The following is a 56354-nucleotide window of genomic DNA, read 5'->3' as shown; positions in this document are numbered from 1 at the left end:
AAACTTGGCAGCCGATTTTGGGGGTGATTTTAGGCCGACTGGAGCAGTGTGTTGAGTTGTGGCGACTTTATTCTGCCGTGGATGATCAAAAGTACCCGCCTAATGCGCGTTGGTTAGTGGTCACAGGGCAGGGCATGGAGCAGGATATTGAGCTGGGTGGTTCGCCAATCTTGGCGGCGCACACCTTGCGTCAGCAGCTTTGGGATAAGTGTTTTGGCGCCGTTGTGACCTCGGCTACACTGACAGCGCTGAATCAATTTCATCGCTTCAATATGCGTTCTGGGGTGCCTCAAGAAAGCGAATACCTGCGCGTATTGAGCCCTTTTGACTTTCAAAAGCATGGTTTGTTGGTGATTCCAGACATGGAAAACGAACCGAATCGTGTGGAACAGCACACCAAAGAAATTGTCCAGTATCTTGATAAGCAAGTGGATAAGGAAAAAGGCAGTTTGGTATTGTTTTCTTCGCGTCGTCAAATGGAAGAAGTTGCGCAGTCTTTGGCACCAGGTTTGCAAGAAGTGCTGCTGATGCAAGGAGAGCAATCGAAACGGGTGATTTTAGATTCCCATCGTGCGCGCATTGATGCTGGTAAAGGTAGCCTGCTGTTTGGTTTGGCCAGTTTTGCGGAGGGGGTGGATTTACCAGGGAATTATTTGACCTGTGTTTACATCGCCAAGATTCCTTTTGCAGTACCGGATGACCCCGTTGAGGCGACGCTTGCCGAGTGGATTCAAAAACGTGGTGGTAACCCCTTTATGGAAATCACCATTCCGGATGCGTCATTGCGATTGGTGCAGGCGACAGGGCGCTTATTGCGCAGTGAGACCGACTCCGGTGAAATTCATATTTTAGACAAACGATTACGAACAAAACGCTATGGACAGCAGCTAATAAATAGTCTGCCACCTTATCGACAACAATAACTTACGAAAAGCAAGGGGTGATAAAGGCCTGTCATTTAGGTACACTCCACGCAAAGATACATAAACGTAAAATACATAAGAAGCATATAGATTCCAATATGGAAAACCAAAAGACAGAAACTACATCAGAGCAAAAACCAAAAGCCAAACGCCCACGTCGTTCTAATAAGCGTTTTAAGACAGGAAATCCTGCTGCCGCAGAGAAATCAGTAAACGAAACATCTGATTCACCGGCTGTTGAGGCGCCACCGCGTAGTGGTAGTAAAGCCTGGTCTATTGATGACTTCAAGGTCCCTGAAGTTGAAGGTAAAACACGTTTTCATGATTTAAATTTACCTGATCGTGTTTTGAAGTCGATTGAAGAAATGGGCTTTGAATATTGCAGTGAAATACAGGCTGAAACCTTGCCAATGACCTTGCAAGGTTATGATTTGATTGGTCAGGCGCAAACAGGAACCGGTAAAACAGCGGCCTTTTTGATTGCCATGATCAGTGACTTTTTGGATTACCCACTGGTTGAAAAGCGAGCCAATAACTTGGCCCGTGGCTTGATCATAGCGCCAACACGAGAGCTTGCTCTACAGATCGCTGAAGAAGCGGTTAAATTGACTGACAACAGTCATTTGAACGTCGTTGCCTTGGTTGGTGGCATGAGTTATGAAAAGCAGAAGCGCCAGTTGGAAACTGAAAATGTTGATATCTTGGTGGCAACACCAGGTCGATTGTTGGACTTTGCTCGTCATAAGAAAGTGTTGCTGAGCCATGTTGAGTGTTTGGTTTTAGACGAAGCGGACCGCATGTTATCCATGGGCTTTATTCCCGATGTGAAAAGCATCATTCGTATGACGCCGCATAAAGAAAAGCGTCAAACTATGCTGTTTAGTGCGACTTTCCCGAAAGACATTCAAGCCTTGGCGACACAGTGGACCTACTTTCCAAAAGAAGTGTCTGTGGTACCTAAAGAAGCGACCAATCAGAATATTGATCAGGTTATTTATACGGTTGAAGCCGATCAAAAATGGCCGGTGCTTAAGCAACTAATTGAAGGAAACGGCAATCAAAGAACCATTATCTTTGCTAATCGCCGTGATGAAACACGCGACCTTTATGAGAAGCTGAGAAAAGCGAACATTAACTGCGCTATCTTGTCTGGCGAAGTGGCTCAAGATAAACGAGTGAAGACCTTGAAAGGCTTTAAAGATGGCACTATTCAAGTATTAGTAGCAACCGATGTTGCTGGGCGTGGTATCCACGTTGATAATATTGAATTGGTGGTTAACTATGCCTTGCCGGAAGACCCAGAAGATTATGTGCACCGTATAGGTCGTACTGGTCGTGGCGGTGAAATGGGCAAATCGGTGAGTTTTGCCAGTGAAGACGATGCGTTTCTTATTCCAGAAATCGAAAAGGTCGTTGGCGAAAGTATTCGTTGTGAATACATGGTTAATACCTCGCTATAACATACACCACCTAAGTGAGTGCCTATGAAATTAGAACATCACTTTGCCGGATTAGGAGAGGCGTTTTACGCAAAAACGTCGATCCAGCCACTTCTCAAGCAGCGTTTGGTTGAATTTAACCAAGCGCTCGCTCATTCTTTGTCTATTGATATCAAGTCCCCTCAAACGAAGCGTATTTTGCATGGTGAAGAGCCATTGGAAAACGCGTTAAGTATGGTTTATGCCGGTCATCAATTTGGTGGTTTCTCCCCACAATTGGGTGACGGTCGTGGTGTTTTATTGGGTGAAGTTCTTGATGATCAAGGTGTACTGCGTGATCTGCATATGAAAGGCGCTGGCCCCACGCCTTTTTCGCGTCGTGGTGATGGGCGAGCGGTTTTGCGCTCGTGCATAAGAGAATACCTTGCCAGCGAGTTTATGCACGCCATGGGGATTCCTACGTCACGCGCTTTGGCGCTTTATACCAGTGCTCAAGCAGTGTATCGAGAGCAGCCAGAACCTGGTGCTATGTTATTGCGTACCGCGCAAGGGCATATTCGTTTTGGGCACTTTGAGTACTTTTTCTATCAAGGGAAAGAGGCCGAACTTAATCAGCTGATTGATTATTGTTTGCAGCACTATTACCCAGATTGTTTGGCAACTGAGTCGCCCCTAGAGAGCATGTTGGTGGAAGTGGTTGAGCGTACCGCAAGAATGATTGCTAAGTGGCAGGCCGTTGGTTTTCAGCACGGCGTGATGAACACTGACAATTTTTCGTTTACTGGCGAAACCATTGATTATGGCCCTTATGGCTTTATGGAAGATTATCAGCCCGATTGGGTGTGTAATCATTCGGATCATGAAGGGCGTTATGCCTTCTCGCGTCAGCCGGGGATTGGTTTGTGGAACTTAAATTGCCTGATGCGATGTTTTTCAAAGCATCTTGAGCGGGATCAATTGATCGCCATTTTGCAGCATTATGAAGTGACCTTACAGGCGGAATATGAGACCTTGATGGCCGCTAAACTCGGCCTTCCTGTCGGTGAGGTTGTGACTAAACTCTTGTCCTCTTTGTTTGTTGTCTTGGCAGCGGAGAAAATGGACTACAGTCTTTTCTTCCGCTTATTGAGTCAATTACAGCCTAATGAATTTGATCTTATCCTAGATGAAGTCGTGGATAGGGAGCGCATGCGTGCTTGGTTGCTTGATTATCAGCAAGCAAGGCTGGCGTTGGATCAAACGTGGGAGCAGTGCAGTGCGCCTATGTTGCAGGTGAATCCTAAATTTGTGCTAAGGAATTATCTTGCGCATGAGGCGATTGAAGCGGCTGAGCAAGGTGACTTCTTGCCATTTCGTCGTTTACTTTCAGTGTTAAATGCGCCTTTTGATGAGCATGAATCATCAGACCAGTTGGCGCAACGCTCTCCGGAATGGGGGCGATCGTTAGAAGTGAGTTGTTCATCCTAATGACAATTAGGTGTTATTTTTTGAAGAGAAGGGATGATGAAAAAACAATCAGTTTGTGTGTTAGGTGGTGGTAGTTTTGGTACCGCGTTGGCCAATATAATGGCGAATAATGGGCATCAAGTAAGCCAATGGATGCGCAACGAACAGCAGGTTGAAGAGATTAATTTAACGGGGCTAAATAGCCGTTACCTGCCGAATGCGCCCTTGCATCAAGAATTGTTGGCCACCAGTAATTTAGAGCAAGCGATAAAGGAAAGTGACACTATTTTTGTCTCTATTCCATCTAAATCTTTTGCGCAAGTCGTGGATCGCATTGAGCCGCTACTGACAGCCGATAAAATGCTTATCAGTACCACGAAAGGCTTTAATCCAAATCATTTTGAACTTATGAGTGATATTTTGCGTCGTAACACAGTGACGCAAAAAATTGGTGTTCTCAGCGGCCCTAATTTGGCGAAAGAGATTGCTGCAGGGCAAATGACAGGTTCAGTCATAGCGAGCCATGATGAACAGGTCAGAGAGCGTGTTATCGAGCTGTTGAAGTCGCCTACTTTTCGGGTCTATGAAAATACCGATAGTACGGGCGTTGAGTTAGCAGGCGCGCTAAAAAATATTTATGCCATTGTGTGTGGTTTGGCAAAAGCCCTGCAAGTGGGTGAAAATACGATGGCGATGATTATGACGCGAAGTTTGGCGGAGATGAGTCGATTTGCGGTGCATTTTGGCGCAAATCCGATGACGTTTCTGGGGTTGGCGGGAATGGGCGATTTGATCGCAACCTGCACCTCTCCTTTGAGTCGAAATTATCGTGTGGGTTATGCGATTGGCTCAGGAAAAGACTTACAAGCGGCCATCGAGGACATTGGTGAAGTGGCTGAAGGGGTGAATACCTTGCGAATGGTGGTAGAGGAAGCAAAGAAACACGACCTTTACATGCCTTTAGCGGAAGGTTTATCGAAGCTGCTTTTTGATCAAGCAAAATTAGAAACGCTAATCGGATCTATGATGACTGGCGAACAAAAATGGGACGTCGAATTTGCGACGTACGAGGAGAATAAACATGGCTAAACCAGGTTACGCAAACCAAGGATTTTGGTTTCGATTGATTTTTATGTTGTTTTACTGGTGTGTGCTTAATGTGGCCATCACTGTTTTTGGTATTTTGGTGATTGTGGTGAGCGTGGTCAGACTGTGCTCACGTGCTGAGCCTGTGACTGTTTCTGGTTGGTTGCGCAGTGTGGGTGTGTTTGTGCGCCAAATTATTGATTTTCTTGCTTACAACGAGGAAGAAAAGCCTTTTCCATTCCAGCCTTGGCCTAAGGGTGTAAAGGATGAGCAGTAAGAAGCAGCTTTACGTTTTGCGCCATGGCAATGCCTTTGCTCATGGCTATGAACGAGATGATCTTCGTGAATTGACGCCAGAAGGCATCGAGGAAGTGAAGCAAACTGCCCGTGCTTTTAATGAGCAAGGGGAGCGTCTTGATGCGGTATTTGTGAGTCCTTATGTGCGAGCGCAACAGACGGCAAAGTATTTTTTGGCGGAACTGGATCAAACTGACGTTGAGGTGCAATCGTGCCCGCTGATTACGCCAAGTGGTAAAGAGTTGGATGTTGCTTTGTGGTTAAACGATCAAAAAGCCAAGTCTATTTTGCTCATCACGCACCAACCTTTTGCCCATCAGTTGGTTGAGCTGTTGTCTGATGAGCCCTTGCCGGCGAGTTTTGCGATGACGACAGCCGCATTGGCTGCGCTTGAGGGCGAGTTGTTTGCGACGGCGTGTTGCCAATATCGTTGGATCATTGCCCAGTAATTAGGTCGTTGTGTGATGAATGCTGTTTGGCGGTAGAAAAAGGAAGTGACTATGGGGCGTGATGTTGTTTTTAATTTGGCGCATGCCAACATTGCAGGGATTCAGTGGCTGTCGCAGAATTCCTCAGCGTTAAAAATCTTGTCTTTGCATGGTTGGCTCGACAATGCCGCCAGCTTTCGAACTCTTTCTCCTTATTTTTCAGATTTCAACTTCACGGCATTGGATTTTGCCGGGCATGGCTTATCTGATCATCGTCCGCTGGGCAGCTTTTATCATCTTTGGGATTATGTTTTAGACACGGTCAGTGTGCTGAATCTCTCTAATCAAAGTAGTTGGTTGGTGGGGCACAGTATGGGTGGGGCCGTGGCCATGATGGTGGCGGCCGTTGCGCCGGAAAAAGTTCGTGGCCTAATTATCTTGGATAATATGGGGCCGCTGACCAATCAGCCAGAAGAGCGTGTTGTGACCTTGCAAAAAGCGATTCGAAAAATGTCGAAGCATCGACAGGATCGATTTTCTCAATATCAAACAAAAGCAGACATGGTGCTGGCGCGGATGAATGGCTTTACCTCCTTGTCCCAGGAAGCGGCGTCTTTGTTGGTTGAGCGAGGTGCTGAACAGCGGGGCGGAGTCTGGTCGTGGCGGCACGATGGCAAGCTGACTTTTCCTTCCCCATATCGTATGGATGAGGCCGGTGTTGAGGCCTTTATTTCAGAGATTAAATGCCCGACGCTGGCGTTAGTGGCTGAGCAGGGTATTTATAAAGATTCTATTTCTTTGGTTGAAAAACGTGCTAGTCAATTTCCGTGGCTTACACTTAAGTGGGTGGCGGGAAATCATCATTTTCATTTAGAGCCAGAAACGGCTGCTTCGGTTGCTGATGAGATACAGACATTTATTGATCTTAATTAGCGACAACATACTAATAAAAAAAGGAAGGTATAAAATGATCAGACTTAAGCAGGTGATTGTGGCTTGTTCTGCGTTAATTGCTACTTATGCCTTTGCCGATATCTCTCATATTGAGGCCTATCGTGGCGCTCAGTTGGTGAAGAGCGATACGCAAGAGAATCAGTCAGTAGAGATTCCTCTTGGCAAAATTCAGCGTTCTGGACGAGGCTGGGAGCCGGAGTCTGTGTTACGGGTAAAGGGCTCTGTGTTTCGTTCGCTTTATAAAATAGAGCGTAATGAGCCACTAGAATCGGTGTTTGCTTACTACAAAGATGTGTTACTGGCGCACGGTCAGAAAGTGATTTTTCAGTGTGAAAGCCGCAGTTGTGGAAGCAGCAATGCGTGGGCCAATAACTTTTTTAAGAATTATTTGTTGTACGGAGCAGACGACAGTCAGCTACTGATGGTAGTGCAGGATAATCACGATGATTATCAGGTGATCTACATTAATCGTCGCGGCGCAGGCGATATTATGGTGCGTCTGGACAGTATCGCATTGCTGGCCTCGCAAGACTCTGAGTTTGAGGTGGTGGCGCAGATGGCGGTAGACGATTTTCCTCGCATTCGTCGTTTCCTTCGAGATCTGCCAGATGGCCAGCAAGTTGTTGGTTTTGTGAGTAGTCAGAAAGTCGGCTCTGTTTCTTCTATAGAGCAAGGCGATCGTTATATTAAGGCGCTCATGTCTGGGATTGGTGAACAATTAAGTGAGCAGGTGCGTTTTATTAACGTGGCGGATATGGGGCGTGATGTGTTGGGGCATCATCGTGTGTCATTTGTGTATGTTGCCCCTCAATTGGACTGACGATGAAAAAAACCGTATCCCTTGTTCTAGGTAGTGGTGCTGCCCGTGGTAATGCGCATATTGGAGTTATTCAGGCGATAGAAGATCAAGGTTACGACATCGTAAGCATCTCAGGGTGCTCGATTGGCTCTATTGTTGGTGGTGTATTTGCGGCGGGTAAAATCAATGACTATAGCGAGTGGGCGCGCTCGCTAGACAAAGTAAGTGTGTTGCGCATGCTGGATATGTCCTTTCGTCATGGGGCTTATATTAAAGGGGATCGTTTTTTTCAGGTGGTGGAAGACATCATTGGTGAGGCGCCGGCGATAGAGTCCCTTGCTATTCCTTATACCGCGGTCGCGGTGGATTTGCTTAATCAAAAAGAGTTTTGGTTTCAAAAAGGCAATTTGATTGACGCCATGCGGGCCTCTTCTGCTATTCCGTCCGTGGTGGCTCCCGTGCAATTGGACAATCGTATTTATGTTGACGGTGGTGTGCTGAACCCTCTGCCGATTATTCCAACGGTGTCGGCTGGTGCGGATTATATTATCGCGGTGGATTTAAATGGACCGGCGCAAGAGCTCACCACAGAGACACTGGTGGAAAAAAACAATGAGCCTGAGTGGTGGTCAGGCTTTAAAGGCTTTTTTGTAAAAAGCCGCACGGACGAAGAAATTGAAGCGCGAAACATCAGTAAAAATGGGCCTGAAAGTTGGGGGCGCTTGCAAACCATTAATATGATGTTTGAAACCATGCAGGAATCATTGACCCAATATAAATTGGCGGGATATCCGCCTGATTTGCTGATATCTATTCCTAAAGACTTTACCTCTTTTTATGAATTCTGGCGGGCCGATGAGCTGATTGATTTCGGCTATGAAGTGGCCATAAAAGCGTTGGAAGAGCTGGCTTCACCTAAACAAACCTACCACTCCTTTCCAAAGGGCTATTAGTGCTATTGCCTAATGACCCTTTCTAACCTTGATTGACAGCTCTCTTTGCTCTGTCAGGCGCTAGGGCGCCAATAGCGGATTAATGCCGTGCTCGCGTAGCATATTGCACAGAGCGATGAGGGGGAGTCCAATAAGGCCGTTTGGGTCGTCACCTTCCATTTTGCTGAACAGCGCAACTCCTAACCCTTCGCATTTGAAGCTGCCGGCACAATCCAGTGGTTGTTCAAGGTCCACGTAGCTTTCTATTTCAGGCTGACTGAGTTGCCTAAAGAAAACATGATACTCGCTGAGTTGGTATTGGTACTCGCCATTTGAGCTGTCGAGAATACAGAGGCCGGTTAAAAAAGTGACTTTGCGTTGACTGAAGCGAGTGAGTTGCTCGATGGCCTTGTCTCTGGTGTGAGGTTTGCCGAGCACTTCTTGGTCTAATACCGCGACTTGATCAGACGCAATGATCAGGTTGTTTTGTTCGTTTCGATCCGCTCGCACTTGTTGGGCTTTTGAAATGGAGAGTCGTTTTACTAAATCGATCGCATTTTCGTTGGCTAATGGGGTTTCGTTAATGTCGGGCGATTGACACTCAAAAGTGAGATTCAGGCGTTCAAGGAGGCTTCTACGGTAGGGGGAGGAAGAGCCCAAAATCAATTTTCTTGTCATGCTTAACTCGCTGATTAATGAGATAAAGTCGTTATTTTACGTTTTTTTCTCTTGGAAAGTGAAAAACAGTGAAAAAAAAGGCTTTGAGAGCACTTAGACTTTGACAAGAAGGGCAACTGGCCATATTATTTGCCGCCATGTTGAATGACTCATTACCTAAATATTTTGACCCTCGTAAATACGCTAACCACGAGTCAGCGATTGAAGGGTACTTGCCCCTTAACCAGCTTAAGGAGCTTTGTGCTGTCTTGGCGTCGGATGAGGGTGATGCTTTTATTCATCTAGACTTTAGAGTTGATGAGGATAGGCGCTACATTGCTACTGGCTCTCTGAAGGCGACGGTACAGGTTGTTTGTCAACGCTGTATGGAAGCTGTACCTCAGGAGTTGTCGGTCGATTTATCCTTGGCTTTCGTTTATGACGAAGACCATGCGAAAAATATACCGAGTGATTATGACCCTGTTGTCATGACCGATGGTGACGTAATCCTAGCAGATATGGTTGAGCAAGAAATTATACTTGCTTTGCCTATTGTCGCTTATCACGAAGAAAGTGGTTGCAACCCAACAGCTGTAAAGTATGCATCGTCTACCGATGACGCACCGGATGACGAAAAAAAACCGAATCCATTTAGTATATTGGCTGACTTAAAGGCCAAGTAAAAAGTTAGGAGCTCCAAGAAATGGCAGTACAAAAAAGTAAAGTGACTCGTTCACGTCGCGGCCAACGCCGTTCACACGATGCATTGACTAGCGCAACGCTTTCTGTAGAACAGACTACTGGTGAACTTCACCGTCGTCACCACGTTTCTGCAGATGGCTTTTACCGTGGTCGTCAAGTTATCACCCCTAAAGGTGAGTAACTAATTTACCCATGATCAGGGTAGCATTAGACGCGATGGGCGGGGACTTAGGTCCCCGCATTGCATTTGAAGGAGCGCTTCAAGTTCTTTCCCAGCATGATGATGTAGAGATTGTTCTTTACTATTCCCCCAGCTCAAGCTCAGATTTCGAGCTTCCTCCTCTTTGTGATCGTTTGTCTTTGGTTATTTGCCGTGATGTGATTGACGTGGATGAGGAAATCGTTCTTTCGCTTTTTCGTCGCTACGAAAGCACGCTGTATAAAGCGCTGAAAAGTTTGAGTGTTAACGCGGCGGACGTTGTTGTTACCTTGGGGAATACGGGTGCCATGGTTGCGTTGGCCAGACATATATTGGGGGTTATTCGCCCTAAATTGTATCCTGCGCTGATTCGAGAATTGCATTCAAATCCATTACGCTGCCTGGTTGATCTGGGTGCTAATGTTCATTGTCCGCCTTCTATGTTGGAGGGGTTCGCTGAATTGGGCGCGGCGTATGTGGAAGCGTTAAGCGATGAGAAGCCAAAAGTAGGCTTGCTTAATGTTGGAGTGGAAAGCTCAAAAGGCAGTTCTGTTATTCGTGAAACGGATGCACTGCTAGCGGCTAAATCATGGCCTGATTATTTGGGGTATGCAGAAGGCACTGAGCTGTTTCATGGTGAAAAAAATGTCATTGTTTGTGATGGCATGGTGGGTAATGCGGTGCTAAAAGCATCAGAGGGTTTGTTGTCTTATTTGGTTGGGCAACTGAAAGCGCAAGGTGGCGATGAGTCACTGTTCGAGACTTTTTACCAAACAAAACACCGTCATGGGGCGTGCCTTGTGGGTGTGAATGGCAATTTGGTAAAAGGTCATGGCCGATCAGATTTTCAGGCGATGGTCGGTGCGATTGAGTATGGAATTGATATTGCGCGAGTGGATTTATCTACAGTGGTTCGTGAGCGCCTAGATAACGAGGAATTTAAATGAATAATGAATTGGCTTTTGTTTTTCCAGGGCAAGGCTCTCAACAGTTAGGTATGCTAGCTGATTTGGCTGAGAAGCATGACATTATTGAGCAGACTTTTGCTGAAGCGTCTGACGTTCTTGGTTACGATTTGTGGGCGTTGGTACAAAATGACGCTGAGCAATTGGGTCAAACAGATAAAACACAGCCTGCGCTTTTGACTGCCAGTGTCGCTTTATGGCGTCTTTGGGAGCAACAAGGCGGGCAAAAGCCAGCGTATGTTGCTGGTCACAGCTTGGGTGAGTATTCTGCGTTGGTGTGTGCTGGTGTGATTGCATTTACGGATGCGGTTGAGCTGGTTAAACTGCGTGGCGAATACATGATGCAAGCGGTTCCAGCAGGTGAAGGCGCGATGGCCGCCATCATAGGTTTGGACGATGCGAAAGTGATCGCAGCTTGTGAAGCAGCGCCAGGCGTTGTCAGTGCAGTGAATTTTAACTCCCCAGGTCAAGTGGTTATTGCTGGGCATGTGGCGGCGGTTGAAGCGGCGATGAGCAATGCGAAAGAAGCGGGTGCGAAAAGAGCCTTGCCACTTCCTGTTAGCGTGCCTTCTCATTGTGAGTTGATGATACCGGCTGGCGAGAAGCTGGCGGTGAAATTGGACTCTATAGAATTTAAATCACCGACTTGTACGCTAGTGCAAAATGTGACGGCTCAAGCGGTGTCCGATGCGCAAACCATTAAAGCCAACTTGGTCTCTCAGTTGAGTGAGCCAGTGTTGTGGACTCAGTCTATTGAATTGTTGTCTGGCTTGGGCGTTACTGGGACGCTAGAATGTGGGCCTGGTAAAGTGCTAAGTGGCTTGAATAAGCGTATTGTGAAAGGATTGTCAGCGTCTTCGTTAGGAGATGTGAGTGGTTTTGAAGCGGCGTTGTCTGCTTAATTAATATTTGTATACGTTTAGGTCGAAAAATTGGAGACAATGATGAGTCTGGAAGGCAAAATAGCCCTAGTGACTGGTGCGACTCGTGGTATTGGTAAAGCGATTGCTTCTGCTCTTGTTGAGCAGGGTGCAACGGTTATTGGTACGGCAACGAGCGAATCTGGTGCGCAAAGTATCAGCGAGTATTTGGGTGAGAACGGCAAAGGATGGGTGCTGGATGTATCATCAGCAGACTCTGTCGATGCGGTAATCAAAGAAATTAATGCTGAATATGGTGCGCCAACTATTTTGGTTAACAATGCAGGCATTACTCGTGATAATCTAATGATGCGAATGAAAGAAGATGAGTGGGATCAAGTAATTAACACCAATCTTTCTTCAGTTTTTCGTGTTACAAAGGCTTGTTTACGTGGCATGACCAAGGCAAAATTCGGTCGTGTCATAAGCATCAGTTCTGTTGTGGGTTCTATGGGGAATGGTGGTCAAACAAACTATTCCGCAGCCAAAGCAGGGTTGGAAGGATTTAGTCGCTCATTGGCGGCTGAAATTGGATCTCGTGGCATCACTGTAAACTGTGTTGCTCCAGGATTCATTGAAACGGACATGACCAAGGTGCTTCCTGAAGAGCACAAAGCGAAATTGGTAGAGAAAGTACCAGCTTCACGTCTTGGTCAACCAGAAGAAATTGCGGCAGCTGTTGCATTTTTAGCGTCAAATGGCGCAGGTTACATCACTGGAGAAACATTACATGTCAATGGTGGCATGTATATGTCGTAATTTGAGTTGAATTTTATATTTAATTCAACGAAAATACGTCTCCGGTTCATGTTGAGAATCACGCCTTTTAGTTTAGGTAGTCGAACATTACAATACGCTCAAAATGAGCTATTAACGAGTAGAGTAGGAACTTCTAATGAGTAGCATTGAAGAACGCGTTAAAAAAATCGTTTGCGAACAGCTTGGTGTTAAAGAGGAAGAAGTTGTATCTTCAGCATCTTTCGTAGATGACTTGGGTGCAGATTCCCTAGACACTGTTGAGTTGGTTATGGCTCTTGAAGAGGAATTTGATACTGAAATTCCTGATGAAGAAGCTGAAAAAATCACTACAGTACAAGCAGCGAACGACTACATCAACGCTAACTTGTAATTCCTTGGTGAATTGAGTTTCCCGAAAAGCCGCTTGTATTCGTTACAGCGGCTTTTCTTATTATTAAGTCCCTGTATAGCAGGGCGGTTTTCTGGAGGAATCCTATGTCTCGTCGTCGGGTTGTAGTCACAGGAATGGGAATGGTGACACCCCTTGGCAACAATGTGAAAGATACGTGGGATAACGTATTGGAAGGCAAAAGTGGTGTTTCTGATATCACTTCGTTCGATGCCAGCCAATTTTCCACCCGTTTTGCGGCGCAGGTTGAAGGCTTTGATGCCACTCAATATATGAGTGTTAAAGAAGCTCGCAAGATGGATCTCTTCATTCAATATGGTATTGCTGCAGCAGTACAGGCATTAGAAGATGCAAATCTCAATGGGCAAACGGCCGATTTAACTCGGGTAGGTTGTGCGATTGGTTCGGGCATTGGTGGTTTGCCAATGATCGAAAAAAATCTTCACTTACTTAATGAGTCTGGTCCTAAGCGCATTTCACCTTTTTTTGTACCTGGTGCGATCATTAATATGATTTCTGGTCATGTCGCGATACGTTTTGGCTTTAAAGGGCCGAATATTTCGATCGTAACCGCTTGTACAACAGGTACGCATAATATTGGCATGGCTGGTCGCATGATTGCCTATGGTGACGCTGATGTCATGATAGCCGGCGGTGCTGAAATGGCGATCACTCCACTTGGTATTGGTGGTTTTGGCGCAGCAAGAGCCTTGTCTACGCGCAATGATGACCCTAAAACAGCCAGTCGACCATGGGACAAAGACCGTGATGGTTTTGTGATGGGAGACGGTGCGGGCATTCTAGTGCTAGAAGAATATGAGCACGCGGTAGCCCGTGGTGCGACTATTTACGCTGAGTTGGCAGGTTTTGGTATGAGTGATGATGCCCATCACATGACGGCGCCTCCGGCGACGGGTGAAGGCGCTTTGTCAGCCATGTCTGCGGCATTGAAAGATGCAAAAATTGCTCCCCAGGACATTGATTATATCAATGCTCACGGGACTTCTACGTCAGTAGGGGATTTGGCAGAGAGCCAGGCGGTTAAATCATTGATGGGAGCGGACGCGTCTGATGTGGCGATGAGTTCAACGAAATCGATGATTGGTCATTTATTAGGAGCGTCAGGGGCGGTTGAATCTATCTTCTCTGTGCTGGCTATTCGTGATCAAGTGGCGCCGCCGACGATTAATTTGGAAGAGGCTAGTGAGGGTTGTGACCTTAACTATGTACCTTCTACACCGCAGAAACGTAAAATTGATGTGGTGTTGAATAACTCTTTTGGATTTGGTGGCACCAACGGAACCTTGGTTTTTAAGAAAATGCCATAATGGTTTTAGGGCAGAGTTATCTGCCCTGATTAGGCCATTAATGTATTTGTGTTGAGTCGCCTCTCAATAGGCTGATTTGTTCCGCGATATTGTACTCTTTTTCTTGATTGTCTAACTCGTAGAGGTGTTCTTCTAGTTGTTGGTATAGTGCAATTTCTTCATCGCCTAAGAAATGTAGGCATTCACCGCCTATAAACCACAATAGCTCTCGCTTAATAAGTGGTACTAAATTAGCGTAACAGCGAATGAAGCGAGCAAGCAGCTCTTGGCCATCAAATACGTACTGAGTGTCGTTGGCCTGAATGTTTAGAACAAGTTGATCCCACTTTTCCAGAAAATCGATTTCTTCTTCCGCCAAGTCGGCCTGATCAAATGGAAAGTGTTCTGAAATGCGCTGACGTAACTCTGTGCATGCATTAAAAATATATTGATTGCGTGATTCCACAAAAAAACCTATTCAAATAAATAACGATTAAGTTGGCGATAGCCTAACGAGACTCATAATTATGACATATGCAATCGAAATAAGTGACCTAAAAAAACGCTACGATGGTGGTTTTGAGGCGCTTAAAGGTATCGATTTAAAAGTAGAAAAAGGCGACTTCTTTGCATTGCTTGGCCCAAATGGTGCCGGCAAGTCGACCACTATTGGTATTTTGTGTTCCTTGGTTAACAAAACGTCAGGTCGTGTGTCTATTTTTGGTGCAGACATTGATGATGACTTTGCCAAAGCGAAAAAATATTTAGGCGTTGTACCACAAGAATTTAATTTCAATGTCTTTGAATCGGTTTTCAATGTGGTTGTTACCCAAGCAGGCTTTTATGGCATCAGTAAAAGTGTGGCTGAACAGCGTGCTGAAAAATATCTGAAACAGCTGGGTTTATGGGACAAAAAAGACGTCCAATCTCGTATGTTGTCAGGTGGTATGAAGCGCCGTTTGATGATCGCACGCGCTTTGATTCATGAGCCTGAAGTGTTGATCCTAGATGAGCCAACCGCAGGGGTTGATATCGAATTGCGCCGCTCTATGTGGGAGTTTATTAAGGCGTTAAATGAGCAGGGCACAACGATTATTTTGACCACGCATTACTTAGAAGAAGCGGAGCAGCTTTGTCGCAACATTGCGATTATTAATAGCGGTGAAATTGTTGAAAACACCAGTGTAAAGGCTCTATTAAAAACGCTTAATCAAGAAACCTTCATCCTAGATTTGGATAAAAGTGTGGCACAAGAGTGGCGTGTTCCAGGTTACGCCATCGAGGTGGTAAACGATGCGACTACCATTGAAGTTGAGGTGATTAAAGGGCGGCCATTAAATGTGGTGTTTAAAGCGCTCGATGAAGACGGGATTAATGTGTTGAGCATGCGCAATAAATCGAACCGACTTGAAGAGCTCTTCGTCAAACTTATTAAGGGTTAAGCTGAATGAAAAATTCTGAAATATTTATCGCGTTTTATACGATACTTCGTCGTGAAATTCGCCGTTTTATGCGCATTTGGCCGCAAACCTTACTGCCGCCAGCAATTACTATGTCTTTGTATTTTGCTATCTTTGGGCACTTTATTGGTAGCCGAATTGGTGAAATGGATGGCTTCAGTTATATGCAGTACATTGTGCCAGGCTTGATCATGATGTCGGTGATAACTAACTCTTACTCTAATGTGTCCTCTTCCTTTTTCTCGGCTAAGTTTCAGCACAGTATTCAGGAACTGTTGGTGTCGCCAACCCCGAACTGGGTGATCTTGTTGGGGTATGTGCTGGGTGGTGTTGCGCGCGGTTTATTTGTTGGTCTGATCGTGACTGTGTTGTCGCTGTTTTTCACTCATTTGACCCTGCATAATGTGTTTTTGACCGTAATCGTTGTGCTGTTAACTGCAATCATGTTTTCGTTAGGCGGTTTTGTGAATGCCATCTACGCGCGCAGTTTTGATGATGTGTCTATTGTGCCGACCTTTATTTTGACACCATTAACCTATCTAGGCGGTGTCTTTTATTCTATTCATTTGTTGCCCGAGTTTTGGCAGAACTTGTCATTGCTCAACCCTGTTTTATACATGGTGAATGCGTTCCGCTTCGGGATTCTTGGTGTATCGGATATCAATGTATATTGGGCTCTGGTTATTGTTTGTGTGTTTATCGTCGTACTGTTCTCATTTGGCTTGCATTTGCTGAATAAGGGCAGAGGCATTCGTAACTGAGGAATTGAATATGGGTTTTTTACCCTTGGGTCAGCAAACAGACTATGTGTCTGAATACGATGCTGACTTGCTTTACCCTATCGCTAGGGTTGATAAATGGGCTGAAATGAATATCGAGGCGCAGCGTCTGCCTTTTTTTGGCGAAGACATTTGGAATGCGTATGAAGTGTCTTGGCTAAATTTAAAAGGGAAGCCCATTGTGGCTTTGGCGGAGTTTCGTTTGCCTTATAACTCGCCAAATATTATTGAATCCAAGTCGTTTAAACTCTATTTGAATTCATTAAATCAAATGCGTTATGAGTCATTGGCGGATGTGCAATCCTTACTAGAAAAGGATTTATCAAATGCCGCTGGAGCGCCAGTGACCGTGATGTTACGGGATGTTGACTCCATGTCTGCGCTTGTGGTTTTAACGCCGGATTATTGCATTGATGAGCTGGATGTCGAGGTGGAAGAATACCACCCTAACGCTGACTTGTTGGCCGTTGATGAATCCCTTGGCGTGGTTGAAGAAAGATTGGTTAGCCACCTGTTAAAATCAAATTGCCCAGTGACCAATCAGCCTGATTGGGGCTCTGTGTTTATTGATTATAAAGGGCCTAAAATTGATCACGAACAGCTGTTGAAATACGTTATCTCATTTCGTGAGCACACGGACTTTCATGAGCAATGTGTTGAGCGTATTTATATTGATATTATGCGCCAATGCAAACCAGAAAGTTTGATTGTCTACGCTCGTTATGTGCGTCGCGGTGGTTTGGATATTAATCCGTACCGAGCGTCTACGCCGATCGTGTTGGGCAATGATAGATTGACGCGTCAGTAGTTTTTGCCATCGTGCATTGAGTACTCTGGATGCTAACAAGCCCGTCTCATTTTGAATGAGGCGGGCTTTTTTGTTGCTGGAGAGTCAGAGGCTCAATGGTTCTTAAAAGCGTCGATTAGATAATTCACCAGCGCTTTCACTCTTAAGCTGGTGTTGCTTGATTGCGGATACAGCACTGTGACGTCGGATGAGGGAAGTTGCCAATCGGGCATGGGCTCAATAAGCTGACCTGAGGCGAGTTCCTGCTCGACATAATAGGAGGGTTGTCGGCTTAGTCCTGCACTCGCGAGTACGGCCAGCTTAGCGACATGGCCATTAGCGCATTTTAATTTGCCTTGCACCGGCAACTCGTATTTTTCTTTGCTTATCTTGTGTGTAAATGACCAGCGTTTAACAGAGCCATTGATGAGCGGCTGATCAAGTAAGGCTCTGGGGTGGGTGAGCTTGCCTATGCTGTTGAGAAAATCAGGCGTCGCCACCAAATGGTTGCTGTAATTCGTCAGTTTGCGGCCGATCAAATTCGAGTTTTCCAGTGTGCCCATGCGAATCACCAAGTCGTATTGTGCTTCGATTAAATCCACTCTGGGGCTGGAAAAGCTAAGGTCAATTTCAATGTGCGGGTTTTCTTGCATAAAGCGCAAAAGTAGAGGGGAGAGTATCTTTTCGCCAAATAACCCTCCCACGGCATTAATGCGTATGTTGCCGCTGAGGCTGGTGTTGGCATTTTGCGCAGATTGAACGGCGTGCTCAAGTTGGTCAATGCCTTGTCTTGAAAGCTGATAAAAAGTCTCTCCGGCCGGAGAGAGGGACAGCGAGCGGGTGGAGCGATAGAGTAATTGAACCCCCATGTCTTTTTCTAAGCGGCTGATGATTTGCGACACTCGTGCACGGGATAAACCGAGTTGTTCGGCGGCTTTGGAAAAGCTTTGCTCCTCGACGACGGCAAGAAACTCACGGATGCCATCTGGAAAACCTGACGTCATATTGTTAAGCCTTAATAAACAAACCGTTAATTGAATTGATAATTATAAACATTAACAAGGCTCGTATAGTAGAGGAATTCATCATAACGAGACATTGGAGTGAGTGTGAAAACAAGAGTATTGGGCAAGACAGGCTATCAAGTGTCGGAAATTGGTTTGGGGTGTTGGCAATTGGGCAATGATTTTGGCCCAGTGGAAGACGCCGAAGCGCGTGCTATTTTGAAAGCGGGATTGGACTCTGGTGTGCGTTTTTTTGACACCGCGGATGTGTATGGTTCTGGCTTGAGTGAGTCCAGAATTGGTGCTTGGTGTCGTTCGTTAGCAACGCCGCCGATTGTCGCTACTAAAGTCGGCCGCAGTGCTGAGCTTTACCCGAATGGTTACAGCAAAGCGGCGGTGAAGCAGAGTTTACAAGCCTCTGCTCAGCGTTTGGGTGTAGACACGATTGATTTGGCGCAGTTGCACTGTGTGCCGCGAGATGTTCTGTTTTCTGGTGATATGCTGGCCTGGATGGAAGATTTTAAAAAAGAGGGGATTGTCAAGCATTTCGGTGCCAGTGTAGAGCTCTTGGATGAAGCGCAGTTTTGCTGCACAAACCCTGAATTGGCCAGTCTGCAGATCTTATTTAATGTGTTCCGACAGGACGCGGTTGATGCGTTGTTTGCACAAGTTGAAGAAAATAACATTGGTGTTATCGTGCGCTTGCCTTTGGCCAGTGGTTTGTTGACGGGGAAAATGACCGTCAATGACCAATTCGATAAACAAGATCATCGTTCTTATAACCAAGACGGTGCGGCGTTTCATGTTGGCGAGACCTTCAATGGGTTGCCGTTTGCAAAAGGGGTGGCCTTGGTGGATGAGCTGAAAACTAGATTGCCTGCAGGGCACAATATTCTAGACGTGTCCTTGCGTTGGATTTTAGATCATCCTCAAGTGTCGAGTGTGATTGCTGGAGCAAGTCGTGCGTCTCAGGTGATGCGCAATGCGTCTGCATCAGATTTAGCGCCGTTAAGTGATGACGTGCATGTGCTCTTGAAAGCTTATTACTACGATGAGGTAAAAGGCTTTATTCGTGGTGGTGTTTAAGGCGAAGTCGGGGCGAAAAAAAGCATGCCAAAGGGCATGCTTTTTTAGGATCAAGCATCAGGAAAAGGCTCTGTTTTCAGCCTGGGTTCTTAAATGATCTGTGCGGTATGATCTTTGGTTTTTACTTTTTCAATAATGTTGCTGATCACGCCGTCTTCATCAATCACAAAGGTCGTTCTGACCGTGCCCATGTATTCTTTGCCCATGAATTTCTTTAATCGCCAAGTGTCATAAAGGTCGTGTACTAGGTGTTCAGGGTCTGAAATTAGGCTAAATGGCAGTTCATTTTTAGCAATAAAGTTCTGGTGGCGTTTTTCTGAGTCGGTGCTGATGCCCAAAACGACAAAGCCCTTTTCAAGTAAGGTTTCGTAGTTGTCTCTCAAATTACACGCTTGTGCGGTACAGCCAGGCGTAGAATCTTTCGGGTAAAAATACAGAATGACTTTCTTGCCACGGAACTGGCTTAAGGTGATATTTTCACCGTGTTGGTCTTTGGCTAAAAAGTCTGGCGCGCTTTGGCCTATTTTTGGTGTCATGTTTTGCTCTCCGATATGGCACTGTTTAGTCATGAAAAAAGCTTCAATATTATTAGCTTATCAAGAGATGTGGGAAAAATCCTCACGAAACAAGGCTTCCTTGTAATTTACTCGCGCTTTACAGGTCTGCAATATTGTTAAACTAGAGCCTGAACGGTACTATATGTTCGCTTATTATTTTATTGGAGGCTCGAAATGATCACAGGTAGTTTAGTCGCTCTCATTACCCCTATGACATCGAATGGAGCGGTGGACTCAAAGAAGTTAGATGATCTTATAGAGTTTCATATTGCACAAGGAACCCACGGCATTGTTGCAGTGGGTACGACAGGCGAGTCATCCACGTTAACGCCTGAAGAACACTCCAATGTCATCCGACAAGTCATTAAAACCGTTAACGGTCGAGTGCCCGTCATTGCCGGTACCGGTGCCAATGCCACCCATGAGGCCATTGATCTTACTCAGGCGGCGAAAGACGCTGGAGCGGACGCTTGTTTGTTGGTGACACCTTATTACAACAAACCCACTCAGGAAGGGCTTTACCAGCATTTTAAAGCGATCGCTGAAGCGGTAGAAATTCCTCAAATTTTGTACAACGTTCCCGGTCGAACCGCTTGCGATATGCAAAATGAAACCGTTGTGCGTCTTGCCTCTGTGAAAAACATTGTGGGTATTAAAGACGCGACCGGTAACCTAGAACGCGGCGAAGCCTTAATTAAATCACTTCCAGAGGAATTCGCGGTTTATTCTGGCGATGATCCAACCGCAGTGGCCTTGATGTTATTAGGCGCTAAAGGGAACATTTCCGTGACGGCAAACGTTGCCCCTAAAGCCGTATCGCAAGCGGCAGAGTTTGCGCTAGCAGGTGATGCGGAGTCCGCTTATGCAATGGATCAGAGTATTGCGCCACTGCATATGAATCTGTTTGTTGAGTCTAACCCTATTCCGGTTAAATGGGCGTGTGCTCAGCTTGGTCTTTGTGAAAACAGCATTCGTCTGCCGTTGACGGTGCTTTCAGAAGCGCACCACGAAGCGGTGAAACAAGCGATGGTGCAAGCAGGAATCCTTTCTCTATGAATAAAACAACGATCAAGTTAGCGGGTATAGGCGCACTGGTCTCTGTGTTATCTGGTTGTAGCACAGGCTTAAAAGACAACTCGGATGATTACCGTAATGACACGGTCAATTCGGTGGTGTTACAGGCGCCTGCGGGCTCTTTGAGCAGTCGTGATGATTTGGTCATTCCGCATGAAAATCAGATAGCAAGTGTTGAGCCGGGTTCTAAATTCACAGTACCTAGAGCCACCTTTGTCTTTTATCCAATGGCAAAAATTGATGTCATAATGAAAGCAAACCGTGTGGTACTTGATGTGCCGGCGAACCTTGTGCAATCGAAGAAAATGGTAAAAGATTTTCTTATGGCCTTGCACGGTGATGGTGAATCCATTGCCAGCGACACTGACAAGCAAATTGTCAGTGTGCCGTTTCAATTTATTAAGCAGGGATGGTGGGCTTCAATGTGGAGTCATGTATCGCGTGACTTCCCTGAGCAAATCGTCTTCTCATTCTCTTTCTCCAGTTCTGAAAAGGGCACCCTTGTTGCTGTGCAATACCGTGTAGAAGATCGCGGTGAAGCCGTCACGGATTGGTTAAGCCCGACGACCCGAAATGACATGTATGCTGACACGCTGCGGTTATGGGGTGATATGGCAAGACAGCTTAATAAACAGTCTGTTTCCCTGTCAGAGCAAGGCAGTAAAGCCCCATTCCATGTGTGGATCGACCACCGTGGCTTATTGGCGATTCACTTAAAGCCAAAAACCAATGTTCAAGATGCGTTAGTAACGCAGTTGGCAGACGCTGGCTTGACGCAAGTCGCTGGCAAAGAAAACACCTTAGCGGTGTTGCCTTTGGCGAGTGATAAAACAGATGGCTTTGCACCAAACGCCACAGAGAGTGACGCCGTATCTTGGGATAAACGCGAATATAAGTATTCGATTATTCATCAAAAAGCAGGTGATTTTTTGATGATTGACGTATCGACTTCGCCGACGCCTGAAATAACCTCGTTTCTTTTAGCACAGCGTTTTGTAAAATAAAAGATTAACCCTCACAGCAAAAAATCGGAGATTCTCCAATGGAAAAACGACAAGAGCTATATGCAGGTAAGGCAAAATCTGTATTTAAAACAGATGATCCTGACAAAATGGTTCTAGTGTTTCGTGACGACACATCGGCATTTGATGGAAAAAAAGTCGAACAGTTAGATCGCAAAGGTATGGTGAACAATAAATTCAATGCGTTCATTATGACTAAGCTTCAAGAAGCGGGTATTCCGACGCATTTTGAAAAGCTATTAAGCGATACTGAGTGTCTTGTTAAGTGCTTGGATATGATGCCGATTGAGTGCGTTGTACGTAACGTAGCCGCTGGCAGTCTTTGCCGCCGTTTAGGTGTCGAAGAAGGACTTGCTCTTAACCCGCCAACGTTCGAATTGTTCTTAAAGAACGACGCGTTAGGTGACCCTATGATCAACGAATCACATGTTGAATCATTTGGTTGGGCAAAAGCGGAAGATCTTGCGAAAGCGAAAGTGCTAACTTACAAAGTGAACGATGTGCTGAAAGCCTTGTTTGCTGAAGGTGGCATGACATTGGTTGACTACAAACTTGAGTTTGGTCTGTACAAGGGTGAAGTCGTTTTAGGCGACGAATTCTCTCCTGATGGCTGTCGTTTGTGGGACTCTGCAACCAATGAAAAACTAGACAAAGACCGTTTTCGTCAAGGTTTAGGTGGTGTTATTGAAGCGTACGAAGATGTAGGTCGTCGTATCGGTATTGATTTCGACGCTTAAGACCGGGTGACGCCATTGTCAATGAAGGGGCTGTTTTGCCCCTTCATTTTTTGCAAATAAGGGTTCACTTTTGATTAATTTTCTTCCTATCCGTATTGGTCTGCGTTACGCCAGAGCCAAACGTTCTAATCATTTTATTTCCTTCATTAGTTTCTCTTCCATTGCTGGCTTAGCCTTGGGTGTGGCTGTTTTGATTACGGTATTGTCCGTGATGAATGGCTTTGACCGTGAGTTGCAGCAACGAATTTTAGGCATGGTGCCACATGCCACCCTGTGGGGCGATCCGGTTTTAAAGGATTGGCGTAAAGACATGAAAACCATCGAAAAAATGCCCCATGTAGTGGGTGTTGCGCCGCATACGCAAGCGCAAGTGATGTTTCAGTCTGGCGCGAGCGTTCACGGGGCACTATTAAATGGCATCAATCCAGAGATGGAGAAAAAAGTCTCCATCATTAATGATCACATGGTTTCAGGTTCTCTCGATGCGTTAAATAGCACACCTTTTGGCATCGTATTAGGCTCCCAGTTAGCGAAAATGCTAGGGGTCAACATTGGGGATAAAGTCACGGCCATTTTGCCACAGGCCAGCGTGTCAATTGTCGGCGTTACGCCAGTATTAAAGCGTTTTACACTTGTGGGCGTGTTTGAAGTAGGGGCTGAGTTAGACAGCAGCCTTGCCTATATTAATGTGAAAGACGCGGCGCTATTAAAGCGCTATAAGAAAGACGATGTAGAGGCGCTACGTATCAGTTTTGACAACCTATTTGTCGCCCCCACTGAAATTTGGGATATTGCCCGCGCTATTCCAGGATTAAATAAAGTCAGTGATTGGACGCGCACCCATGGCAATCTTTTCCATGCGATCAAAATGGAAAAGACCATGATTGGTCTGTTGTTGTTGCTGATCGTGGCGGTTGCTGCGTTCAATATTGTCTCCACCTTGGTGATGGTGGTGACCGATAAACGTAATGACATTGCGATATTGAGAACCATGGGCTTAACGTCGCGACAAGTGATGGCGGTGTTTATTGTTCAAGGTATGTTCATTGGTTTATTGGGGACCTTAATTGGTTTGGCGTTGGGCATTACCTTAGCGCTAAATGTGAGCAGCATAGTGAGTTGGTTACAGCATCTGCTTAATGTGCAGTTCTTGAGTGCAGATGTTTATTTTATTAACTATTTGCCTTCTGAGCTTGAATGGTCTGATGTAAAAATGATTGTGAGCTGTGCTTTTATTATGACGGTGGCAGCGACCATCTATCCTGCATGGCGAGCGTCGAAAGTAGAACCGGCTGAGGCTTTACGTTATGAGTAAGGAAGTAGTACTAGAGTGTCAGGCACTGTCTAAGCAATATCTAGACGGCAAGCAAACGGTTGATGTGTTTCGTTCTATTGATTTTTCTCTCCATAAAGGGGAGGCCTGTGCAATTGTTGGGGCGTCTGGATCAGGCAAAACGACCTTGCTTAATTTGCTTGCCGGCTTGGATTTGGCCAGCAGCGGTGAAGTGAAGTTGGCCAATGTTTCTTGGTCGAGCATCAAGGACGCTAAGCGCGCCAAAATGCGCAATAAAGAAATGGGCTTTGTGTATCAATTCCATCATTTATTGCCCGAATTTTCGGCGCTGGAAAACGTCATGATGCCCATGTGGATTGCCGGCACCTCTAAAGCAGAGTCTAGGCGACAAGGGGAAATTCTCTTGTCTCAAGTCGGTTTGGGTGAGCGTTTGAATCACAAACCCTCTCAGCTTTCAGGGGGCGAGCGTCAGCGTGTTGCCATTGCTCGTGCATTGGCGAATAAGCCCGCTTGCGTACTTATGGATGAGCCAACGGGAAACCTAGACGAATCGACATCCCAAGACATACAGGCGCTGATTAATGAATTAAAAGTCTCCCACGATATGGCTTTTTTGATTGTGACCCACGATGAGAAAATGCTTGGCTGGATGGACTCGGCCTATCGATTATCGCAAGGTGATTTGCTGCCTATTGAACGTGCTGGCGAAGCCGAATAGTTAACGCGGTATCGTAACCAAAAAAACCACTCAACTGAGTGGTTTTTTGGTTCTGAAGAAGAGGAATTTTCTATGTTTGTATTAGATTCTTCTTTTTTTACGCTCTTTCCAGCGCTTTATGACGTGAATCCGCCATACTAATAAAATAGTGACATAGGCAAGGATGCCAAAAAATAGGCCAGACACGACTGAGCCCAAATATAGCGGGAGCCAGATGTGTTCCAGTTTTGCCCAAATCCATTCGACAGAAAGGTGAAAATCTTTGCCGTCATCGCCACCCATAATCAAGCTGCCCACTTTGTAGTTAAAGTAGAAAACAAAGGGCATGGTAAGCGGGTTAGTGATCCAAACAAGGGCAATAGAAAGTGGAATGTTGGCACGTAACGGGATGGCAAGCAGGGCAGAGACTACCATTTGAAATGGCATTGGGATAAAGGCCCAAAATAGTCCGTTTAAAAAAGCTCTAGCAACCGAGCGCCTGTTTAGGTGCCATAAATCAGCTTCATAGATTTGTTTTCCCAACAAACTTAAGGCTTTGTTTTCTTTTAGCTTTTCTGGATTTGGGATAAATTTTTTTAAGTAACGCTTCGGCATAAGCAGGTATGAGTCAGGTTAGCAATTTAAGACATGGAGGTCTTATGTTACTAAGTGTTTTAATCTTGATCGGCGCCATTTTGGTGCCAAGCGAATATCAGTGGCTGTATTCTACTCATATCATTCTGGTGTGTCTCTATTTAATCGGCACTCATCGTTTTTGGCTGTTGTTTTTGACCTTTCTTTCCCTGATTAGTTGGCAGTTAAGCGAAACAAACGATGTGCCTGCATTTTCTTTGCTTAAATCCCAAGCTTTGTTCTTTAGTCCTCAATCCAAGCGTCTGTACAGTGAAGGGGATGTTGGGTGGCAAATGGCAGGCGCTAAGTCCTTGTCTGTTAGACTAAAAGACGCTCATGGTGTGCGATATTTTTATCAAGATGTTCAGTTCGAACCTTTCTCATCGCGACCAGAGCGCGTATTGCGTGTCACGCTTAAAGAGGTTGTTGCCCCGGCAAAGAACGAAAGCTGGATGTCGAGGCGACTTTATACAGAGCGCCAACTTGCTTTGTTGGACGTGACTAGTGATGAGTCGCTTATCCCTACTGAGCATAGAGCGCCTACTCTGAGGCGAACGATCAATGAGCGTTTGCAAGGCGTCTTTGCCCATTATCCGAGTTGGCGATTTTCAAAAGCGCTGTTGCTGGGCGATAACAAAGACTGGGACGAGCGAGATAAATGGATGGTCAGGGCCTTGGGGCTTGCGCATTTGTTTGTAGTCTCTGGTTTGCATACGGGGTTTGTGTTTGTTTTTGGTCGCATATTGAGTCGAGTGTGTTGGCGTTTAGCGCCAAATCGCTGGGTGTTATCAGGCGTGAACTGCTGGTTAGTGGATGCGGTTATTATCATTCCTATTTTGATTTTTTATGCCTATCTCACTGGTTGGGGAGCGCCTGTGGTGAGGGCGGCGATCATGTTAAGTCTCTATCTGGTGTCCAAAGTGCTTTTTACTCAGCCATCGCCTTATAAAGTGGTGATGTTCGCTTTGTGGGGCATTTTGTTGTTCGATCCAAGGGCCGTGTTGCAGCCAGGGTTATGGTTGTCATTTAGTTTGGTGTCTTGCTTGATTGCTTTTAGTCAGAGTACTCAGCATTGGACACGCATTTTCCTCTTGCAGTGTATGTTGTCGACCGCTTCTATGGTGCTTATTTGGGGGTGGCAGGCGTCTGTTTCTGTTGTGTCTGTGCCGCTTAACTTGTTCATGGTGCCGTTGGCGGCTTTTCTCTGGTTTCCGTTAGGCGTGATGGCAAGTGTGGAAGGGCTATTTAATCAAACCTCGTACTTGTATGGAGTCATAGACTTTGGCTTGTTGCATATTCTTCGTGGCTTGGAGGCATTGGCGTTTCAATTGCCCATGTTGGATTTCGACACTTTTTTGAATGCTTTCTCAAAGTCGCTATTGTTGCTCTTGGTGGTATTTTGGATTTGGCAATGGCCGTTAAGGCGGGGTTGGTTGTGCTTACTGTTGATTTGGTGCGTATTGTTGATTCCAAGAGACAAGCTGTCAGGCGTTCAGTATCAGGTGGTGAATAGAGCGGGGGAACTGGCATTTGAAAAAGAGTCTGAAATTCGTTTAAGCAGTCGCTGGCATCGGGAAGATGTGGCCCAGCGATTGTTGATTTTATTTGATGAGCAAAGTCAGTGGAATTCGCTGGCGTTATTGCTTGCGGCCAATGATGAGGAGCTGGAGCCTGCTGTGTTGCTAAAGGAGAAGATTGATTGGGTTTTGTTCAAAAAGACGCCTTCTGAGGCAATGCAATCGAGATTGCGTGGCTTACAGATAGATTGGTTGTCTATTGAGCCTGGCGAAGCCTTGTTATTTCGCCGTGAGAAAGGGCTTGTCTCAGTTCGACATTTAACCTGTTCCTTTTCAATTTTTCTCTTTAAATCTGACACTTGCAGGCGTGTTGAAAAGTTAGAGTTTATGTTAAATTAACATCAAATTTTAATGGGAGTTCGCGGTGTTAACCTTTATCCAAACTGGCGGTTTTTTCATGTGGCCTCTATTGGCCTGTTCTATCCTGACAATGGCGATCATTATTGAGCGCTTTTGGGTGCTGCGAAAATCTCGGGTTGCTCCGAAAAACTTGTTATTGGATGTGATGTCACGTTTACGCGATGACAGAATGTCATTGGACTACATTCGTTCTATGCAAAATACCGCAGGCCTCTCTTCTATTTTTGCGGCCGGTTTGATGAATTCTAAATATGGCCGTAACAGCATGAAAGAAAGCATGCAGGAAGCAGCAGGTCATGTGATTCATGATCTTGAAAAATTCATGAGCAGTTTGGGCACCATTGCTGCAATTTCACCCTTACTAGGCCTGTTGGGCACAGTGGTCGGTATGATCAAGGTATTTTCTGTGTTGATGGAACAGGGGGCTGGCAACACCGCCTTGTTGGCTGGCGGTATTTCCGAGGCTTTATTGACCACCGCGGCAGGATTAGGGGTTGCGATCCCTGCGCTTGTGTTTCATCGTTATTTCAGCCGAAAAATAGATGAAGTGGTGGTGAGCATGGAGCAGCAATCCACTAAATTGGTTGATGCCCTGCACAATGATAGGGAGTCAAAAGCAGGAGTGAGTCAGTGAAGTTTCGACGTCAAAAAATCGATGACGTACAAATCAATCTTACTCCCCTGATTGATGTGGTTTTTCTGTTATTGATCTTTTTCATGGTCAGTACCACGTTCAACCACAGCTCGGAATTAACCATTGATTTGCCATCGGCGACCACTGGAGAAGCGATAACAGATCGCAGTCAAGATGTTGAAATTGTCATTACCAGTGATGGCCAATATGTGATCAATGGGCGCACCTTGGTGAATGAGAAAGTAGCGACGCTGGTCAAGGGTATTGAAGAAGTGTCACAAGGTGACAACAAGCGCCCACTAATTATTACTGCTGACGCCAAAGCCCCTTATGAAATGGTGCTCAATGTCTATGATGCTGCCGCGCAGTTAGGAATCTCCAAAATAGCCCATACGGCACAAAGAGAGCAAAGCGAGTGAATCTAGAGTCATTGTTGGCCCGATCTTGGTATGGATCTTGTCCTTGGACGAAGGTATTTACCCCATTAATGCCATTCGTCAAAAAGGTGGTGTATAAAAAACGCGCGGCCTTTCTAGCCAATCCTAGCCAATCCTATCGCGCGCCTGTCCCTGTTATTGTCGTTGGCAATATCAGTGTGGGTGGTACCGGAAAGTCACCTATGGTGGTTGCGCTGTGTGAATGGTTGCGAGACAGTGGTTTTCACCCTGGTATTGTGTCCCGCGGTCATGGGGTGACATTGACCTCACCTGTGTTGGTTGACGAGCACAGTTTGGCCTCTCAAGTAGGCGATGAGCCCGTTATGTTGGCGCGCCGTACCCAATGTCCTATTGTGGTTTATCCGAAACGAGCAGACGCGGTTAAGCATCTGCTGAACGTGGCAAAGGTGGACGTGCTTGTGTGCGATGATGGCATGCAACATTATGCGCTCAATCGTGACATAGAAATTGCAATGGTGGACGCTCAACGTGGTATCGGAAATGGGTGTTTGTTGCCCGTCGGACCGCTTCGCGAGCCGGTTGAACGCTTAGACAGTGTCGATTATATCGTCAGCATAGCCAACGAAATAACCCCCACGCTGGCGGCCTTGAATCACACCCTAGAACATGGTTCCGTGATCACAGCGACATTGTCTACTCCACAATTAATGTCACTGGACGGCGCGCGCCAATTGGCGTTTTCAGAGGCTTTTGCAGGGGACAAGCAGTGGCATGTCATGGCGGGAATCGGTAATCCCGAACGTTTCTTAAATACGTTACACGCATCAGGGTTAACAAAGCCTGAATCCGTTACTTGGTTTAGTGATCATCACGACTATCATAAAGACGATATTCCTTTGCAGGGTAACGTCATAATGACGGAAAAAGACGCGGTAAAGTGCCAAAATTTAGCCTTAACAAACCAGAATGTGTGGTATTTGCCAGTTTCCCTTACCTTACCAGAAGCACTTAAAACAACGTTAATCAACAAGTTACAACATATAAAAGATGAGAAGATGTCATGAATAAAGTTTTATTGGATATTCTAGTTTGCCCTGTTACCAAAGCGCCACTAACCCTAAGCGAAGATGGCACTGAGTTGATCAGCAAGGTGGGCGGCATGGCTTACCCTGTGCGCGATGGTATTCCGGTTCTGTTGGAAACCGAAGCACGCACCTTGAACTCAGAAGAAAGATTGGATTCAGGCTCAGTAAAGTGAAGACGATCAAGGTACTGACGGTGTGTCTGGGGAACATTTGTCGTTCCCCAGCGGCGCAAGGTATTTTGCAAGCGGCCGCAACGCAACACAAAGGTTTGGATCTGCAGGTGGATTCGGCGGGAACCGCCGCTTACCACATTGGCAAATCACCAGACCCGCGTTCTATTCGAGCTTTGTCTGATGTAGGGGTGAATATTTCAGCGCAACAGGCCAGACAAGTGAAGGTCGAAGATTTCGACTACTTTGATTGGATTGTAGCCATGGATGCGGACAATTTAGCTAACTTAAAAGCCATTCAGCCAGCAAACAGCCGCGCCAAATTGGTGATGTTTGGTGCCTACCACACCAGTGTGGCGCTCGGTGAGGTGCAAGACCCTTATTATGGTGAGTATGATGGTTTTGTGGTGATGCGAGAGCATCTGCAAAGGATTTCAGAGCGCTTTGTTGCTCATCTTATGTCGGTTGATCAGGAATCATCTTGCTTATGATGCATGTCTTAGAACACATACTCTCGGACGCGCCTTCTGTGGTGCAAAGAGACGTTTCCCTCGCTTCTTTTAATACCTTTCGCTTTGATTATCAGGCGCAGTTTTTGACGTTAGTGGATGACCTAGAGACGCTCAAACGAGTGGTTCATTGGGCGCATTCTCACCAACTGCCGATTACCGTGTTAGGCGGTGGTAGTAATTTACTTATCCGTGACCATGTTTCTGGTTTGGTGATTGTTAATCAATTGCGTGGTAAGCGTCTTGTGTCTGAGGACGCTGAGACGCTTAGGCTAAGCGTGGCCGGAGGAGAGAACTGGCATGATTTAGTGGCACATTGCGTGCAGCAAGGTTGGTCTGGTATAGAAAACCTTGCACTTATTCCGGGTACGGTTGGTGCAGCGCCGGTGCAAAATATTGGCGCTTACGGCGTCGAAGTCAAAGACGTGATTGCCCGAGTGCAAGTGTTAGAGATTGATAGCGGGCAGCTCTATTGGTTGAGGGCCGAAGAGTGTGGTTTTTCTTATCGTGACAGCCACTTCAAAGGGAAATGGAAGGGGTGTTATATCATTACCGAAACGGAGCTTTGTTTGTTTAAACAGCCTCGTTTGGTATTGAATTATGGCGGTTTAAAAAGTCAAATTCATGGTGAGGCTAATTTACTCACTGTGTTTGACGCGGTTTGTGCCGTTCGACGCAGTAAGCTGCCGGATCCTAATGAAATTGCCAATGCAGGGAGTTTTTTTAAGAACCCGGTTGTTTCGGTCGAAGAGCACGCAGTATTAAAGCAGCGTTTTCCAGATTTGGTGTCTTTTGCCTTTGCGGATGGTTATAAATTGGCGGCAGGTTGGATGATAGATCAAGCTGGCTGGAAGGGGCGTCAACACAAAGGGGTTGGGGTGTATGAGAAGCAGGCTTTAGTGCTGGTGAATCATTCTGAACAGCAAGCCGCCTCTTTGCTTGAGCTAGAGTCGCTTATCAAGGAATCTGTTTTCGAGCGTTACTGTGTGCAGTTGGAAAGAGAACCGGTTGAATTGCCTTCTGTGGTAACAGCGAAATCCCATGCGAAGGAGAGCGTTTGTTGAAAATAGGCATAATGGACTCAGGGGCGGGCGGATTAACCATCCTTAATGCTATTCGCCAAAAAATCCCTGCGCTTGATCTTATCTACCTTGCTGATGAGGCGTTTGCACCTTATGGCGAGAAGAAACCTGAAGACATTCAATCGCGAATTATCAACATTGGACAATTTTTTGAAAGCCAGCAAGTCGATGCCATTGTTGTGGCGTGCAATACAGCCACCGTTTGTGCGATTGATTGTTTGCGTGGCGCCACGCATTTGCCAGTGATAGGCGTTGAGCCTGCTGTTAAACCGGCGTTTCGCATCAGTAAAAAGCGTCATGTGGCGGTGCTTGCCACGCCGCTGACGGCCAACAGTCAACGTCTTGGTGAGTTGATTGATTTGTGGCGAGAAGACAGCAAGGTACACATAATGTCGAGCGCTTCGTTGGCGTTTGCGATTGATGCTTGGCCACAATCCAGTGCGCAAGTCGAAGAGGTTGTAAGGGCGTTGTGTGATGAGATGATTGCATCAGAGGTGGATACCTTGGTGTTGGCCTGTACTCATTATCCCTTGGTGAAAAGTTTGTTTGCAGCGGCGCTTGGTGCGCACTGTGACATTATTGAGCCGAGTGAGGGCGTTACCGCTCAGCTGATACGTCGTTTAAAGCAGGCTTATCCTGCGCAAGCTTTGTCGTGGTCGTCTCCAGAGCAAAGTGGCAGTATTGAGATTGTCAGTACCAAAGGCCTTGAAAACATGGGGCGTTTGTTGGGTTGGGTGGATGATAAGGCGGCGGTTGCTAATCAACATAGCATTGATCTTTCATTGTTTGATAAAGTGCTTGATGCATAAAGCATGATACTGGATAGGTCATCGCCTAGTATTAATCAATAAAGCAGAGCATTAAAAAAGCCCGCATTCAATTGAATGCGGGCTTTTTTGTGTGCCGAGTAAGCTATCTATTCAGTTTCAGATGTCTCAGCAGTGGCTTGTGGTGCGTTGTTTTCTTCACGTGCGATACGTGGGTCATTTTTAACGCGACCAGTAGAAGCGCTGCGGCGACGTGACGACGCGGCTTGGCGTTTTTCAGCCAGTTCTTGCTTCATTTTTTCTTGTTGAGCCAAAATAGCTTCTGGTAATTCAACAGACTCTTTTTTCTCTACAGAGGCTTTAACGGCTGGTTTACCACGACCACGGCGAGGTGCTCGAGTTGGGCGAGCCGCTGGCTTCTTAGTCGCTCCTTCAGCTTCAAGGGCGGCTTCTTCAGCGTGTTCTGCTGTGTTAGCCGCTGTTTCCTGTTGTGGTGTTTCAGCTTTTGCTTCTGCTTTTGGCGCATCCGTTACAACGGCTTCAGCGTTAGGCGTTGCTTCGGCAGCCACTGGCGTTTCTTCGATAGCCGCTGGCGCTTCTGTTAATTGCGCCTTTACCGCTACTTTAGGTTTTTCGCTTTGTGCAGGTTTCGCCGGAGCGTCTTTTACTGTTTCCACTGCTTGCTCTGCTACGTCAGAGGCTGTCTCAGCTTGTTCTGCTGGAGCTTCAGGTGCTTTTGCTTCAGCTTCAGCTGCTGTGTCAGTCTCTACCGTTTCAGGTGTCGCTGTTTCAGGAGCATTGTCTGTTGCTTCAGCGGATTTTGTTTCAACGCTTGCTTCAGCTGCAGGTTCTGCGTCAACAGTTGGGGCTGTCGCCTCTTCAGTGTCAGCTTCTACTGATGCTTCTGCTTTCTTCGGTGCGTCAATTGAGGTCTCTGCCGTTTCTGCTGTCGGAGTTTCAAGCGTTGGTGCGGCGTCGGTTGTCTCAGTTGGTGCGATTTGCGCACTTTCTGTTGTTACTTCTGCAGCAACTTTGACGGCTTTGGTCTCGTTTGCATCCGCGTTTTCTGCGTTCTCAGTGTTTGACTCTTGGTTCGCGTCTTCTGCTTTTTGAGGGCGTTGACGTGAACGGCGAGAGCGACGAGAGCGGCGTTGTTCGCGAGGCGCATCATCAGAATCTGTGCCGTCATTATTGCGAGCTTGTTCCGCGCTTAAGGTGGCGGCTTCCGCTGCGGCAGTTTCTTCTTGTTCGCGTAATTTTTCAGACGCTTGTACGTCTTCTTTCAGCTTGCCGTTACGACGACGATTGTCGTTACGATCGCGTTTGCGTTCAGTGACTTCAGGAACGACTTTTTCTTTCGCAACGGTTTTTGGTGCGCTTTCTTTTTTGTCGGCCTTATTGTCCTGAGTGTCTTGCTTGTGCTCAGGTTTATTGTTGTTGCGTGAACGATTGTTGCGGTTGTTGGTTTTTTCACCATTGGCTTCCGCTTGTTCGCGGCGAGATTGGCGAGTAGAGCGAGTGTTTTCTTTGTTGCCGTCTGCCGCAGCTGTATCGCGATCCGCATTTTGATGCTTGGTGCGCTTGTTACGGTTATTGCGGTTGCCGCCTTTGTTAGCCGGCGTGCGTTGCTCGCTGGTACTGCGCTCAGTGCGAGGAGCAGAATGGCTGCTGGTTGTGTTTTTCTTCGCTGGTGCAGGAGCGGCTTCCGCGGCTGGTGCTTCACCGAAAAGGGCTGTCAAAAAGCGTTTTAGTAAGCCTGGTTTGGCTTTCTTTGCAGTCGCTGGTGCTTTTGCTGCAGCGGGCGTTGCAACGGCGTGAGCCGGTGCTGGTGCTTTAGGTGCAATACTGGTTACCGCCGCTTGTGGGCGCGCACTCTCATTTACCTGGCGAGGCTCGTAAGGTGGTTGCTCTGGCGTCTCAACGATGGAGTAGCTGTTTTCGTTTTGAGAGACAACAGAGCTGTCATCACGAATACGTTCTACTTCAAAATGAGGCGTTTCCATGTGCGGATTTGGTACCAAAATAATATGAACGTTGTTACGTTTTTCTATTTTAGCAATGTTAGTGCGTTTCTCGTTTAGCAAGAAAGTGGCAACAGAAACAGGCAGTACTGCGCGAATTTGCGCGGTACGCTCTTTAGAGCATTCTTCTTCGATAAGGCGAAGTACAGAAAGCGCTAATGACTCAACGTCACGGATGAATCCTTGGCCGTTACAGCGAGGACAAACGATACCGCTGGTTTCGCCAAGGGAAGGGCGTAAACGCTGACGGGACATTTCCAACAAACCAAAGCGTGAAATGCGACCAATTTGCACACGTGCGCGGTCAGCTTCAAGCGCATTTTTCATGCGATTTTCCACTTCTTTTTGGTTGCGTACTGGTGTCATGTCGATGAAATCGATCACCACTAGGCCACCAATATCACGTAGGCGTAATTGGCGTGCAATTTCGTCTGCTGCTTCTACGTTCGTTTGCAGTGCCGTTTCTTCGATGTCGCCGCCTTTGGTTGCGCGAGCGGAGTTAATGTCGATAGAAACCAAGGCTTCTGTCGGGTCGATGACAATAGAACCGCCTGAAGGTAGACGAACTTCGCGCTGGAATGCGGTTTCGATCTGAGTTTCAATTTGGAAGCGATTAAACAGTGGCGTCGAGTCGGTGTACAGCTTGATGCGTGATTTGAAATGCGGCATAACCTGCATCACAAAGTTAATGGCGTCTTGGTAAGCGCCTTTTTCATCAATTAGAACTTCGCCGATGTCTTCGCGTAAGTAGTCGCGAATGGCACGAATAACAATGTTACTTTCTTGGTAAATCAAGAAAGGCGCTGGTTTTTCAGAAGCGGCTTTCGTGATGGATGTCCACAGTGTGTCTAGGTAATCCAAATCCCACTGCAGTTCTTCAGTAGAACGACCTACACCCGCAGTACGAACAATTAAGCCGCCATTTTCTGGGGTTTTAAGGCCTGACATCGCTTCTTTAAGTTGTGAACGATCGTCACCGTCGATGCGGCGAGAAATACCACCAGCACGAGGGTTGTTTGGCATCAGTACCAAGTAGCGACCGGCTAGGCTTACAAACGTGGTTAGTGCCGCACCCTTGTTGCCGCGCTCTTCTTTGTCTACTTGAACGATGACTTCCTGACCTTCGCTTAATACATCTTTAATATTAATGCGGCCGTCATGGTTGGATTTTTTGGAGAAATAGGTTTTAGAAATCTCTTTAAGAGGAAGGAAACCATGGCGTTCAGCGCCATAATCAACAAAAGCGGCTTCTAGACTCGGTTCGATACGAGTAATACGGCCTTTGTAGATGTTTGCTTTCTTCTGTTCTCTAGAACCAGATTCGATATCAAGATCGTATAGACGTTGGCCATCGACAAGGGCGACCCGCAACTCTTCTTGTTGAGTTGCATTTATTAGCATTCTAATCATTATAAGTGTGAACTCTGTTGGCTGACGCGAACAAATGTATAGGAGAAGGGGCCGATGTAGGTTCTAGCCCAGAATAGAGATAGCAATTCGTAGTGCTCAGGCAGATGGAGTACGCGATGCGTTTATAAAAATAAAACGATTTTATGCGGTCGTCGCCAAATCAATAACAAAAAGTCCTATACCGATCTCGTTTTTTGCTTTTTTTACGATACAACGCGAACGCGCGGTCGAGCAATTAATGAGATTTCCTTCTACTGACACAGAATTATCCGAATCATGCGGTTTATTATTTAAGCTTAACTGTTACAGAGGTAAGATAGAGGGCCGAAGTGTCGCTTCGGCTAAATTTGTTCAGTTCTCAGTGTCTTACCTTCGAGGCGTTCTGTTGCCTCTTACCCTCTGTGAATGTGAATATAACAGTAAAAACTAAGTGCTTCAATTATAAAGGAAACCAATCTTTGGTTATGTCGGACTCAGATCTAAATTCCGCAGAGCGGCCAGCGGTACGCTACGTGACGATTGACGAGAATAATTCTGGTCAACGGATCGATAACTTCCTTGTGACCCTGCTAAAAGGTGTGCCGAAAGGCAAGTTATATAACCTTTTGCGCAAAGGGGAAATTCGGGTAAATAAGAAGCGCACCAAACCAGATTATCGTTTGCAGCACGATGATATTGTGCGCATTGCGCCCATTGTTGTTGCGCCTGCACCAGACAAGCCGATGTTGTCAGACAAACTCAAAGACAGCATTGAATCGCGCATTGTCTATGAAGACAAAGGCCTGATTGTGGTGAACAAGCCGTCTGGGTTGGCTGTGCACGGTGGCAGTGGCTTGAGTTTTGGTCTTGTGGAAGTGATTCGCCAGATGCGCCCGCAAGAAAAATTCATTGAGCTTGTTCATCGACTTGACCGAGACACCTCTGGTTTGATCATGGTGGCAAAAAAGCGCAGTGTCTTGAAAGAGCTGCATACGGCACTTCGAGAAAAAGAAGGGGTGCAAAAAACCTATTTGGCATTGGTTTACGGAAGCTGGCCAAAGCGTAAGTTGCAAGTGAATGCGCCTTTACTGAAAAATGAACTCAAATCAGGCGAAAGAGTGGTAAAAGTTCATACGGACGGCAAAGAGAGCCTTACGCGTTTCAAATTGGCTCGTCAATTTAACGGATACAGCTTGGTTGAGTGTGAACCTGTCACTGGGCGTACTCACCAAATTCGTGTGCACGCTTTGCACGCAGGTTACCCAATTGTTGGCGATGATAAATATTCGCCGGTGGAATTGTTGAAAGAAACCAAGGCGCTTGGCTTTAAGCGCTTGTGTTTACACGCAACACGTTTGGATATTATGCTAAACGGCGAGCGTATGTTGTTTGAAGCGCCATTGGATAAAGAATGGCAGACACTGATGAATGAATCATTAGAGTCCGTGTTTCCATAACGCTGACAACAACGCGAACAGACTGAAAGGAGTGGATGTGTATCTGCTCCTTTTTTTTGCGTGGCGTTTGCTGTTCGCTGCCGGTCTGACTTATGTCAGCGCAGAGGGGCTCGGCAAGGCGTAAAATTCCTCGACGGTTCTGTCGTTTTTTACGGCAGCCTTGATAAAGGAGTATGTATGAAGGTGGGTGGTGTAAAACTTGTCCCTGGTATTTTTTCCATTGGCTTGGCGGCCAGTATTTGGTTTGTGGTCCCCGTCCCTGAGGGCGTGTCGGTAAATGCCTGGCATTTGTTGGCTTTGTTTGTTGGAACCGTGGTCGCCATTATTGGGAAGGTGATGCCGATCGGCGCGTTGGCAATTTTGGCAATCACCTTGGTTGCCATCACAGGCGTCACCAACGACAGTCCATCGGGTGCGATTAAGGACGCTCTAAGTGGCTTTTCTAATTCGCTTATTTGGCTTATCGGTATTGCCATTGTGATTTCTAGAGGATTGGCCAAAACAGGTCTTGGTAATCGCATTGGCTATTATTTTATTTCTTTGTTCGGCAAGAAAACCATAGGCATTGGTTATGCGCTGGCGTTGTCTGAATTGGTGATCGCTCCGGTAACACCAAGTAACACGGCGCGCGGGGGTGGTATTATCCACCCAATCATGAAGTCCATTGCCAGCAGCTTCGGTTCTTCTCCAGAAGAAGGCACTTCGCGTAAGATAGGCCATTATCTTGCGTTGGTGAATTATCATATCAATCCGATCACCTCGGCCATGTTCATTACCGCGACGGCGCCGAACCCTCTTATCGTTAAGCTCATTGCTGATGCGACCGGAGCAAGCATTAGTATTTCTTGGGGAACTTGGGCATTGGCCGCTTTGTTGCCAGGCTTGGTGTGTATTGCTTTGGTGCCCTTAGTGATTTACGCGATTTATCCGCCTGAAATTAAAAGTACTCCAGATGCCAGTGGTTACGCAAAATCCAAGTTGGCAGACATGGGGGTCATGAGTTATGGCGAAAAAGTCATGGTGGCGGTGTTTGCTCTGTTGCTTTTGCTGTGGGCAGGGGTGCCGGCGATGCTTTTTGGTGCTGAGTTTGCGGTGAACACTACCGCGGTGGCATTTTTGGGCTTGTCAGTGTTGTTGGTCACCGGTGTGTTGAGCTGGGAAGACGTACTCAAAGAAAAATCCGCATGGGACACTGTGGTGTGGTTTTCGGCCTTGGTGATGATGGCAACGTTCTTAAACAAGCTTGGTTTAGTGCATTGGTTCTCGACCGTGGTGCAAAGCAATATTGAGCAGTTTCATTTAAGCTGGGGCGTGTCAGTGGTCATCTTGGTTGCCGTCTACTTTTATGTGCATTACTTTTTTGCGAGTACCACGGCGCATATTACCGCCATGTTTGCGGCCTTTTACGCGGCCGGTTTAGCCTTAGGGGCGCCGCCTTTGTATCTGGGTTTATTGCTTGCTGGCGCCTCGTCCTTGATGATGTCGTTAACCCATTACGCAACAGGTACTTCGCCGATTATTTTTGGCTCTGGTTATGTGTCTATGGAAGATTGGTGGATCATGGGCTTTATTATGAGTCTTGTGAACTTAGCCGTTTGGGGAATTGTCGGCGGTCTTTGGTGGAAAGTGTTGGGCTATTGGTAAGTCGTCGCGTTATTAGCATGGAATGAGTGTTTTAGCACAGAATGAGAGTCTGGTAATTTTCAATTATAAAAAAGGCGACCGTATGGCCGCCTTTTTTTGTTTGGTATGGCTTACGACAATTTAGGAATGCCGGTTAGGTAGCCAACCGCGGCGCCGTAACGATCCTTGTAGTTTGCCCGGATGTACGGGTCCAGAGTGTCTTTCACTTTATCATGCAATGGGCTTACCCAATCACCTGGGTGTTGCCAGTTACTCATGATGTAGGTCCAGCCATTTAATTCATCGACTGCGTGTAAACCGGTTGATTCTGCCCCTGCTGGCGTCGATAGAATGCGCGCCAGTTCACCACTGTCGACGTTATACGCCCATAAGAAGTTGTTTACATGGTTGCCGCTGTCTTCACCAATAAACAAGGTGCGTAGTTTTTCAGAAAACTTAAGGTTGTCAGGGTTAGAGATGCGATCGGCGTGCGCTGTGTTGCCAAGTTCGTCCGGCACAGCAAGGTCTTCGCCGATAAGATTCGCCGGCGCTTCCATACGAACTGACACCCATTCACTGTCGATGGTGTGGCCGTGGTTGTCTTTTTGCCCACCTTTAAGGGTGTGCTCGTAAACCGCGCCCGCTTTAGGACCTTCAACGTGGATGTCGGTACTGCCATCGGTCATGGTTTTATAGATGTAAGACATGGCGGAGTAGGCTTTTTTGTCTTTGATGTTGACTGTGGTGCCTTCCATTTTTGTGAAACCTAAAGACGCTCCGATTAAGGCTGCGTAACGGTGAGTTTCCAAAAAGGCGGCTTCTTTTTCCATTCCAGGCTTCAATTTCACCCAGTTCGTTTTGCCACTGTAGCCGATTTTGGTGAAGCTTGGGTCTTTCGGGTCCTTGGTGTGGATTTCCATGATATCAGTTGATTTGATGCCAGCATCAACAAGGCGCTGAATTTCGTCGCTGTTTGCTTCGCCTAGCTTGATCCAAGTTAGGTTGCCAGCGCCCGGTCCTTTGCCTGATGTTTGGTGCCATTTTGCCGCGTACAATTTACCAGACGAAAGGTCGCGGGGCTTGTCAGCAATGAACATAAATAAGCCACTGTTGGTAAAATCGTCGCCCATTAAGACGGTGCGCTCATCTGGCATAACTTGTACAAGCTCGTGGGAAAGGCGACCCATGCAGTAATGTTTTACTATGGAGCCAGTGCCGTCTTTATGAACCGTGACTTCAGGAAGGTGGCCGTAGTTGTAAGGTTTGGCTTTGTTCTCATCGCCAAACAAGTTCTTACTGTAGGCTTTAAACTGCTCGTTATCTAAATCTGACGCATCGGGTTGATATTCTTCACTGGAAAGGTGGGTTCCCCAAGGAGATAAGCTGGCGCCACAGGTGATCCATAGACCGCCCACATTGGATGTGTCCACGTTGTGGTATTTTACCAATTTTAGTTCGCCCGTTTCTGGGTTTTGGTCCAGCGTCAAAACAGCGATAGGCGAAGGTAGGCGACCGTACATATCGTTGTCCGCGCCATCACGGCTGGTGTACTCAAATTGAACAACGGCGAAAACGTGGTTGCCGTACACGCCAGCGACGTTAGCGTCTTTGACCGTCAATAGGCTAGAGCCATCGGGACAGTCGGAGAAGAACTGACGGTTATTTAAAGTAGGATCGGTAATTGGTTTATTATTAATATCATAATAACCGCCCGCGACTAAGGTATTGCCCTTGCCATCTGGCACGCGATCGCCTGAAATAAAGAAAGGGTGGTAATCCAGCTTCACTAGACGACTAGAGCCATCTTCAAATTTTAACTGCATGGCGGCGTTTGTGTATGCGGTCGCCATGGCGGCAGGGTTACTAAGAGAAGGCGCTGTCATTGGTACAAAGCTGACGGAAGATAAAGGCGCCTCTGTCATATTTTCTGCAAAGGCTTTGGCGCTAAACATGCCCCCAGCAAGTGGTAATAATGGTGCCCCGGCCATAAAGCTAAGCATGCGGCGGCGGGTGTTATCGATTGACTGACTCATGGTTATTATTCCTTTCTATCTTCAGGGATTAGCTGTCGTAAAGTAAAAAGTACAAAGTGGTAGCTTCATTAACTGCCGGGCTAGTAAATCACGTTGGGCATGACGCTTTAGTGACAGCAAAATGATCTTTTTATTTCAGATCAATGAAATGGACAAGGAGTCAGAAGAAGGCAGCGCATGAGGTGTGGTAATCTAGCGTCGTGTATCCATGATGATTTAGGTGCTTGTTAATGAGTTCGGAGTTTGGTCAGCCCAATTTTGTGATGATTCGTCGTCAATTTGACTTTCGCGGCATTGAAATGGGGCGTTGGGTAAAGCCAGAAGAGCGCGACCGCGCGGCAGTGAATTTTTACCAAGCGCTGTGTGACCTAATGGACGTGCTGCAGGGGCCTGAAACGCTGATTTCTTTGCGTGGTAGCCTAGGGCTTCAGTTTGGTAAAGGCGGACGGCCAGGTGTGGCGGCGCATTATATGCCAGCGACGCGCCAACTGGCGTTAGCGAAAAACGCCGGTGCCGGCAGTCTTGCTCACGAGTGGTATCATGCTTTCGATCATTACATGGGAGACAAAATGTTTCCCATCCTAGGGGCTCAATCGTTTGCGTCCTCTAATTGGTTAACGTCCACCAGGATGCAACCACACCCTCTGAATACGTTATTAGAAAACTGCTTCAAAGCCATTATGCTCAATACCGATGGCAGCGCCCCCAGCGCGATGTTTGATGCCTCTAAGCGCACGGATGAAGCGTTAAATATGGTTTATTACGCCAAGCCGGAAGAGTTGTGTGCCAGAGCATTTGAAGCTTTTGTAGAAGACGAAAAACCCAAAAGTCGCTTTCTTGTGAAAGGCAGTCGCTATTCAGATGAAGCCAAAGCAGGGCTGTATCCACAAGGCGCGCAGCGTCAGCAAATTAACGCGGCGTTTAAAGCCTATTTTTCAAGGCTTGGCGCCGCGCTGTATCGACAGCAGTCTGAATGACACCTTTCTAAAGGGCATTTGGGGTGTTGGTTATCCTAGCTAAGGCCTTCTTTTCTTGAGGCGAGGTTGGCTTTTTATAGGGGGAAATAAAAAGCTGTATATTTATACAGAATTTGGTTTGTCCCCACAAAAAGCACGATTTCCGCTTCTCTGTCATGGCCTCTTTGGACTCAATTCGCTTTGCACCAGTGTTAAAAAAGCGTCTTTGGCCTTGTGAAAGCCGGTGTTTTTATTCCAGAGAAAGTAGTTTTTGATGGGTTTGAGTTGCTCAAATGCATAGCCTTTGATGCCGCCAATAAGTTTAAACTGCTCGTATATGCCTCTTGGTACCAATGAAATGCCAGCGCCTGAGCTGACGCAGCCAAGGATGGTGCCATAGCTTGCAATGCTGGTGATCTCGGCGGAAACCTGATTGACCTCAAGCCAGTTCTCTAGCGCTTTTCGATATGGACAGCCTTCTGGCCACATGTAGACATTCTTGCCAACTAAGTCGGCCGGAGAGCGCACTGTGTCAAACGTGGCAGGGGCGATTAATACAATTTCTTCTTGATAGATTTCAACGCATTCAATGTCTGGGTGTACGCTTTTGCCCGCGATGATGGCGCTGTCTAGTTCATGTTTGACCACCGCGGTTTCTAAGGCTTTCCATTTCCCCGTGGTAAATTCAATGTGCACGTTTGAGTAATATTTGTGGTATTTGGACAATACCTTTGGTAACCGGCTGGTGGCAGCGGATTCAATCGCGCCTAGGCGCAGTGTCCCCATAGGTTCTCCTTCGCTGCTAATGGCGCGCTTTGCTTCTTGGCACATGGACAAAATTTTATTGACGTACTCAAGGAATATATCGCCGGCTGGACTCAATGTTAAGCCGCGTCCTTTGCGAATCAATAAGGCTTCCCCTAATTCCTCTTCTAAATTCTTGATTCGTGTCGTGATGTTCGAAGGCACGCAATGCAGTTGTTCAGCGGCTTTCGCGATGCTGCCAAGATCCGCAATGGTTTTAAACATACGCAATTGAGAGAGTTCCATCTTATCGCTCATTAAAAGTGAATGATCTGCTTAATATAAGTTACTTTTTTTTAGTTATCCAGTTGATTAGGTTAGCAAGGTGTTGATCAGACGCCGCCTTGCTTTAGGTCGGTGTGGTTGCTTTTTAATGACTGCTTTTATCGTATAGGAACGGATTATGGTTACCAGCGTCACTGACATGATCGCGTTAGGTGTGTTTGCTTTTTGTGGTGGATTAATTGATGCGGCTGTGGGGGGAGGCGGTTTGATCCTCTTGCCTGCGTTGATGCATGCGCTGCCCGAATACGCATTATCAATGGTGTTTGGTACCAATAAAGTGGCGGTTTGGATGGCCGCAATTAGCTCTATTGGCACTTATCTTAAAAGGGTAAACATGGTTTGGAGAGTGCTGTTGCCTACGGCTCTGTCGGCGTTTGTGTTTGCCTATTTTGGGGCCATGTCTGTGGCTAGCATCCCCAAAGACAGCATGCAGATCGTTGTTTTCGTCCTCTTGATTGCGATGGCTATTTACACGTTTCACAAGAAAGACTTGGGGTTGAGTCATACCAAGGTGGAGGGCAGCGTGAGAAACATGGCGAAAGGGGTCGTGTTTGGTGGTCTGATTGGTTTTTATGACGGACTGTTTGGTCCTGGGAGTGGTAGTTTTTTGATTTTTCTTTTTATCAGAGGGTTTGGGTTTGATTTCTTAAATGCCTCAGCCTCTGCAAAGCTGGTGAATCTGGGGGCGTTTACGGCGGCGCTGCTGTTCTTTATACCGTCGGGAAATGTGTTGTGGCAAGTGAGCGCGCTCATCGCGGTTTGTAATGTGTTAGGGGCATTTGCCGGCGTTTATCTGGCTCTAAGGTTAGGCAGCCGCTTTATCAGGGTGTTGTTTTTGGCCTTGTTGCTCTTTTTGATCAGTCGAATGGGGTTCACCATGTTGGTCGTGTGATTTTGAGCCTAGTAACGGTGTTTAATGACTCATAGCCAAGAGGAAGCGAAGAAAACCGTTTCTTCTTCCATAGAAAGTGCTGAAAAACTGGGTTTTGTTAATGAACGCGTTTCTATGGTGTCTGAAAACACCATTCAAGTTGCCTCGGCGGCGACCGAGCAATCCAATGTTGCGGAGGCGATTAATAAAAACCTTGTGGTAATCAGTGACTCAACGCAATCGTTAAGGGACATTGTTGCGAATCTGGAATCAGGGCATGTGGACAGCGCGAGGGCCGTTGATAAGCTCACGGAGATTTTGTCTAAATTCAAAGTCGAGCGTTAATGGCTGTTTGAGCTGGGGTTTTCTAGGCTGTTTTATGAAACAGTGGTTAATAAAAAAGGGCGAATCATGGCTGATTCGCCCTTTTTTGCTTTGCGCCGCTTAGTGCTTTATGCCGCCAAGCTTAGTCTTCGTAGCTGTCGATTGGTGGGCATTCGCAAAACAAGTTACGATCGCCGTAAACGTTATCGATGCGACCCACTGGTGGCCAGTACTTACGAGCTTTGATCCAAGGAAGTGGGTACGCCGCGTCTTTACGAGAGTAAGCGTGGGTCCATTCCATGTCTAATAAGCTATCGGCAGTGTGCGGTGCGTTAACCAATGGGTTGTCTTCCAGTGGCCATTCGCCGTCTAGCACGCGGCTGATTTCGTTGCGGATTTGAATCATCGAATCGCAGAAGCGGTCTAACTCTTCTAGGTTTTCCGATTCTGTTGGTTCAATCATCAAGGTGCCCGCCACAGGGAAGGACATGGTTGGTGCGTGGAATCCGAAATCCATCAAGCGTTTTGCGATGTCTTCTTCGCTAATGCCTGATTCTGCTTTTAGTGGACGAATATCGATAATGCATTCGTGGGCTACTGTGCCATTTTTGCCTGTGTACAGTACTGGGTAATGTTCACCTAGGCGTTTGGCAATGTAGTTTGCGTTCAAGATGGCGTTAAAGGTGGCATCACGTAGCCCTTGGTCGCCCATCATTTTGATGTACATCCAAGTGATAACAAGAATGCTCGCGCTGCCGTAAGGGGCAGCAGACACCGCGCCGTGTTGTTCTTGCATACCCATTACTGGCGCCACAGAGTGACCCGGTAGGAAAGGCGCTAGGTGAGATTTAACACCGATTGGCCCCATGCCAGGACCGCCACCACCGTGAGGGATACAGAATGTTTTATGTAGATTAAGGTGAGACACATCACCGCCAAACGCACCTGGAGGCGCAATACCGACCAAGGCATTTAAGTTCGCCCCATCGATGTACACCTGACCACCAAATTTATGCACTATGTCACACACTTCGCGAATGTGTTCTTCGAATACACCGTGAGTGGATGGGTAAGTGGCCATGATGCAGCTTAGTTCAGCGGCGTGTTTTTCGGCTTTTGCAGCCAGATCCACAAGGTCGATGTTGCCGTCTTCATCGCATTTTACGATCACGACTTTCATCCCAGCCAATGCGGCAGAAGCTGGGTTGGTGCCGTGGGCAGAACTTGGAATTAGGCAAATGTTGCGGTCATGGTCGCCACGAGATTTGTGGTACTTGTCGATGGCGATAAGGCCTGCGTATTCCCCTTGGGCGCCAGAGTTAGGCTGTAGGGACACTGTGTCGTAGCCTGTGGCTTTTGATAGCATAGCGATCAGTTCAGACAATAACGTATGGTAACCCGCGGCCTGTTCTGTTGGTGCAAATGGGTGGATGCCACCGAATTCAGCCCAAGTCACAGGGATCATTTCAGACGCGGCGTTCAGCTTCATCGTACAAGAACCAAGTGGGATCATGCTCTGGTTAAGGGCGATGTCTTTCACTTCTAGTTGATGCATGTAGCGCATTAACTCTGTTTCGCTGTGGTGAGAGTTAAACACAGGGTGCGTCAAAATAGCATCTTGACGTAATAAAGCACCATCGAATCCGGTGCTGGCTGCGGTAGCGTCTATGTCTTCTTGTGACAAAGAGAAACCGAAACAGTCCGCAAGATCGATTAAGTCTTGGTTGGTGGTCGTTTCGCTAAAGGTAATAGAAAGACGGCTAGCCGACGTTTGGTGTAGGTTGATCAGTTTGGCTTGGGTTGCTGCGACTATGTCTGCTGTTTTATCGTTGGTGTCAACGACGACCATGTCAAAGTAATTGGCGTTGGTGGTAAAGCCGTTCGCTTTTAGTGCTGTTGCAAAGCAGTTTGCGTACGCCGCCACTCGAGAGGCGATTTTCTTCAAGCCAACAGGGCCGTGATACACAGCATAGAAGCCGGCCATCATGGCAAGCAATGCTTGTGCGGTACAGATGTTTGATGTCGCTTTTTCGCGGCGAATGTGTTGCTCGCGAGTTTGCATCGCCATGCGCAATGCAGGTTTGCCGTGGCTGTCTTTGGAGACGCCAATTACACGACCTGGCATAGAGCGTTTAAAGGCATCTTTTGTTGCCAAGAAGGCCGCGTGTGGGCCGCCGAATCCCATTGGGACGCCAAAGCGTTGGGCGCTACCAAAGACGATATCAGCCCCCATGTCGCCAGGGGATTTCAATAGCACAAGCGCCAGTAGATCGACGGCGATGCTGGTTAGAGCGCCTTGCTCGTGGGCTTGTGCCACTAGGTCGGTTAGATCCGTGACTTCGCCGTTGATGCCTGGGTATTGGAAGATGGCACCAAATACATCGTGAGAGGCAAGGTTTTCATTGGCATCAACCACCACGTCGATATCGAGCAATTCCGCTCGTGTTTTTACCACGTCGATGGTTTGCGTTAATAATTGGTCAGACACAAACAGGGTGTTGGATTTCTTGCGGTTAGAGCGCTTCATCAGCGTCATAGCCTCGGCCGCCGCAGTGGCTTCGTCTAATAAAGACGCGTTTGAGATTTCCATGCCCGTTAGGTCAATGATAACTTGTTGGAAGTTAAGCAGTGCTTCCAAGCGACCTTGGGATATCTCTGGCTGATAAGGGGTGTATGCCGTGTACCAACCTGGGTTTTCTAGCAAGTTTCTTAAAATAGGTGAAGGCACTAGGGTGTCGTGGTAGCCCATACCAATGAAAGAGCGCGCTACCTTGTTTTGCTTGGCAATGGCTTTTAATTGGCGTAATGCGTCACTTTCGCTCGATGGCTGAGCCGAAAGGTCAAGGTTGGCTTGGCGAATCGCTTCCGGTATGGTTTTTTCGATCAGAGCGTTTAGTGAGTCAATGCCAATAGTATTCAGCATGGTAGTGCGTTCTGAATCGTCTGGGCCAATATGGCGCGCGATAAATTCGTCATTGCTTAGCAAATCACGGATACACGAGGTCATGATTTATATCACCTATTAAGAAAACGAGAGAGGAGGCTCTCTTGCTGTCGCCTTGTGGGGTTAGCAAGAGAGTGAATAACTGCCTTATTCGATGGTAGCGGCGTAACCAGCTGCATCAAGTAGTTTGCTTAGGTCTGTGCCTTCAGCAAGTTTGATCTTAGCGATCCAAGCGCCTTCAAAAGGGGCTTCGTTAATAAGCTCTGGTGCGTCATCAAGGTCAGTGTTCACCTCGATTACTTCACCTGATACGGGTGCGTAAATGTCAGAAGCGGCTTTAACCGACTCAACCAATGAGAATTGCTCTGTTGCGGTCACTTCAAGGCCAACTTCAGGCAGTTCTACATAAACTACATCGCCTAACAGGTCTTGTGCGTGGTCAGTGATGCCGACTGTTACAGTGCCGTCGCCATTGTCTAGAACCCACTCATGGGAATCTGCGTATTTTAGATTTTCTGGGATAGTACTCATGAATGATGCCTCTTTTAAAAAAATACCCGAGGGGGTTGCCCTCGGGTAGATGATTTTTTAGCGGTACAGTGGGAAGCGTTTGCACAACTCTTTGACTTCTGCCAAAACGCGTGCTTCAACTTCTGGGTTGCCGTCTGGATTGCCAACTAGGCCGTCCAACACGTCACTGATTAAGTGACCCACTTTGCGGAACTCTTCTTCTCCAAAACCACGAGATGTTGCCGCTGGTGTACCTAGACGGATACCAGAGGTGACCATTGGTTTTTCAGTGTCGAATGGAATGCCGTTTTTGTTACAAGTAATACCAGCGCGCTCTAGAGCTTGGTCTACAACATTGCCTTTTAAGCCTTTAGGGCGAAGATCCACCAACATTAGGTGAGTATCTGTACCGCCTGTTACCACATCACAACCACGTTCAATCATAACCGCAGCCAACGCTTTAGCGTTTGCAACGACTTGTTTGATGTAGTCAGTGAATTCTGGTTTCAGTGCTTCGCCAAACGCAACCGCTTTACCCGCGATAACGTGCATCAATGGGCCGCCTTGGTAGCCTGGGAAAACAGCAGAGTTGATTTTCTTACCAAGATCAAGATCGTTGGAAAGGATCATGCCGCCACGTGGACCACGAAGTGTTTTGTGTGTCGTTGTTGTCACAATGTGTGCGTGAGGCAGTGGAGATGGGTGAACCCCAGTCGCTACCAAGCCAGCAATGTGAGCCATGTCGACAAATAAGTAAGCGCCGACTTTGTCAGCGATTTCACGGAAACGTTTGAAATCGATTTCACGAGGAATAGCAGAGCCACCCGCGATGATCATTTTAGGTTTGCATTCGATTGCTTGCGCTTCGATAGCATCGTAATCGATCAATAAAGTCTCAGGGTTAACGTCGTATTGAACGGCGTTGAACCATTTGCCTGATTGAGCTGGTGCTGCACCGTGAGTTAAGTGACCACCTGAAGACAAGGTCATGCCCATGATAGTGTCGCCTGGCTGTAGCAATGCAAGCATTACTGCGCCGTTCGCTTGAGCACCAGAATGAGGTTGAACGTTAACAAACTCACAGTTGAACAATTTTTTTGCGCGATCAATGGCAAGTTGTTCTGTTACGTCGACAGCTTCACAACCACCGTAGTAGCGGCGAGTAGGGTAGCCTTCAGCGTATTTATTCGTTAGTACGGAGCCTTGAGCTTCCAAGACAGCTTTGGAAACGATGTTTTCAGAAGCAATCAATTCGATACCAGTTTCTTGACGTTCTTGTTCTTCAACAAGGGTTGCAAAAAGTTCTGAATCGCGATCAGCCAGGGATTGGCTGAAAAAGGCTTCGGTGTTTGCCATGGTGTATTCCTCTTAAATAAACATTAATGCCCAATAAAGACACAGAGTCCTTAATATAATAACACTAGGGCAGTCTAAGATGATGAAAAAAGATCATCTTTCTAAGAGCGTCGATAATTGTCTGCTTCGCGCCAATTTTTCGTATCATATCGAAAAAGTTTCCAATTGGAAACACGTAAGAAAGTGGTATTTTTAAATCTTTTGATAAAATAGGTTGATTTTATCTGACCATTTGTTCAGGTTTTTGCCTGTTTATCGGAATAATTGCCGATTTAGTTGGATTTTAATTGGCTTATGGCTTGTCAACCACATTGAATTTTAGATAATCTGTTTCCAATCGGAAACTTCCTAAACACTGGCCCAATTAAAGGTTTGCTTATGAAACGTACTTCTCTTTATGCACAACACATCGCCGCGGACGCAAGAATGGTTGAATTTGCAGGTTATGAAATGCCTGTACAGTATCCATTAGGGGTTAAAAAGGAACATTTGTGGGTGCGTGAGAAGGCGGGGTTGTTTGACGTTTCTCACATGGGGCAACTTATTCTTAAAGGCAAAGACGTGAAATCTGCCTTTGAAGCCATTGTGCCAGTGGATGTTTTGGATCTACCTAAAGGTATGCAGCGTTACGGTCTTTTCACCACTCAAGACGGTACTATTACAGATGATCTCATGTTTGCAAACTGGGGTGACGATTTATTTGTTGTTGTCAACGCGGCTTGTAAAGAGCAAGACATTGCGCATTTGAAAGCCTCGTTGTCCGATTGTGACGTAGAAGTAATAGAGGATCGTGCGTTATTGGCGATTCAAGGGCCAGCAGCTCGCGCTGTCTTTTCTCGCCTAGTACCAGAAGCGCAAACGATGACGTTTATGCAGAGTCTTAAATTTGACTGGCAAGGCGTTGAGTTGTGGGTAAGCTGTTCTGGTTACACAGGAGAGGACGGCTATGAAGTTTCTGTGCCAAATGATCATGCCGAAGCGTTTGCCGCGGCGTTATTAGCATTTGAAGAAGTTGAATGGATTGGTCTGGGGGCGCGTGACTCATTGCGACTAGAGGCGGGCTTGTGCCTTTATGGTCATGATATCGATACCACCACCACACCGATTGAAGCGTCATTAAATTGGGCGATCCAGCCAATACGCCGCTTAGGCGGTGCTCGTGAAGGCGGTTTTCCGGGGGCGGATGTGATTTTGCCTCAGTTCTCAAACAAACCTGCTCGTAAACGAGTTGGCTTTTTAGTCGACGGTAAAGCGCCAGTGCGCGAAGGCGTTCAAATTGTTAACCAAGCTGGGGAAGAGAAAGGCTTGGTCACCAGTGGTGGTTTCTCACCTTCTTTGTCTCAGCCTATTGTGATGGCTTATGTGTCCAGTGAGGCATTGGCAAGTGAAGAACCTTTGTTTGCCCTAGTGCGAGGCAAAAGCATTCCATTATTGTTGACGAAAATGCCATTTGTGCCTGCACGTTATTACCGCGGTTAACCGCCTGCGACGACGCTTTTGAAGAAAGCACGTCAGGCAAAGCAGCTAAGTTATGTGCTATTGCGTTATGTATGCGCCGCACTGTCGGCGTTTGCATAGCGCGGTTTTGGAAGATATGTAATAATCCTGCCTTTTGTTTGGGGGATTGATCCTTGGTTACTGCCGCTCAGCTGATAGAGGCGTTTGATGCCTGTTTTCTTTCACGCTTTCATACCACCTTGGTTGGTGGTGCGGATGAGCCGCTTTACTTACCGTCAAAAGGCAAAGCTACCCCCGCTATTCTCTACTTTCGATTAGATTACCCCTCTAGTGCATTGCATGAAATCAGTCACTGGTGTCTGGCTGGTCCGCAACGACGTCTATTAGAAGATTATGGTTACTGGTATGAAACCGATTCGCGCACGCAACAGCAACAAACGCTGTTTGAGCAAGTTGAGGTTAAGCCTCAAGCGATTGAGTGTGTTTTGCATTGGGCGGCGGGATTAGAGTTTCGAGTAAGTGTTGATAACTTAGCCTTGGTTGATTATGACGCGACCCCTTTTCAGCAATCTGTTTATCGCCAAGTGGGCGATTATCTAATTTCTGGCTTACCAGAGAGAGCACTTACATTTGCTAAGTACTTGCTGGCTCGCCGTTTACCTAATATCGATTTTAATGAGTTTATAAAACAGCAGTATGAAAATAATAGCCGATGAGAATATGCCCAATGTGGCGACGCTTTTTTCTCCTTTCGCAGACGTAGAGCTGGTTAACGGTAGGACCCTAAGCAAGGAACAAGTAAAGGATGCCGATGCGCTGCTTGTACGATCAGTCACCAAGGTGAATAAAGCGCTATTAGAAGGCAGCTCAGTACGCTTTGTTGGCAGTGCTACCATAGGTGTGGATCACATAGATACCGAGTATTTGGCTGAGCAAGGCATTGCCTTTACCAGTGCGCCTGGTTGCAATGCTGAAGCGGTTGCGGATTATGTGTTCAGTGCGTTGGGCTATTTGTCGCTGAGTAAGAGCTTGTCTTGGTTGGGTAAAAAAATTGGCGTGATTGGATACGGCAACGTCGGCAAAACTGTTTATGATCGCTTTTTAGCCCTTGGCTGCAATGTGTGTGTCTATGACCCTTTTAAAGAACAAGAGATAGTAAGTGGCTCGGTTAATTTTGCCTCGTTAGAAACGGTATTAGGTTGCGCGGTTATTTCTTTGCATGCGCCACTTACGACAACGGGAAAATACCCGACGCAAGGCATGATTGGTGCTGAGCTTTTGTCTGGTGTGCAGGCCGGTACTACGATCATCAGTGCTGGTCGTGGTGGAGTGATTGACGAAGTGGCCTTGCGTGGGCGCCATCACGCATTGCAGAGCGCGTTAAATATTGTCCTAGACGTTTGGCAAGGCGAGCCACTGATTGATGCCTCGACATTGTCCATTGCTGATATTGCGACGCCTCATATTGCGGGGTACAGTAAACAGGGTCGTGAAAAAGGCACTTGGATGGTTTATCAGGCATTTTGTCGTTTTTTTGATATTCCTAATCCTCTTGCTCTTGAAAAGGCGATTACGGCTGGAAGAATACGCTCTATTGGTATTGAGAAAGGGCCATTGACGGAAGAAATGCTCGCGCGCTCAATGCACGCTATTTACGATGTGGCTCGAGACGATGCTAGACTGCGTGGAAAATATCGCGCAGGCTCGGATAGGTCGACATTTGATTGGCTAAGAAAGCATTATGTTGAAAGAGATGAGTTTAATACTTGCTTCGTTTCTAATGGTAAGCAAGCGGATCTTAAGGCTTTGCGTGCTATCGGTTTCCGAGTGGAATAATAATATTAATTAGAAAGTGGAATTTTGATGGCTGGGGTTATACAAGTCGACTTAGGTGATTTAGATGTACCTCTAGGTACGTTTGTACAATTAGAGTTTATTACGCCTCCGGCGAGGCATATGGTGAAGGTGCTGGGTGCTATTCCTGGGCGCTCCTTGATTGTTTCTTGCCCTACGTCCAAAGGCAGAAAGATCTTTGTCCGTGAAGGGCAGGCGATTAATGTTCGGCTTATGCTGGGTACCGCTGTGTGCGCTTTCTCAAGTCGGGTTGCAAAGAGTTATCTTGAACCTGCGGCCCATTTGCACTTAGCCTATCCGTCGTATGTTGAGACCTCTGTGGTTCGTGAGACGGTGCGTGTAGAGACACGACTTATTTGCAGCCTAGAGCCGACAAGCAATGAAAACACCATTCCTGAGGCAACATCGGGGATTGTTGTTGATCTAAGTGCCGGTGGTGCCAAGCTGATTTCTAAAGAAGACTTTGGCGCCGTGAAGCAGCGAATGCGCGTGGCGATGAACATTAAAATCAGCGGCTATAACTTTTTCTTGAAAGTAAATTGCGAAATCCGCTCACAAGAAATTCAAATGCTAGAGCAGTTGCAATCTACCTTGGTGGATAATGACTTTTTATCGAGAATGGACGCTGAGTATTTCTATGTTTATGGTCTTCGTTTTGAGGATCTAACAAAAGAAATTGTCATTCCTTTGACCGCGTATATTTTGGAAAACCAAAAGAAAAAAGCACGTTAAGCGTTGCGTGTTGTTGAAAGTGAGTGGTCGAGAATAAAGTGTTGCGAATCGCAAAAGCAAAAAAAACCAGCCTAGTCGCTGGTTTTTTTGGTTGATAAGCTTGTGTTTCTAGCGCTCTGTTACAGAGCCTGTAACGCTTGGATGCGCTTATCTATAGGAGGGTGGCTTGAAAACAATTCCCCTAATGTCGGTGCTTTACCGCGATTAATGCCGAATGCCAACATTGAATCTGGCATGTGGCTGGCTTCGTGCTCCTGTTGTAATCGAGCCAGCGCCGCAATCATAGCGCCTTTGCCTGCCAATCGAGCGCCAGCTTCGTCTGCTCTGAACTCTCGAAAGCGCGAAAACCACATCACAATCATTGACGCAAGAATGCCGAAAAGCATCTCGAACACAAAGGTCGCAATGTAATAGCCCCAACCAACCGAACCTTCGTCGTCATTCTTACGTAGGAACTGGTCCACGGCATAGGCGGCAATACGCGCAAAGAACATCACAAAGGTGTTCACTACGCCTTGAATCAAACTTAGCGTGATCATGTCGCCATTTGCCACGTGACCAATCTCGTGACCCAGCACGGCTTTGATTTCATCCGGCGGGAAGCGATCCATCATGCCGCTGGAGACAGCAACTAACGCATCGTTTTTATTCCAGCCAGTCGCAAAAGCATTGGCGTCATGGGATGGAAAAATGGCCACTTCAGGCATTTTGATGCCCGCGTTACGGGATAGCTCAGCGACCGTATCGATAAGCCAAGCTTCTTTGTGGTTACTGGGTTGCTTAATGACCACGGCGCCTGTGCCGCGCTTGGCCATAAACTTGGAAAGCAACAAGGAAATGATGCTACCAGTAAAGCCAAAGACACCACAGAAGATAAGCAAGGAGGTGAAATTCAAACCGTTGCTTGTCATGTAACCGTTTACGCCTAAAAGGCTAAGAATAATACCTGCAACCACCATCACGGCGATGTTGGTTAACAAAAACAGAATGATGCGCATGTTCATGCTCCTAGAAAAACTGTTAGGAGCATGATAGGGCCATAAAGTTCAATTTCAAGCAGAGAAGATTCTCTTATGTGAGCTTATTTAGCGTTTTCTTAGTCGCCCTAGAAAAGCCGCGAAACGTTCCATGGCTGGTGTTAGGTCTTCAATGTGCGGAAGGAAGACGAAACGCACGTGGTCAGGTGTTGGCCAATTAAAGCCGGTACCTTGAACAATCAGCACTTTTTCTTCTTGTAAGAAGCGCAAGACTAAATCCATGTCGTCTTGAATGGGGTAAATGCGAGGGTCTAGTTTTGGAAAGAGATATAGCGCGCCTTCGGGTTTATGACAGCTCACCCCAGGGATGGCGTCGAGGGCTTCCCATGCAACGGCTCTTTGTTCATAGAAGCGCCCACCAGTTATGATCAGCTCATTAATGCTCTGATAACCCCCTAGGGCCGTTTGTACAGCGTGTTGCGCAGGCACGTTTGCACACAGACGCATAGAGCTAAGAATGTCTAAGCCATCTATATAGTCGCTTATGCCGCTTTTATCCCCCGTGATGGCCATCCAGCCTGAGCGAAAGCCGGCGGTGCGATACACTTTAGACAAGCCGCCAAATGTGACGCAAGGCATGCGACCTTCTGTGAGCGTGCTGGTGGGGATGTGAGTCGCGCCGTCATATAAAATTTTGTCGTAGATTTCATCGGAAAAAATCAACAGTTTATGTTCTTCCGCAAGGTCAATAATGGCGTCTAGAATGCCTTTTTCATAAACCGCGCCCGTAGGGTTGTTCGGGTTGATAATGACAATGGCTTTGGTTTTGTTGGAAATCTTAGCGCGTATGTCTTGAATATCAGGTTGCCAACCGGCCCCTTCATCACAAAGGTAGTGTTTTACATAACCGCCAGACAAGGTGGCCGCGGCGGTCCATAAAGGGTAATCAGGCGCAGGGATCAGAATCTCATCGCCATCATTGAGCAGGGCTTGCATGGCCATCACGATGAGCTCGCTGACGCCATTGCCCATCCAGACATTATTTACGTCGGCAGATTTTACCCCCAAGGCTTGGTATTTTTGCATCACCGCCTTACGGGCGGAATAAAGCCCTTTTGATTCACAGTATCCCTGCGCCGTGGGTAGGTTGCGGATAACATCAACCAGGATCTCATCGGGCGCTTTAAAACCAAAGGTCGCTGGGTTGCCGATATTGAGTTTTAGGATTCGTTGGCCTTCTTCTTCCATTCGCATGGCTTCTTTAAGAACTGGGCCGCGGATTTCATAACAGATGTTTGCTAATTTGTTAGATTTGCGAATTTGCACGAGTTTTCCTTGTTAATGCAGGGGGTAGGGCGAATATACTTACTCTATACCTAATTCTGGAGCATTCAAGATGAGTGATAGAGATAGCACTAAAAAAGTCATCAAGTCCGACGAGGAGTGGCGTAAAGAGCTCCCTGAAGACGTTTTCAATATTGTGCGCTTAAAAGGAACTGAGCGTCCTCATACTGGTGAGTACGATAACTTTTATGAAGCCGGTCAGTATCGTTGCCGTTGCTGCAGTAGTTTATTGTTTGATTCCGGCAAAAAATTCAATGCCGGTTGTGGTTGGCCGAGCTTTTATGATGGCCATCAAGAAAACATTGAAGAGCACAGTGATAACTCTTGGCGCATGCAGCGAACAGAAGTAGTGTGCGCGAATTGTGATGCTCACCTTGGGCACGTATTTAATGATGGTCCACCGCCAACAGGGTTACGTTATTGCATTAACTCTGCTTCTTTGTTGTTTGATGAAGAAAAGTAACCAGGCTTTTACGCTAGACAATAAAAAAGGCGCTCCTTAAAGGGCGCCTTTTTTTGTGCTCTGCTTTTGGGTTGTTGGCGAATCCATGTCGCCGCTTAGATTACTCTTTAAGTAGGGTGATGATGTTCTGATCGCTAAGCAAGCGACTGACTGTTTTGCTTGCTAGGTCATTCATGTCTTCTTGTACTGTGCTTTGGTAAGGCAGGGTGCCGTACTCTTCTACTTTCTGAGAGCCAAAGTTGGCTTTATAGGTTTGACCTTTGGCTTTTACCGTTGCCGCAAGCTGAAAGTCGAGAGTCGCTGTGGTTTTCAAATTCTTTGCTTTTGTGGTGTAGCTCATCTTAGTGATAACAACATTAAGCTCAGCTGGTGGGTAAACACCTTGATCTGGCGTGAAGCCTAATTGGGTAAGTCCATTGATGATGCTCTTATTAACGCTTTCTTTTACATCATTAGTCGTAAAGATGTCAGCGCGCTCGTTCAGTCCTGTTTTAATGGCGCCAATGTGGTTGCCTAGTTGTGTATTGGTGGTTACTTGTATGGCGCGGTCGTTTTGCAGTTGTTCTTTCTTTATAGAGGCCGTAGGTTCGATCTGTATGTAGTGCGTTGTCGTACAACCAGCCAATAATAGGGTGGCAAAGGATAGGGGTAGTAAAAGGCGTGTTTTCAGCATAAATAGCTCCATTTTTAGACAATGTCTTTGTAAAACAAGTTGTTGTTAGCTTAACTTAATAGAAATTTTAAAAAAACTGTTGATTTTCAGATTATTAACAGTAATATACGCCCCCGCTCACACAGCAAGATTAAAACGTTGTCCCGTTCGTCTAGAGGCCTAGGACACCGCCCTTTCACGGCGGTAACAGGGGTTCGAACCCCCTACGGGACGCCATCCTTTCAAACGGACGGTTAGTTTACTTTGAATGTCTTAACTGTGAAAAGCATTTTGCGGGAATAGCTCAGTGGTAGAGCACAACCTTGCCAAGGTTGGGGTCGCGAGTTCGAGCCTCGTTTCCCGCTCCATCTTCTTACTAGAAGGTGTG

General features: G+C 46.7%; 57 protein-coding genes and 2 tRNA genes (1 of these 59 running past the window's edge). 45 read left to right on the top strand and 14 right to left on the bottom strand.

The window, feature by feature from the left end; translation table 11 throughout:
* The 9 genes from dinG to ACIGBN_RS07380 all read left to right on the top strand — a co-directional run.
* Nucleotides 1-923, top strand: partial view of an ATP-dependent DNA helicase DinG gene (gene dinG, locus ACIGBN_RS07420; RefSeq protein ID WP_133003585.1) — the 3' portion only. The gene continues 1201 nt to the left of window position 1, outside the view; 923 of the gene's 2124 nt are visible here — the last part of the coding sequence; its start codon lies off the left edge, out of view; it ends in the stop codon at nt 921-923.
* A gap of 98 nt (nt 924-1021) precedes the next feature.
* Complete coding sequence (locus ACIGBN_RS07415; protein WP_396664554.1) at nt 1022-2383, top strand: DEAD/DEAH box helicase; 1362 nt, start codon at nt 1022-1024, stop codon at nt 2381-2383.
* Nucleotides 2384-2407: 24 nt separating this feature from the next.
* A complete protein-coding gene (locus ACIGBN_RS07410) occupies nt 2408-3829 on the top strand; it encodes a YdiU family protein (RefSeq protein WP_396664552.1) in 1422 nt (473 codons plus the stop codon).
* Nucleotides 3830-3865: 36 nt separating this feature from the next.
* Nucleotides 3866-4897 carry an NAD(P)H-dependent glycerol-3-phosphate dehydrogenase gene (locus tag ACIGBN_RS07405; RefSeq protein WP_133003588.1) on the top strand — a complete coding sequence of 344 codons (1032 nt, stop codon included), beginning with the start codon at nt 3866-3868 and terminating at the stop codon, nt 4895-4897.
* Entirely contained in the window at nt 4890-5171 is a 282-nt protein-coding gene (locus ACIGBN_RS07400) for a DUF4389 domain-containing protein (protein ID WP_133003589.1), read from the top strand. The genes ACIGBN_RS07405 and ACIGBN_RS07400 overlap by 8 nt, the downstream gene beginning before the upstream one ends.
* Nucleotides 5161-5640, top strand: a complete 480-nt coding sequence (gene sixA, locus ACIGBN_RS07395; protein WP_396664549.1) for a phosphohistidine phosphatase SixA — start codon at nt 5161-5163, stop codon at nt 5638-5640. Before ACIGBN_RS07400 ends, sixA begins: the two co-directional genes overlap by 11 nt.
* A 51-nt stretch (nt 5641-5691) precedes the next feature.
* Nucleotides 5692-6552: an alpha/beta fold hydrolase gene (locus ACIGBN_RS07390; protein ID WP_396664547.1), complete on the top strand. Its 861-nt coding sequence runs from the start codon at nt 5692-5694 to the stop codon at nt 6550-6552.
* A gap of 34 nt (nt 6553-6586) precedes the next feature.
* Entirely contained in the window at nt 6587-7393 is an 807-nt protein-coding gene (locus ACIGBN_RS07385) for a DUF4892 domain-containing protein (protein ID WP_396664545.1), read from the top strand.
* 2 nt (nt 7394-7395) lie between these two features.
* Nucleotides 7396-8325 carry a patatin-like phospholipase family protein gene (locus tag ACIGBN_RS07380; RefSeq protein ID WP_133003593.1) on the top strand — a complete coding sequence of 310 codons (930 nt, stop codon included), beginning with the start codon at nt 7396-7398 and terminating at the stop codon, nt 8323-8325.
* Between the two features lie 60 nt (nt 8326-8385).
* On the opposite strand, the gene ACIGBN_RS07375 is transcribed toward ACIGBN_RS07380, so the two are convergent.
* Nucleotides 8386-8982, bottom strand: coding sequence for a Maf family protein (locus ACIGBN_RS07375; protein ID WP_396664543.1), 597 nt, complete (start codon nt 8980-8982; stop codon nt 8386-8388).
* A 137-nt stretch (nt 8983-9119) separates the two neighbouring features.
* On the opposite strand from ACIGBN_RS07375, the gene ACIGBN_RS07370 reads away from it, so the two are divergent.
* The 7 genes from ACIGBN_RS07370 (at nt 9120) to fabF (ending at nt 14222) form a co-directional block, all read left to right on the top strand.
* Nucleotides 9120-9644, top strand: a complete 525-nt coding sequence (locus ACIGBN_RS07370) for a YceD family protein (protein ID WP_133003595.1) — start codon at nt 9120-9122, stop codon at nt 9642-9644.
* A 20-nt stretch (nt 9645-9664) separates the two neighbouring features.
* Nucleotides 9665-9844, top strand: a complete 180-nt coding sequence (gene rpmF / locus ACIGBN_RS07365) for a 50S ribosomal protein L32 (RefSeq protein WP_013661159.1) — start codon at nt 9665-9667, stop codon at nt 9842-9844.
* An 11-nt stretch (nt 9845-9855) separates the two neighbouring features.
* Nucleotides 9856-10809 carry a fatty acid synthesis protein gene (locus ACIGBN_RS07360; RefSeq protein ID WP_133003596.1) on the top strand — a complete coding sequence of 318 codons (954 nt, stop codon included), beginning with the start codon at nt 9856-9858 and terminating at the stop codon, nt 10807-10809.
* Complete coding sequence (gene fabD / locus ACIGBN_RS07355; RefSeq protein WP_396664540.1) at nt 10806-11729, top strand: ACP S-malonyltransferase; 924 nt, start codon at nt 10806-10808, stop codon at nt 11727-11729. Before ACIGBN_RS07360 ends, fabD begins: the two co-directional genes overlap by 4 nt.
* A 42-nt stretch (nt 11730-11771) precedes the next feature.
* Nucleotides 11772-12506, top strand: coding sequence for a 3-oxoacyl-ACP reductase FabG (gene fabG / locus ACIGBN_RS07350; RefSeq protein WP_133003655.1), 735 nt, complete (start codon nt 11772-11774; stop codon nt 12504-12506).
* 136 nt (nt 12507-12642) lie between these two features.
* The gene (acpP, locus tag ACIGBN_RS07345) at nt 12643-12876 is read left to right on the top strand and encodes an acyl carrier protein (RefSeq protein WP_115896560.1); all 234 of its coding nucleotides are present in this window, start codon (nt 12643-12645) and stop codon (nt 12874-12876) included.
* Between the two features lie 104 nt (nt 12877-12980).
* Complete coding sequence (gene fabF / locus ACIGBN_RS07340; RefSeq protein WP_133003598.1) at nt 12981-14222, top strand: beta-ketoacyl-ACP synthase II; 1242 nt, start codon at nt 12981-12983, stop codon at nt 14220-14222.
* 37 nt (nt 14223-14259) lie between these two features.
* On the opposite strand, the gene ACIGBN_RS07335 is transcribed toward fabF, so the two are convergent.
* The gene (locus ACIGBN_RS07335) at nt 14260-14667 is read right to left on the bottom strand and encodes a PA2817 family protein (RefSeq protein ID WP_133003599.1); all 408 of its coding nucleotides are present in this window, start codon (nt 14665-14667) and stop codon (nt 14260-14262) included.
* Between the two features lie 61 nt (nt 14668-14728).
* Between ACIGBN_RS07335 and ACIGBN_RS07330 the strand changes: the two genes are divergently transcribed.
* The 3 genes from ACIGBN_RS07330 to queF are packed head-to-tail and all read left to right on the top strand — an operon-like array spanning nt 14729 to nt 17248.
* Entirely contained in the window at nt 14729-15643 is a 915-nt protein-coding gene (locus tag ACIGBN_RS07330; RefSeq protein WP_396664537.1) for an ABC transporter ATP-binding protein, read from the top strand.
* A gap of 5 nt (nt 15644-15648) precedes the next feature.
* Nucleotides 15649-16422: an ABC transporter permease gene (locus tag ACIGBN_RS07325; RefSeq protein ID WP_133003601.1), complete on the top strand. Its 774-nt coding sequence runs from the start codon at nt 15649-15651 to the stop codon at nt 16420-16422.
* Between the two features lie 10 nt (nt 16423-16432).
* Entirely contained in the window at nt 16433-17248 is an 816-nt protein-coding gene (gene queF, locus ACIGBN_RS07320) for an NADPH-dependent 7-cyano-7-deazaguanine reductase QueF (protein ID WP_133003602.1), read from the top strand.
* A 92-nt stretch (nt 17249-17340) separates the two neighbouring features.
* Here the strand turns inward: queF and ACIGBN_RS07315 are convergent, their stop codons facing one another.
* On the bottom strand, nt 17341-18231 hold the full coding sequence (locus ACIGBN_RS07315; RefSeq protein ID WP_133003603.1) for a LysR family transcriptional regulator: 891 nt from the start codon (nt 18229-18231) through the stop codon (nt 17341-17343).
* A gap of 105 nt (nt 18232-18336) precedes the next feature.
* Between ACIGBN_RS07315 and ACIGBN_RS07310 the strand changes: the two genes are divergently transcribed.
* Nucleotides 18337-19317, top strand: coding sequence for an aldo/keto reductase (locus ACIGBN_RS07310; RefSeq protein ID WP_396664534.1), 981 nt, complete (start codon nt 18337-18339; stop codon nt 19315-19317).
* 89 nt (nt 19318-19406) lie between these two features.
* Here the strand turns inward: ACIGBN_RS07310 and bcp are convergent, their stop codons facing one another.
* Nucleotides 19407-19853, bottom strand: a complete 447-nt coding sequence (bcp, locus tag ACIGBN_RS07305; RefSeq protein WP_133003605.1) for a thioredoxin-dependent thiol peroxidase — start codon at nt 19851-19853, stop codon at nt 19407-19409.
* Between the two features lie 195 nt (nt 19854-20048).
* On the opposite strand from bcp, the gene dapA reads away from it, so the two are divergent.
* The 5 genes from dapA (at nt 20049) to ACIGBN_RS07280 (ending at nt 24719) form a co-directional block, all read left to right on the top strand.
* On the top strand, nt 20049-20930 hold the full coding sequence (gene dapA / locus ACIGBN_RS07300) for a 4-hydroxy-tetrahydrodipicolinate synthase (RefSeq protein WP_133003606.1): 882 nt from the start codon (nt 20049-20051) through the stop codon (nt 20928-20930).
* On the top strand, nt 20927-21952 hold the full coding sequence (locus ACIGBN_RS07295; protein WP_396664532.1) for a hypothetical protein: 1026 nt from the start codon (nt 20927-20929) through the stop codon (nt 21950-21952). Before dapA ends, ACIGBN_RS07295 begins: the two co-directional genes overlap by 4 nt.
* Nucleotides 21953-21990: 38 nt before the next feature.
* Nucleotides 21991-22707 carry a phosphoribosylaminoimidazolesuccinocarboxamide synthase gene (gene purC, locus ACIGBN_RS07290; RefSeq protein WP_133003608.1) on the top strand — a complete coding sequence of 239 codons (717 nt, stop codon included), beginning with the start codon at nt 21991-21993 and terminating at the stop codon, nt 22705-22707.
* A gap of 70 nt (nt 22708-22777) precedes the next feature.
* Nucleotides 22778-24022: a lipoprotein-releasing ABC transporter permease subunit gene (locus ACIGBN_RS07285; RefSeq protein WP_396664530.1), complete on the top strand. Its 1245-nt coding sequence runs from the start codon at nt 22778-22780 to the stop codon at nt 24020-24022.
* Complete coding sequence (locus ACIGBN_RS07280; RefSeq protein ID WP_133003610.1) at nt 24015-24719, top strand: ABC transporter ATP-binding protein; 705 nt, start codon at nt 24015-24017, stop codon at nt 24717-24719. The genes ACIGBN_RS07285 and ACIGBN_RS07280 overlap by 8 nt, the downstream gene beginning before the upstream one ends.
* A gap of 81 nt (nt 24720-24800) precedes the next feature.
* On the opposite strand, the gene ACIGBN_RS07275 is transcribed toward ACIGBN_RS07280, so the two are convergent.
* The gene (locus tag ACIGBN_RS07275; RefSeq protein WP_133003611.1) at nt 24801-25313 is read right to left on the bottom strand and encodes a DUF2062 domain-containing protein; all 513 of its coding nucleotides are present in this window, start codon (nt 25311-25313) and stop codon (nt 24801-24803) included.
* 44 nt (nt 25314-25357) lie between these two features.
* On the opposite strand from ACIGBN_RS07275, the gene ACIGBN_RS07270 reads away from it, so the two are divergent.
* From ACIGBN_RS07270 to murI, 8 genes are read left to right on the top strand one after another with little or no spacing between them, the layout of a single operon-like run.
* Entirely contained in the window at nt 25358-27247 is a 1890-nt protein-coding gene (locus tag ACIGBN_RS07270) for a ComEC/Rec2 family competence protein (RefSeq protein ID WP_396664527.1), read from the top strand.
* Nucleotides 27248-27272: 25 nt separating this feature from the next.
* Nucleotides 27273-27902: a MotA/TolQ/ExbB proton channel family protein gene (locus ACIGBN_RS07265; RefSeq protein WP_133003613.1), complete on the top strand. Its 630-nt coding sequence runs from the start codon at nt 27273-27275 to the stop codon at nt 27900-27902.
* The gene (locus ACIGBN_RS07260; RefSeq protein ID WP_133003614.1) at nt 27899-28321 is read left to right on the top strand and encodes a biopolymer transporter ExbD; all 423 of its coding nucleotides are present in this window, start codon (nt 27899-27901) and stop codon (nt 28319-28321) included. Before ACIGBN_RS07265 ends, ACIGBN_RS07260 begins: the two co-directional genes overlap by 4 nt.
* Nucleotides 28318-29364 (top strand): tetraacyldisaccharide 4'-kinase, encoded by a 1047-nt coding sequence (lpxK, locus tag ACIGBN_RS07255; RefSeq protein WP_396664525.1) that lies wholly within the window; start codon nt 28318-28320, stop codon nt 29362-29364. Before ACIGBN_RS07260 ends, lpxK begins: the two co-directional genes overlap by 4 nt.
* A complete protein-coding gene (locus ACIGBN_RS07250; protein WP_133003616.1) occupies nt 29361-29558 on the top strand; it encodes a Trm112 family protein in 198 nt (65 codons plus the stop codon). Before lpxK ends, ACIGBN_RS07250 begins: the two co-directional genes overlap by 4 nt.
* On the top strand, nt 29555-30046 hold the full coding sequence (locus tag ACIGBN_RS07245; protein WP_396664522.1) for a low molecular weight protein-tyrosine-phosphatase: 492 nt from the start codon (nt 29555-29557) through the stop codon (nt 30044-30046). The genes ACIGBN_RS07250 and ACIGBN_RS07245 overlap by 4 nt, the downstream gene beginning before the upstream one ends.
* Nucleotides 30043-31128, top strand: a complete 1086-nt coding sequence (gene murB / locus ACIGBN_RS07240) for a UDP-N-acetylmuramate dehydrogenase (RefSeq protein ID WP_396664520.1) — start codon at nt 30043-30045, stop codon at nt 31126-31128. Before ACIGBN_RS07245 ends, murB begins: the two co-directional genes overlap by 4 nt.
* Nucleotides 31125-31955, top strand: a complete 831-nt coding sequence (gene murI, locus ACIGBN_RS07235; protein ID WP_396664518.1) for a glutamate racemase — start codon at nt 31125-31127, stop codon at nt 31953-31955. The genes murB and murI overlap by 4 nt, the downstream gene beginning before the upstream one ends.
* Nucleotides 31956-32062: 107 nt before the next feature.
* Here murI and rne read toward each other — a convergent pair whose 3' ends face one another.
* On the bottom strand, nt 32063-35344 hold the full coding sequence (rne, locus tag ACIGBN_RS07230; RefSeq protein WP_396664516.1) for a ribonuclease E: 3282 nt from the start codon (nt 35342-35344) through the stop codon (nt 32063-32065).
* A gap of 464 nt (nt 35345-35808) precedes the next feature.
* Here rne and rluC point away from each other — a divergent pair, with 464 nt between their 5' ends.
* Together rluC and ACIGBN_RS07220 are read left to right on the top strand one after the other, a co-directional pair.
* Nucleotides 35809-36780, top strand: a complete 972-nt coding sequence (rluC, locus tag ACIGBN_RS07225; RefSeq protein WP_133003620.1) for a 23S rRNA pseudouridine(955/2504/2580) synthase RluC — start codon at nt 35809-35811, stop codon at nt 36778-36780.
* Nucleotides 36781-36957: 177 nt separating this feature from the next.
* Nucleotides 36958-38424 carry a DASS family sodium-coupled anion symporter gene (locus ACIGBN_RS07220; RefSeq protein WP_396664514.1) on the top strand — a complete coding sequence of 489 codons (1467 nt, stop codon included), beginning with the start codon at nt 36958-36960 and terminating at the stop codon, nt 38422-38424.
* Nucleotides 38425-38534: 110 nt separating this feature from the next.
* Here the strand turns inward: ACIGBN_RS07220 and ACIGBN_RS07215 are convergent, their stop codons facing one another.
* Entirely contained in the window at nt 38535-40436 is a 1902-nt protein-coding gene (locus tag ACIGBN_RS07215; RefSeq protein WP_133003622.1) for a PhoX family phosphatase, read from the bottom strand.
* Nucleotides 40437-40666: 230 nt separating this feature from the next.
* Here ACIGBN_RS07215 and ACIGBN_RS07210 point away from each other — a divergent pair, with 230 nt between their 5' ends.
* Complete coding sequence (locus ACIGBN_RS07210) at nt 40667-41413, top strand: CLCA_X family protein (RefSeq protein ID WP_133003623.1); 747 nt, start codon at nt 40667-40669, stop codon at nt 41411-41413.
* 153 nt (nt 41414-41566) lie between these two features.
* Here the strand turns inward: ACIGBN_RS07210 and ACIGBN_RS07205 are convergent, their stop codons facing one another.
* Nucleotides 41567-42442: a LysR substrate-binding domain-containing protein gene (locus ACIGBN_RS07205; protein ID WP_396664511.1), complete on the bottom strand. Its 876-nt coding sequence runs from the start codon at nt 42440-42442 to the stop codon at nt 41567-41569.
* 157 nt (nt 42443-42599) lie between these two features.
* Here ACIGBN_RS07205 and ACIGBN_RS07200 point away from each other — a divergent pair, with 157 nt between their 5' ends.
* Nucleotides 42600-43373 carry a sulfite exporter TauE/SafE family protein gene (locus ACIGBN_RS07200; RefSeq protein ID WP_396664509.1) on the top strand — a complete coding sequence of 258 codons (774 nt, stop codon included), beginning with the start codon at nt 42600-42602 and terminating at the stop codon, nt 43371-43373.
* A gap of 24 nt (nt 43374-43397) precedes the next feature.
* Entirely contained in the window at nt 43398-43697 is a 300-nt protein-coding gene (locus ACIGBN_RS07195) for a hypothetical protein (protein ID WP_396664507.1), read from the top strand.
* Nucleotides 43698-43818: 121 nt separating this feature from the next.
* Here ACIGBN_RS07195 and gcvP read toward each other — a convergent pair whose 3' ends face one another.
* From gcvP to glyA, 3 genes are all read right to left on the bottom strand, one after another.
* Nucleotides 43819-46683 (bottom strand): aminomethyl-transferring glycine dehydrogenase, encoded by a 2865-nt coding sequence (gene gcvP / locus ACIGBN_RS07190; protein ID WP_396664505.1) that lies wholly within the window; start codon nt 46681-46683, stop codon nt 43819-43821.
* Nucleotides 46684-46767: 84 nt separating this feature from the next.
* Nucleotides 46768-47151 (bottom strand): glycine cleavage system protein GcvH, encoded by a 384-nt coding sequence (gene gcvH, locus ACIGBN_RS07185; RefSeq protein ID WP_207923391.1) that lies wholly within the window; start codon nt 47149-47151, stop codon nt 46768-46770.
* A gap of 57 nt (nt 47152-47208) precedes the next feature.
* On the bottom strand, nt 47209-48486 hold the full coding sequence (gene glyA / locus ACIGBN_RS07180) for a serine hydroxymethyltransferase (protein ID WP_133003628.1): 1278 nt from the start codon (nt 48484-48486) through the stop codon (nt 47209-47211).
* 378 nt (nt 48487-48864) lie between these two features.
* Between glyA and gcvT the strand changes: the two genes are divergently transcribed.
* From gcvT to ACIGBN_RS07160, 4 genes are all read left to right on the top strand, one after another.
* Nucleotides 48865-49965 (top strand): glycine cleavage system aminomethyltransferase GcvT, encoded by a 1101-nt coding sequence (gene gcvT / locus ACIGBN_RS07175; protein ID WP_133003629.1) that lies wholly within the window; start codon nt 48865-48867, stop codon nt 49963-49965.
* Nucleotides 49966-50117: 152 nt separating this feature from the next.
* Entirely contained in the window at nt 50118-50660 is a 543-nt protein-coding gene (locus tag ACIGBN_RS07170) for an elongation factor P hydroxylase (protein WP_396664502.1), read from the top strand.
* Entirely contained in the window at nt 50641-51780 is a 1140-nt protein-coding gene (locus tag ACIGBN_RS07165) for a 4-phosphoerythronate dehydrogenase (protein ID WP_396664500.1), read from the top strand. The genes ACIGBN_RS07170 and ACIGBN_RS07165 overlap by 20 nt, the downstream gene beginning before the upstream one ends.
* A 27-nt stretch (nt 51781-51807) precedes the next feature.
* On the top strand, nt 51808-52530 hold the full coding sequence (locus ACIGBN_RS07160) for a flagellar brake protein (RefSeq protein WP_133003632.1): 723 nt from the start codon (nt 51808-51810) through the stop codon (nt 52528-52530).
* Between the two features lie 119 nt (nt 52531-52649).
* On the opposite strand, the gene htpX is transcribed toward ACIGBN_RS07160, so the two are convergent.
* Together htpX and ACIGBN_RS07150 are read right to left on the bottom strand one after the other, a co-directional pair.
* Entirely contained in the window at nt 52650-53528 is an 879-nt protein-coding gene (gene htpX, locus ACIGBN_RS07155) for a protease HtpX (RefSeq protein WP_396664498.1), read from the bottom strand.
* Between the two features lie 87 nt (nt 53529-53615).
* Nucleotides 53616-54833 (bottom strand): pyridoxal phosphate-dependent aminotransferase, encoded by a 1218-nt coding sequence (locus tag ACIGBN_RS07150; RefSeq protein ID WP_396664496.1) that lies wholly within the window; start codon nt 54831-54833, stop codon nt 53616-53618.
* A gap of 70 nt (nt 54834-54903) precedes the next feature.
* Here ACIGBN_RS07150 and msrB point away from each other — a divergent pair, with 70 nt between their 5' ends.
* A complete protein-coding gene (gene msrB / locus ACIGBN_RS07145; RefSeq protein WP_133003635.1) occupies nt 54904-55314 on the top strand; it encodes a peptide-methionine (R)-S-oxide reductase MsrB in 411 nt (136 codons plus the stop codon).
* A 100-nt stretch (nt 55315-55414) separates the two neighbouring features.
* Here the strand turns inward: msrB and ACIGBN_RS07140 are convergent, their stop codons facing one another.
* Nucleotides 55415-55987, bottom strand: a complete 573-nt coding sequence (locus ACIGBN_RS07140) for a YajG family lipoprotein (RefSeq protein ID WP_133003636.1) — start codon at nt 55985-55987, stop codon at nt 55415-55417.
* A 140-nt stretch (nt 55988-56127) separates the two neighbouring features.
* Here ACIGBN_RS07140 and ACIGBN_RS07135 point away from each other — a divergent pair.
* Nucleotides 56128-56203 (top strand) — tRNA-Glu (locus ACIGBN_RS07135).
* 56 nt (nt 56204-56259) lie between these two features.
* Nucleotides 56260-56334 (top strand) — tRNA-Gly (locus ACIGBN_RS07130).
* Nucleotides 56335-56354 lie beyond the last annotated feature (20 nt).

The organism is Marinomonas sp. NPDC078689 (assembly GCF_044542435.1).
Lineage (GTDB): Bacteria > Pseudomonadota > Gammaproteobacteria > Pseudomonadales > Marinomonadaceae > Marinomonas > Marinomonas arenicola.
Note: the sequence above shows the minus strand (reverse complement) of the source record. Positions and strands in the feature narration are given on the sequence as shown.

Excerpts from the sequence above, each read along its gene's own strand:
- ACIGBN_RS07415 (WP_396664554.1), top strand. The coding sequence starts at position 1,022 with ATGGAAAACCAAAAGACAGAAACTACATCAGAGCAAAAACCAAAAGCC.
- ACIGBN_RS07410 (WP_396664552.1), top strand. The coding sequence starts at position 2,408 with ATGAAATTAGAACATCACTTTGCCGGATTAGGAGAGGCGTTTTACGCA.
- ACIGBN_RS07405 (WP_133003588.1), top strand. The coding sequence starts at position 3,866 with ATGAAAAAACAATCAGTTTGTGTGTTAGGTGGTGGTAGTTTTGGTACC.
- ACIGBN_RS07400 (WP_133003589.1), top strand. The coding sequence starts at position 4,890 with ATGGCTAAACCAGGTTACGCAAACCAAGGATTTTGGTTTCGATTGATT.
- sixA (WP_396664549.1), top strand. The coding sequence starts at position 5,161 with ATGAGCAGTAAGAAGCAGCTTTACGTTTTGCGCCATGGCAATGCCTTT.
- ACIGBN_RS07390 (WP_396664547.1), top strand. The coding sequence starts at position 5,692 with ATGGGGCGTGATGTTGTTTTTAATTTGGCGCATGCCAACATTGCAGGG.
- ACIGBN_RS07385 (WP_396664545.1), top strand. The coding sequence starts at position 6,587 with ATGATCAGACTTAAGCAGGTGATTGTGGCTTGTTCTGCGTTAATTGCT.
- ACIGBN_RS07380 (WP_133003593.1), top strand. The coding sequence starts at position 7,396 with ATGAAAAAAACCGTATCCCTTGTTCTAGGTAGTGGTGCTGCCCGTGGT.
- ACIGBN_RS07375 (WP_396664543.1), bottom strand. The coding sequence starts at position 8,982 with ATGACAAGAAAATTGATTTTGGGCTCTTCCTCCCCCTACCGTAGAAGC.
- ACIGBN_RS07370 (WP_133003595.1), top strand. The coding sequence starts at position 9,120 with ATGTTGAATGACTCATTACCTAAATATTTTGACCCTCGTAAATACGCT.
- rpmF (WP_013661159.1), top strand. The coding sequence starts at position 9,665 with ATGGCAGTACAAAAAAGTAAAGTGACTCGTTCACGTCGCGGCCAACGC.
- ACIGBN_RS07360 (WP_133003596.1), top strand. The coding sequence starts at position 9,856 with ATGATCAGGGTAGCATTAGACGCGATGGGCGGGGACTTAGGTCCCCGC.
- fabD (WP_396664540.1), top strand. The coding sequence starts at position 10,806 with ATGAATAATGAATTGGCTTTTGTTTTTCCAGGGCAAGGCTCTCAACAG.
- fabG (WP_133003655.1), top strand. The coding sequence starts at position 11,772 with ATGAGTCTGGAAGGCAAAATAGCCCTAGTGACTGGTGCGACTCGTGGT.
- acpP (WP_115896560.1), top strand. The coding sequence starts at position 12,643 with ATGAGTAGCATTGAAGAACGCGTTAAAAAAATCGTTTGCGAACAGCTT.
- fabF (WP_133003598.1), top strand. The coding sequence starts at position 12,981 with ATGTCTCGTCGTCGGGTTGTAGTCACAGGAATGGGAATGGTGACACCC.
- ACIGBN_RS07330 (WP_396664537.1), top strand. The coding sequence starts at position 14,729 with ATGACATATGCAATCGAAATAAGTGACCTAAAAAAACGCTACGATGGT.
- ACIGBN_RS07325 (WP_133003601.1), top strand. The coding sequence starts at position 15,649 with ATGAAAAATTCTGAAATATTTATCGCGTTTTATACGATACTTCGTCGT.
- queF (WP_133003602.1), top strand. The coding sequence starts at position 16,433 with ATGGGTTTTTTACCCTTGGGTCAGCAAACAGACTATGTGTCTGAATAC.
- ACIGBN_RS07315 (WP_133003603.1), bottom strand. The coding sequence starts at position 18,231 with ATGACGTCAGGTTTTCCAGATGGCATCCGTGAGTTTCTTGCCGTCGTC.
- bcp (WP_133003605.1), bottom strand. The coding sequence starts at position 19,853 with ATGACACCAAAAATAGGCCAAAGCGCGCCAGACTTTTTAGCCAAAGAC.
- dapA (WP_133003606.1), top strand. The coding sequence starts at position 20,049 with ATGATCACAGGTAGTTTAGTCGCTCTCATTACCCCTATGACATCGAAT.
- ACIGBN_RS07295 (WP_396664532.1), top strand. The coding sequence starts at position 20,927 with ATGAATAAAACAACGATCAAGTTAGCGGGTATAGGCGCACTGGTCTCT.
- purC (WP_133003608.1), top strand. The coding sequence starts at position 21,991 with ATGGAAAAACGACAAGAGCTATATGCAGGTAAGGCAAAATCTGTATTT.
- ACIGBN_RS07280 (WP_133003610.1), top strand. The coding sequence starts at position 24,015 with ATGAGTAAGGAAGTAGTACTAGAGTGTCAGGCACTGTCTAAGCAATAT.
- ACIGBN_RS07275 (WP_133003611.1), bottom strand. The coding sequence starts at position 25,313 with ATGCCGAAGCGTTACTTAAAAAAATTTATCCCAAATCCAGAAAAGCTA.
- ACIGBN_RS07270 (WP_396664527.1), top strand. The coding sequence starts at position 25,358 with ATGTTACTAAGTGTTTTAATCTTGATCGGCGCCATTTTGGTGCCAAGC.
- ACIGBN_RS07250 (WP_133003616.1), top strand. The coding sequence starts at position 29,361 with ATGAATAAAGTTTTATTGGATATTCTAGTTTGCCCTGTTACCAAAGCG.
- murB (WP_396664520.1), top strand. The coding sequence starts at position 30,043 with ATGATGCATGTCTTAGAACACATACTCTCGGACGCGCCTTCTGTGGTG.
- rne (WP_396664516.1), bottom strand. The coding sequence starts at position 35,344 with ATGATTAGAATGCTAATAAATGCAACTCAACAAGAAGAGTTGCGGGTC.
- rluC (WP_133003620.1), top strand. The coding sequence starts at position 35,809 with ATGTCGGACTCAGATCTAAATTCCGCAGAGCGGCCAGCGGTACGCTAC.
- ACIGBN_RS07220 (WP_396664514.1), top strand. The coding sequence starts at position 36,958 with ATGAAGGTGGGTGGTGTAAAACTTGTCCCTGGTATTTTTTCCATTGGC.
- ACIGBN_RS07215 (WP_133003622.1), bottom strand. The coding sequence starts at position 40,436 with ATGAGTCAGTCAATCGATAACACCCGCCGCCGCATGCTTAGCTTTATG.
- ACIGBN_RS07210 (WP_133003623.1), top strand. The coding sequence starts at position 40,667 with ATGAGTTCGGAGTTTGGTCAGCCCAATTTTGTGATGATTCGTCGTCAA.
- ACIGBN_RS07205 (WP_396664511.1), bottom strand. The coding sequence starts at position 42,442 with ATGGAACTCTCTCAATTGCGTATGTTTAAAACCATTGCGGATCTTGGC.
- ACIGBN_RS07200 (WP_396664509.1), top strand. The coding sequence starts at position 42,600 with ATGGTTACCAGCGTCACTGACATGATCGCGTTAGGTGTGTTTGCTTTT.
- ACIGBN_RS07195 (WP_396664507.1), top strand. The coding sequence starts at position 43,398 with ATGACTCATAGCCAAGAGGAAGCGAAGAAAACCGTTTCTTCTTCCATA.
- gcvP (WP_396664505.1), bottom strand. The coding sequence starts at position 46,683 with ATGACCTCGTGTATCCGTGATTTGCTAAGCAATGACGAATTTATCGCG.
- gcvH (WP_207923391.1), bottom strand. The coding sequence starts at position 47,151 with ATGAGTACTATCCCAGAAAATCTAAAATACGCAGATTCCCATGAGTGG.
- glyA (WP_133003628.1), bottom strand. The coding sequence starts at position 48,486 with ATGGCAAACACCGAAGCCTTTTTCAGCCAATCCCTGGCTGATCGCGAT.
- gcvT (WP_133003629.1), top strand. The coding sequence starts at position 48,865 with ATGAAACGTACTTCTCTTTATGCACAACACATCGCCGCGGACGCAAGA.
- ACIGBN_RS07165 (WP_396664500.1), top strand. The coding sequence starts at position 50,641 with ATGAAAATAATAGCCGATGAGAATATGCCCAATGTGGCGACGCTTTTT.
- ACIGBN_RS07160 (WP_133003632.1), top strand. The coding sequence starts at position 51,808 with ATGGCTGGGGTTATACAAGTCGACTTAGGTGATTTAGATGTACCTCTA.
- htpX (WP_396664498.1), bottom strand. The coding sequence starts at position 53,528 with ATGCGCATCATTCTGTTTTTGTTAACCAACATCGCCGTGATGGTGGTT.
- msrB (WP_133003635.1), top strand. The coding sequence starts at position 54,904 with ATGAGTGATAGAGATAGCACTAAAAAAGTCATCAAGTCCGACGAGGAG.
- ACIGBN_RS07140 (WP_133003636.1), bottom strand. The coding sequence starts at position 55,987 with ATGCTGAAAACACGCCTTTTACTACCCCTATCCTTTGCCACCCTATTA.